The sequence below is a fragment of the Kitasatospora sp. NPDC051164 genome, assembly GCF_044455625.1.
GTDB lineage: Bacteria > Actinomycetota > Actinomycetes > Streptomycetales > Streptomycetaceae > Kitasatospora.
Map to the genome: position 1 here is coordinate 1 of NZ_JBITFB010000045.1, position 55,391 is coordinate 55,391.

At 72.2% G+C, this 55,391-nt stretch carries 57 protein-coding genes (1 of these 57 running past the window's edge); 19 read left to right on the top strand and 38 right to left on the bottom strand.

The window, feature by feature from the left end; translation table 11 throughout:
* Positions 1-204: 204 nt before the first annotated feature.
* The gene (locus ACIBEC_RS41705) at positions 205-1,206 is read right to left on the bottom strand and encodes a hypothetical protein (RefSeq protein WP_360506770.1); all 1,002 of its coding nucleotides are present in this window, start codon (positions 1,204-1,206) and stop codon (positions 205-207) included.
* Between the two features lie 172 nt (positions 1,207-1,378).
* The gene (locus ACIBEC_RS41710; protein ID WP_360506772.1) at positions 1,379-3,169 is read right to left on the bottom strand and encodes a diguanylate cyclase domain-containing protein; all 1,791 of its coding nucleotides are present in this window, start codon (positions 3,167-3,169) and stop codon (positions 1,379-1,381) included.
* Positions 3,170-3,540: 371 nt separating this feature from the next.
* Here ACIBEC_RS41710 and ACIBEC_RS41715 point away from each other — a divergent pair, with 371 nt between their 5' ends.
* Positions 3,541-4,068, top strand: a complete 528-nt coding sequence (locus ACIBEC_RS41715; RefSeq protein WP_360506774.1) for a flavin reductase family protein — start codon at positions 3,541-3,543, stop codon at positions 4,066-4,068.
* 53 nt (positions 4,069-4,121) lie between these two features.
* On the opposite strand, the gene arfB is transcribed toward ACIBEC_RS41715, so the two are convergent.
* The gene (gene arfB / locus ACIBEC_RS41720) at positions 4,122-4,556 is read right to left on the bottom strand and encodes an alternative ribosome rescue aminoacyl-tRNA hydrolase ArfB (protein WP_360506777.1); all 435 of its coding nucleotides are present in this window, start codon (positions 4,554-4,556) and stop codon (positions 4,122-4,124) included.
* Positions 4,557-4,694: 138 nt separating this feature from the next.
* Between arfB and ACIBEC_RS41725 the strand changes: the two genes are divergently transcribed.
* Positions 4,695-5,192, top strand: a complete 498-nt coding sequence (locus ACIBEC_RS41725; protein WP_396290297.1) for a hypothetical protein — start codon at positions 4,695-4,697, stop codon at positions 5,190-5,192.
* Positions 5,193-5,337: 145 nt separating this feature from the next.
* Positions 5,338-5,913 carry a TerD family protein gene (locus ACIBEC_RS41730; protein WP_360506782.1) on the top strand — a complete coding sequence of 192 codons (576 nt, stop codon included), beginning with the start codon at positions 5,338-5,340 and terminating at the stop codon, positions 5,911-5,913.
* 116 nt (positions 5,914-6,029) lie between these two features.
* Here the strand turns inward: ACIBEC_RS41730 and ACIBEC_RS41735 are convergent, their stop codons facing one another.
* The 7 genes from ACIBEC_RS41735 to ACIBEC_RS41765 form a co-directional block, all read right to left on the bottom strand.
* A complete protein-coding gene (locus ACIBEC_RS41735) occupies positions 6,030-7,211 on the bottom strand; it encodes a hypothetical protein (RefSeq protein ID WP_360506785.1) in 1,182 nt (393 codons plus the stop codon).
* A 122-nt stretch (positions 7,212-7,333) separates the two neighbouring features.
* Positions 7,334-7,822, bottom strand: coding sequence for a DUF3180 domain-containing protein (locus tag ACIBEC_RS41740; protein WP_360506788.1), 489 nt, complete (start codon positions 7,820-7,822; stop codon positions 7,334-7,336).
* Between the two features lie 341 nt (positions 7,823-8,163).
* Positions 8,164-8,763, bottom strand: a complete 600-nt coding sequence (gene folK / locus ACIBEC_RS41745; RefSeq protein WP_360506791.1) for a 2-amino-4-hydroxy-6-hydroxymethyldihydropteridine diphosphokinase — start codon at positions 8,761-8,763, stop codon at positions 8,164-8,166.
* A 40-nt stretch (positions 8,764-8,803) separates the two neighbouring features.
* A complete protein-coding gene (gene folB, locus ACIBEC_RS41750; RefSeq protein WP_030059580.1) occupies positions 8,804-9,163 on the bottom strand; it encodes a dihydroneopterin aldolase in 360 nt (119 codons plus the stop codon).
* A gap of 247 nt (positions 9,164-9,410) precedes the next feature.
* Complete coding sequence (locus tag ACIBEC_RS41755; protein WP_360506794.1) at positions 9,411-9,890, bottom strand: nuclear transport factor 2 family protein; 480 nt, start codon at positions 9,888-9,890, stop codon at positions 9,411-9,413.
* 28 nt (positions 9,891-9,918) lie between these two features.
* Positions 9,919-10,800 (bottom strand): dihydropteroate synthase, encoded by an 882-nt coding sequence (gene folP / locus ACIBEC_RS41760; protein WP_360506797.1) that lies wholly within the window; start codon positions 10,798-10,800, stop codon positions 9,919-9,921.
* A 99-nt stretch (positions 10,801-10,899) separates the two neighbouring features.
* Positions 10,900-12,741, bottom strand: coding sequence for a phosphatidylglycerol lysyltransferase domain-containing protein (locus ACIBEC_RS41765; protein ID WP_360506800.1), 1,842 nt, complete (start codon positions 12,739-12,741; stop codon positions 10,900-10,902).
* A 378-nt stretch (positions 12,742-13,119) separates the two neighbouring features.
* On the opposite strand from ACIBEC_RS41765, the gene ACIBEC_RS41770 reads away from it, so the two are divergent.
* Positions 13,120-14,274 carry an alpha/beta hydrolase-fold protein gene (locus ACIBEC_RS41770; RefSeq protein WP_360506803.1) on the top strand — a complete coding sequence of 385 codons (1,155 nt, stop codon included), beginning with the start codon at positions 13,120-13,122 and terminating at the stop codon, positions 14,272-14,274.
* Between the two features lie 118 nt (positions 14,275-14,392).
* Positions 14,393-15,181, top strand: a complete 789-nt coding sequence (locus tag ACIBEC_RS41775) for a ferritin-like domain-containing protein (RefSeq protein ID WP_360506806.1) — start codon at positions 14,393-14,395, stop codon at positions 15,179-15,181.
* Positions 15,182-15,238: 57 nt separating this feature from the next.
* Here ACIBEC_RS41775 and folE read toward each other — a convergent pair whose 3' ends face one another.
* From folE to dacB, 6 genes are all read right to left on the bottom strand, one after another.
* Positions 15,239-15,844, bottom strand: a complete 606-nt coding sequence (folE, locus tag ACIBEC_RS41780; protein ID WP_360506809.1) for a GTP cyclohydrolase I FolE — start codon at positions 15,842-15,844, stop codon at positions 15,239-15,241.
* A gap of 111 nt (positions 15,845-15,955) precedes the next feature.
* A complete protein-coding gene (gene ftsH, locus ACIBEC_RS41785) occupies positions 15,956-18,016 on the bottom strand; it encodes an ATP-dependent zinc metalloprotease FtsH (protein WP_360506812.1) in 2,061 nt (686 codons plus the stop codon).
* A 228-nt stretch (positions 18,017-18,244) separates the two neighbouring features.
* Positions 18,245-18,799: a hypoxanthine phosphoribosyltransferase gene (gene hpt, locus ACIBEC_RS41790; RefSeq protein ID WP_030059589.1), complete on the bottom strand. Its 555-nt coding sequence runs from the start codon at positions 18,797-18,799 to the stop codon at positions 18,245-18,247.
* Positions 18,800-18,870: 71 nt separating this feature from the next.
* A complete protein-coding gene (gene tilS, locus ACIBEC_RS41795) occupies positions 18,871-19,998 on the bottom strand; it encodes a tRNA lysidine(34) synthetase TilS (RefSeq protein ID WP_360506815.1) in 1,128 nt (375 codons plus the stop codon).
* Between the two features lie 283 nt (positions 19,999-20,281).
* Complete coding sequence (locus ACIBEC_RS41800; RefSeq protein WP_360506817.1) at positions 20,282-21,454, bottom strand: zinc-dependent metalloprotease; 1,173 nt, start codon at positions 21,452-21,454, stop codon at positions 20,282-20,284.
* Positions 21,455-21,698: 244 nt separating this feature from the next.
* Entirely contained in the window at positions 21,699-23,315 is a 1,617-nt protein-coding gene (gene dacB / locus ACIBEC_RS41805; protein WP_360506820.1) for a D-alanyl-D-alanine carboxypeptidase/D-alanyl-D-alanine-endopeptidase, read from the bottom strand.
* Between the two features lie 76 nt (positions 23,316-23,391).
* On the opposite strand from dacB, the gene ACIBEC_RS41810 reads away from it, so the two are divergent.
* Entirely contained in the window at positions 23,392-23,883 is a 492-nt protein-coding gene (locus ACIBEC_RS41810; RefSeq protein WP_188300447.1) for an inorganic diphosphatase, read from the top strand.
* Between the two features lie 142 nt (positions 23,884-24,025).
* Here the strand turns inward: ACIBEC_RS41810 and ACIBEC_RS41815 are convergent, their stop codons facing one another.
* The 3 genes from ACIBEC_RS41815 to ACIBEC_RS41825 form a co-directional block, all read right to left on the bottom strand.
* Positions 24,026-24,235, bottom strand: a complete 210-nt coding sequence (locus tag ACIBEC_RS41815; protein ID WP_360506821.1) for a dodecin — start codon at positions 24,233-24,235, stop codon at positions 24,026-24,028.
* Positions 24,236-24,334: 99 nt separating this feature from the next.
* Positions 24,335-25,294: an asparaginase gene (locus ACIBEC_RS41820; RefSeq protein ID WP_360506824.1), complete on the bottom strand. Its 960-nt coding sequence runs from the start codon at positions 25,292-25,294 to the stop codon at positions 24,335-24,337.
* A gap of 76 nt (positions 25,295-25,370) precedes the next feature.
* Positions 25,371-25,991, bottom strand: coding sequence for an ABC transporter substrate-binding protein (locus ACIBEC_RS41825; protein WP_396290305.1), 621 nt, complete (start codon positions 25,989-25,991; stop codon positions 25,371-25,373).
* Positions 25,992-26,629: 638 nt separating this feature from the next.
* On the opposite strand from ACIBEC_RS41825, the gene dtd reads away from it, so the two are divergent.
* Positions 26,630-27,070 (top strand): D-aminoacyl-tRNA deacylase, encoded by a 441-nt coding sequence (dtd, locus tag ACIBEC_RS41830; protein ID WP_360506830.1) that lies wholly within the window; start codon positions 26,630-26,632, stop codon positions 27,068-27,070.
* A gap of 55 nt (positions 27,071-27,125) precedes the next feature.
* On the opposite strand, the gene ACIBEC_RS41835 is transcribed toward dtd, so the two are convergent.
* The 3 genes from ACIBEC_RS41835 to ACIBEC_RS41845 all read right to left on the bottom strand — a co-directional run bounded on the left by ACIBEC_RS41835 (position 27,126) and on the right by ACIBEC_RS41845 (position 29,308).
* The gene (locus ACIBEC_RS41835; protein ID WP_360506929.1) at positions 27,126-28,088 is read right to left on the bottom strand and encodes a folate-binding protein; all 963 of its coding nucleotides are present in this window, start codon (positions 28,086-28,088) and stop codon (positions 27,126-27,128) included.
* 19 nt (positions 28,089-28,107) lie between these two features.
* On the bottom strand, positions 28,108-28,590 hold the full coding sequence (locus ACIBEC_RS41840; RefSeq protein WP_360506932.1) for a Fur family transcriptional regulator: 483 nt from the start codon (positions 28,588-28,590) through the stop codon (positions 28,108-28,110).
* A gap of 133 nt (positions 28,591-28,723) precedes the next feature.
* Positions 28,724-29,308, bottom strand: a complete 585-nt coding sequence (locus ACIBEC_RS41845; protein ID WP_360506832.1) for an FABP family protein — start codon at positions 29,306-29,308, stop codon at positions 28,724-28,726.
* A 349-nt stretch (positions 29,309-29,657) separates the two neighbouring features.
* Between ACIBEC_RS41845 and ACIBEC_RS41850 the strand changes: the two genes are divergently transcribed.
* On the top strand, positions 29,658-30,020 hold the full coding sequence (locus tag ACIBEC_RS41850) for a DsrE family protein (RefSeq protein ID WP_360506835.1): 363 nt from the start codon (positions 29,658-29,660) through the stop codon (positions 30,018-30,020).
* A gap of 4 nt (positions 30,021-30,024) precedes the next feature.
* Here the strand turns inward: ACIBEC_RS41850 and ACIBEC_RS41855 are convergent, their stop codons facing one another.
* The 7 genes from ACIBEC_RS41855 to ACIBEC_RS41885 all read right to left on the bottom strand — a co-directional run bounded on the left by ACIBEC_RS41855 (position 30,025) and on the right by ACIBEC_RS41885 (position 34,763).
* Positions 30,025-30,297 carry a DUF3099 domain-containing protein gene (locus ACIBEC_RS41855; RefSeq protein WP_360506838.1) on the bottom strand — a complete coding sequence of 91 codons (273 nt, stop codon included), beginning with the start codon at positions 30,295-30,297 and terminating at the stop codon, positions 30,025-30,027.
* A 126-nt stretch (positions 30,298-30,423) separates the two neighbouring features.
* Positions 30,424-30,714 (bottom strand): DUF1416 domain-containing protein, encoded by a 291-nt coding sequence (locus ACIBEC_RS41860; RefSeq protein WP_360506841.1) that lies wholly within the window; start codon positions 30,712-30,714, stop codon positions 30,424-30,426.
* Between the two features lie 40 nt (positions 30,715-30,754).
* Positions 30,755-31,591, bottom strand: coding sequence for a sulfurtransferase (locus tag ACIBEC_RS41865; RefSeq protein WP_360506844.1), 837 nt, complete (start codon positions 31,589-31,591; stop codon positions 30,755-30,757).
* Between the two features lie 242 nt (positions 31,592-31,833).
* Positions 31,834-31,914 carry an Ms5788A family Cys-rich leader peptide gene (locus ACIBEC_RS41870; protein WP_350517234.1) on the bottom strand — a complete coding sequence of 27 codons (81 nt, stop codon included), beginning with the start codon at positions 31,912-31,914 and terminating at the stop codon, positions 31,834-31,836.
* Positions 31,915-32,167: 253 nt separating this feature from the next.
* Positions 32,168-32,902 carry a DUF2993 domain-containing protein gene (locus ACIBEC_RS41875; protein WP_360506847.1) on the bottom strand — a complete coding sequence of 245 codons (735 nt, stop codon included), beginning with the start codon at positions 32,900-32,902 and terminating at the stop codon, positions 32,168-32,170.
* Between the two features lie 209 nt (positions 32,903-33,111).
* A complete protein-coding gene (locus ACIBEC_RS41880; protein ID WP_360506850.1) occupies positions 33,112-34,464 on the bottom strand; it encodes a hypothetical protein in 1,353 nt (450 codons plus the stop codon).
* Positions 34,465-34,469: 5 nt separating this feature from the next.
* A complete protein-coding gene (locus tag ACIBEC_RS41885; protein WP_360506853.1) occupies positions 34,470-34,763 on the bottom strand; it encodes a MoaD/ThiS family protein in 294 nt (97 codons plus the stop codon).
* A 683-nt stretch (positions 34,764-35,446) separates the two neighbouring features.
* Between ACIBEC_RS41885 and ACIBEC_RS41890 the strand changes: the two genes are divergently transcribed.
* From ACIBEC_RS41890 to ACIBEC_RS41910, 5 genes are all read left to right on the top strand, one after another.
* Positions 35,447-36,178 carry a response regulator transcription factor gene (locus ACIBEC_RS41890; RefSeq protein WP_360506856.1) on the top strand — a complete coding sequence of 244 codons (732 nt, stop codon included), beginning with the start codon at positions 35,447-35,449 and terminating at the stop codon, positions 36,176-36,178.
* 125 nt (positions 36,179-36,303) lie between these two features.
* Entirely contained in the window at positions 36,304-37,362 is a 1,059-nt protein-coding gene (locus ACIBEC_RS41895; RefSeq protein ID WP_360506859.1) for a LacI family DNA-binding transcriptional regulator, read from the top strand.
* Between the two features lie 162 nt (positions 37,363-37,524).
* On the top strand, positions 37,525-38,673 hold the full coding sequence (locus ACIBEC_RS41900; RefSeq protein WP_360506862.1) for a trypsin-like peptidase domain-containing protein: 1,149 nt from the start codon (positions 37,525-37,527) through the stop codon (positions 38,671-38,673).
* Positions 38,674-38,741: 68 nt separating this feature from the next.
* Entirely contained in the window at positions 38,742-39,512 is a 771-nt protein-coding gene (locus ACIBEC_RS41905; RefSeq protein WP_360506865.1) for a response regulator transcription factor, read from the top strand.
* Complete coding sequence (locus ACIBEC_RS41910; protein ID WP_360506868.1) at positions 39,509-40,996, top strand: HAMP domain-containing sensor histidine kinase; 1,488 nt, start codon at positions 39,509-39,511, stop codon at positions 40,994-40,996. The genes ACIBEC_RS41905 and ACIBEC_RS41910 overlap by 4 nt, the downstream gene beginning before the upstream one ends.
* Positions 40,997-41,103: 107 nt before the next feature.
* Here ACIBEC_RS41910 and ACIBEC_RS41915 read toward each other — a convergent pair whose 3' ends face one another.
* From ACIBEC_RS41915 to ACIBEC_RS41940, 6 genes are all read right to left on the bottom strand, one after another.
* Positions 41,104-42,903 carry a bifunctional metallophosphatase/5'-nucleotidase gene (locus tag ACIBEC_RS41915; protein WP_360506871.1) on the bottom strand — a complete coding sequence of 600 codons (1,800 nt, stop codon included), beginning with the start codon at positions 42,901-42,903 and terminating at the stop codon, positions 41,104-41,106.
* A gap of 184 nt (positions 42,904-43,087) precedes the next feature.
* A complete protein-coding gene (locus ACIBEC_RS41920; protein ID WP_360506873.1) occupies positions 43,088-44,437 on the bottom strand; it encodes an ATP-binding protein in 1,350 nt (449 codons plus the stop codon).
* Positions 44,438-44,541: 104 nt separating this feature from the next.
* Positions 44,542-46,116: an SCO6880 family protein gene (locus ACIBEC_RS41925; protein ID WP_360506876.1), complete on the bottom strand. Its 1,575-nt coding sequence runs from the start codon at positions 46,114-46,116 to the stop codon at positions 44,542-44,544.
* A gap of 7 nt (positions 46,117-46,123) precedes the next feature.
* The gene (locus ACIBEC_RS41930) at positions 46,124-47,410 is read right to left on the bottom strand and encodes a hypothetical protein (RefSeq protein WP_360506879.1); all 1,287 of its coding nucleotides are present in this window, start codon (positions 47,408-47,410) and stop codon (positions 46,124-46,126) included.
* Entirely contained in the window at positions 47,400-48,215 is an 816-nt protein-coding gene (locus ACIBEC_RS41935; RefSeq protein ID WP_360506881.1) for a hypothetical protein, read from the bottom strand. Before ACIBEC_RS41935 ends, ACIBEC_RS41930 begins: the two co-directional genes overlap by 11 nt.
* 168 nt (positions 48,216-48,383) lie before the next feature.
* On the bottom strand, positions 48,384-48,734 hold the full coding sequence (locus ACIBEC_RS41940; protein WP_360506884.1) for a hypothetical protein: 351 nt from the start codon (positions 48,732-48,734) through the stop codon (positions 48,384-48,386).
* A gap of 248 nt (positions 48,735-48,982) precedes the next feature.
* On the opposite strand from ACIBEC_RS41940, the gene ACIBEC_RS41945 reads away from it, so the two are divergent.
* Together ACIBEC_RS41945 and ACIBEC_RS41950 are read left to right on the top strand one after the other, a co-directional pair.
* Positions 48,983-50,071 (top strand): bifunctional lytic transglycosylase/C40 family peptidase, encoded by a 1,089-nt coding sequence (locus ACIBEC_RS41945; RefSeq protein WP_360506887.1) that lies wholly within the window; start codon positions 48,983-48,985, stop codon positions 50,069-50,071.
* A gap of 186 nt (positions 50,072-50,257) precedes the next feature.
* Positions 50,258-50,980, top strand: a complete 723-nt coding sequence (locus ACIBEC_RS41950; RefSeq protein WP_360506889.1) for a phosphatase PAP2 family protein — start codon at positions 50,258-50,260, stop codon at positions 50,978-50,980.
* A 79-nt stretch (positions 50,981-51,059) separates the two neighbouring features.
* Here ACIBEC_RS41950 and ACIBEC_RS41955 read toward each other — a convergent pair whose 3' ends face one another.
* Positions 51,060-51,248, bottom strand: a complete 189-nt coding sequence (locus ACIBEC_RS41955) for a hypothetical protein (RefSeq protein WP_360506892.1) — start codon at positions 51,246-51,248, stop codon at positions 51,060-51,062.
* Between the two features lie 160 nt (positions 51,249-51,408).
* On the opposite strand from ACIBEC_RS41955, the gene ACIBEC_RS41960 reads away from it, so the two are divergent.
* Positions 51,409-52,308 (top strand): hypothetical protein, encoded by a 900-nt coding sequence (locus ACIBEC_RS41960; RefSeq protein WP_360506895.1) that lies wholly within the window; start codon positions 51,409-51,411, stop codon positions 52,306-52,308.
* Between the two features lie 209 nt (positions 52,309-52,517).
* Positions 52,518-52,718 (top strand): hypothetical protein, encoded by a 201-nt coding sequence (locus tag ACIBEC_RS41965; RefSeq protein ID WP_360506897.1) that lies wholly within the window; start codon positions 52,518-52,520, stop codon positions 52,716-52,718.
* 34 nt (positions 52,719-52,752) lie between these two features.
* Here ACIBEC_RS41965 and ACIBEC_RS41970 read toward each other — a convergent pair whose 3' ends face one another.
* A complete protein-coding gene (locus ACIBEC_RS41970; protein WP_360506899.1) occupies positions 52,753-53,142 on the bottom strand; it encodes a metal-sensitive transcriptional regulator in 390 nt (129 codons plus the stop codon).
* A gap of 361 nt (positions 53,143-53,503) precedes the next feature.
* Between ACIBEC_RS41970 and ACIBEC_RS41975 the strand changes: the two genes are divergently transcribed.
* Both ACIBEC_RS41975 and ACIBEC_RS41980 read left to right on the top strand, forming a co-directional pair.
* Positions 53,504-54,124 carry a DUF47 family protein gene (locus tag ACIBEC_RS41975; RefSeq protein WP_360506902.1) on the top strand — a complete coding sequence of 207 codons (621 nt, stop codon included), beginning with the start codon at positions 53,504-53,506 and terminating at the stop codon, positions 54,122-54,124.
* 5 nt (positions 54,125-54,129) lie between these two features.
* The gene (locus tag ACIBEC_RS41980; protein WP_360506904.1) at positions 54,130-55,125 is read left to right on the top strand and encodes an inorganic phosphate transporter; all 996 of its coding nucleotides are present in this window, start codon (positions 54,130-54,132) and stop codon (positions 55,123-55,125) included.
* A gap of 160 nt (positions 55,126-55,285) precedes the next feature.
* Here the strand turns inward: ACIBEC_RS41980 and pstB are convergent, their stop codons facing one another.
* On the bottom strand, positions 55,286-55,391 hold the end of the coding sequence (pstB, locus tag ACIBEC_RS41985) for a phosphate ABC transporter ATP-binding protein PstB (RefSeq protein WP_360506907.1). Its footprint extends 671 nt past the window's final position; the window shows 106 of its 777 coding nt (coding positions 672-777); the start codon falls outside the window, past its right edge; the stop codon is at positions 55,286-55,288.

Consider the following 55,391-nt stretch of genomic DNA (forward strand, 5'->3'; position numbering starts at 1 on the left):
CCATCGGCACCCTCGAAGCAGGCAAGCTCGCCGACCTCGTCGTGGTCGACTCCGAGAGCCTCGACCTGGTCGCCGTGATGCGCCGCGGCCGCTGGATCCTCGGCGGCGAGAGGTTCTCCACCGTCAAGCCCGCCTGAGCGACGCCGACGGCCGCCCTCCCCCGACGGGGACGGGCGGCCGTGGTGTGTCCTGCGGAAGGCCGGATCAGCCGTTGGGCTCGATGGTGATCTGGTCGATCAGGATGGGCCCGGAGGGCGCCGTGAAGGTGACCGAGTTCGCCCCGGCCTGGAACTGCGGGAGTATCCAGGTGGTGAACCAGTTCGACGACGGGTCCTTGCTGCCGGGCGCCCAGTTCTTGTACCCCAGCCCGCTCGGCCAGTCCTTGCCGTTCACCGAGGCCGCGCCCTGCACGAGCGCACCGGTGTTGTTGTAGCGCACGGTCAGCTTGTACGTCCCGGCCGTGGCGACCTCGCCGTTCCAGGTCACCGAGCCGCCCTGCTGGAGCGTCAGGTAGTTGCCGTCCGCCGACTTGGCACCCTTGACGCTGTTGCCGGACGGCGCGTTCTGCCCCTGCAGCTGGCTCGCGTCCACGGTCGACGGGCCGGAGACGACGGTGGCGCTCGCCGAGGGGGAGCCGCTCGCGGTCGAGGCGGTCGGCCCCGGGGTGGTGGGGCCCGGCGGGGCGGTGGTGGCGGTGCCGCCCTTGGCGGTCTTGTCGCCGTCCGGGTCGCCCGTGGAGAGCGCTATCCCGGCGCCGATCGCGATGGCCGCGACCACCGCGACCGCGCCGATCACCGCGCCCTTGCTCCGGCCGCTGCTCGGCCGCTCGTCCCCCGGCTGCGGCCGGGAGTGCTCGGCGTAGCGGGTCTGCTGGGTGGGCGCGGCGCCGTACTCGGGCTGCTGCGGCACGCCGGGCTGACCGTACGGGGCCTGCGGCTGACCGCCCGGGTACCCCTGCTGCGGCATACCCGGCTGGCCGTACGGCTGCTGCTGTTGCTGCTGCGCTCGGGGCGGGTAGCCGTAGCCGTACTGTGCGCGCCCGACCTCCATCGGGCGGTTGTACGACGTCCGGGGAACCCCCTGCTGCGGCTCGGCCGGCTGCCCGGTGGAGCCGTCGGCCGGGCGGTAGAGGTAGCCGAACGGGTCGTCGTCCTGCGGGGCACCGCCCCCCTGGCCCTCGGGCACTCCGTTGCTGCCGGTCGTCACGGTGGTCTGTTCCCCCATCCGGGTGCGCGCCGCCGGGCTGCGGCGCAGATCATGGACGCTGTCGTACCGGGCACCCTACCTGCCGTACCTGACAGCGGGAAAAGAACCCTTGACAACTCGCGGGTAACCCGGCACCCGGGCCGCGCGCGACCGGCGCCAACCGCGTGCGGTCTCAGCCCGCACGCCGGTGCGAACGCTCGCCGCGCGCCCCGCGCACCGCCCCGCCGCGGGCGCGCTTCTCGTCGTACATCCGCTCGTCGGCGGTGTGCAGCACCTCCTCGATGCTCATCCCGCAGCCGGCCCAGCCGATCCCGAGACTCACCCCCACCCGCATCGCCCGCCCGTCGATCCGCATCGGCGGGATGATCGCGTTGCGCAGCCGGTGGGCGAGGTCCTTGCCCTCCTCCCGGCCGATGCCGTCGGCCAGCACCACGAACTCGTCGCCGCCGAGCCGGGCCACCGTGTCGCCGTCCCGGACGGCCTGGCTCAGCCGCCGGGCGACCTCGACCAGAACCGCGTCGCCCGCGTTGTGGCCGAACCGGTCGTTGATCGACTTGAAGCCGTCCAGGTCGCAGAAGAGCACCGCGAGGCCCTTGTCGGACGCGGCTGCGCCGCCGGAGCGGAACGGGGCGGACCAGACGTCGCCGCCCGGCCCGTGGTCGGCCGGGACCACCGCGTGCACGTGCTCCCCGTAGCCCGGGCCGAGGCCGGGCGGCAGGCCGCCCTCGGGCAGCCCGTAGCCGTGCACCGCCGCGGCGTACGGGTCCGCGCCCTCCAGCCCGTCGTGGGCCGCGTGCGCGCTGTAGGAGTCGGCCGGGTAGCCGTACGGCGGCGGGTAGGCCGCCTCGGCCGGGCCGGCGGCGGCGCCGACCGGCTGCGGCTGGGAGCAGAGCCGGCGGGCCAGCCGGGCCTTGAGCTCGGCGCCGTTGGGCAGGCCGGTGAGCGCGTCGTGGCTGGCCCGGTGGGCGAGCTGGAACTCGTGCCGCTTGCGGTCCTCGATGTCCTCGACGTGGGTGAGCAGGAAGCTGGGCCCCTCGGCCGCGTCCGCCACGATCGAGTTGCGCAGGCAGACCCACTGGTAGCCGCCGTCGCGCCGGGACAGCCGCAGTTCCGCCCGGCCGCTCTCGGCGCTGGTGCGCTCCAGCAGGGCACGGTCGTCGGGGTGGACGAGGTCGGCGAAGCTCTGCTGGCGCAGCACCGCGCGGGGGCGGCCGAGTAGCCGGCAGAGCGCGTCGTTGACCCGGGTCAGCTGGCCGCGCCCGGCGCCGTGCAGTTCGGTGATGGCCATCCCGCTGGGCGCGTACTCGAAGGCCTGGCGGAAGCTCTCCTCGCTGGCCCGCAGCGCCTGCTGCTCCTTCTCCAGGCGGGCCAGGGCGCGCTGCATCTCGGCCCGCAGCCGGGCGTTGCCGATCGCGATCGAGGCCTGCAGCGAGAACATCTCCAGGGCCTCGCGGGTCCAGGCCCCGGGCCGCTTGCCGCTGCGCGGGCGGTCCACCGAGAGGACGCCGAGCAGGTCGCCGCCGGCGCTGTACATCGGGGCGAGCAGCCCGTCGGCGGGGTGCCAGTCGTTGGCGTACACGGGCAGCGGACTGTCCCCGATCCAGCGCGGGATGTCGCTGGCGACGGCCCAGCCGCGGTCGTACGGCAGGAAGCGCAGGGTGCCCCAGTGGTCGCTGACGCCGAGCAGCCGGTCCCAGGACTCCCGGGAGCCGACCTGGCCGAGCAGCACGGAGGGGCCGCCCATCGGGCTCTCCTCCAGCTCCCAGACGGCCGCCACCACGAGGTCGCCGTCCGGGCGGACCAGGCTGACCGCGGCGGCGTCGAAGCCGAGCCCGTGCACCGCGCCCTCGACGACGGCCTGCAGCGTGCCCGCGAGGCTGCGGGCAGCGTTGAGGTCCGCCACGACCCGGTGCAAGGTGCGGAGGGTCGCGAGACGGACGTACGGCTCCGACTCGGCTTCCATGCGGGGGCTCCCCGGCTGCTTCGGATAGTTCTTGATTGGTTATCGTCCGATTGCCAGAAGAACTGAATCACAGGGAGCACAGCGTTCGGCACGCTCGGTCAGCAATAGGCCGCCACTTGTGACTTAAATCACACGACACTAATGCGCCCTTAATCAGTTCATCCGCCCCATAGCTGGACATCAAGCGCTATCGGAACATTTCCTCTGGTCGACCGCATCGGCCGCCGACTGAAGCCGACTGCATCCGGCGGTCCGCCCGCTTCACTCCTGAGGGTGAGTCCGGATCGCGGCCGCAACTCCGCCGGTGCGTCGCCGGTCCTACGACCAAGGCCCGATGCCGTTTCCCGCGGGTGACGACTACCGTGCGGTACGTGCACCCGTCCCCGCAGCCCGAAGCTGCCCCCCACGCCACGCCCGACGAGTTCCGGGCAGCACTTTCCCAGCTCGCCGCCGGCGTGAGCCTGGTGACCGTCCACGACCCGGAGGACGGCGAGGACATCGGCATGACCGCCACGTCCTTCCTCTCCGTGTCGCTGGAGCCGCCGCTGGTGCTGATCTCGGTCCGCGAGGACTCCCGAATGGACGAGGTGCTCTCCCGGATCGACACCTGGGCGGTTTCGGTACTGACCGAGGGACAGAGGACGATCGGCTCGCGCTTCGCCATGAAGGGCCGGCTCAGCGACCGGCTGCTGTTCGCGGACACCGCGCACCACCGCGGCCCGCGCACCGGCGCCCCGCTGGTCGAGGGCGCGTTGGCCACCGTCGAGTGCCGCACCGAACAGCGGATACCCGCGGGCGACCACACCCTGCTGCTCGGCCGCGTCCTGGAGGCCGTGGTGCCCGACCCCGGCGGCCGTCCGCTGCTCTACTTCCACGGCGGCTACCGCACCCTGGGCTGAGCTGCCGGCTCCTCGCCACCCCGGGCGGAGCCACTCGCCACCCTGGAGCGGCGCTACTCGCCGCCCCGCGGCGCCCGGCGGCCCTGCTTCACCTCGGAGCGCTGACGCTTGTTGGACAGCCGACGCTCGACCATCCCCCGGCTCGGCTTCGTCGCCCGCCGGGACTTCGGCGGCGGCGCACACGCCTCGGTCAGCAGCGCCGACAGCCGGGCCGCGGCCGCCTCCCGGTTGCGCCACTGCGAGCGGAACTCCGAGGCCTGGACCACCAGCACCCGCCCGTCCACCAGCCGCCCGGCCAGCCGCTCCAGGGCACGCTCGCGCCACACCTCGGGCAGCGCCCGGGTGGAGGCCAGGTCGAAGCGCAGCTCGACCTTGGAGTCGGAGGTGTTGACGTGCTGGCCACCGGGGCCGGAGGAACGCGAGAAGCGCCAGACGAGTTCGGTGTCGGGGACGACCACCGACCCCCGTACGCGGATGGGCTCGGGCATGCGCCCATCATCCCGCGCCCGGCCCGCCCGGTCACGCAGTTATTCGCCCCCTCGCCTCCGGGACGGGGCGGCCGACGTGGGCGGGGGCCGCTCGGGGCGGGGTGGGCCGGTTACCGCCACGTGCCCGGACCCCCGACAATGGCGTACGTGATCGAGCTCGGCTACTCCCTCTCCAACCGCTTCCCCGACCCCCCGCAGACGGACTACCGCACCGCGTCCGTGCACGCCCTGCGGTACGACCTGTTCTGCGGCGACGTCTACCTGGACGCCGAGGGCGCCGAGCTGTCCACCGCCTGGGGCTGGGTACCGGTGCTCGACTTCGCCTGGGCGCTGTGCGACATCGCCGAGGAGCTGGACCGCGACCCGGACGGCAGCCGGGCCGCCCGGGTGCAGACCGCCGACCTCGACTTCACCCAGAACACCGAGCTGCTGCGCTTCGCCCGCCGCTTCAACTGGGTCGAGGTCACCGCGACCTGGCTGCCGGACGAGCCGCCGGCCGTGATCCGCCACAGCGACCTGCGGCGCGAGGCCCGGGACTTCCTCCAGGACACCCTCGCGGACCTGTTCGACATGCACCCCGACCTGGCCGACAACCCGAACGTCTGGTCGCTGCAGGGCCGGTTCCGCCGGATCTGATGCCTCTCTTTGCCCGGTCTTTGCCCCGGCATTCGCGCCCACGAAGAATTCACTGACCCTACGGAACCAAGCCGCCCCGGTATTGCGTTGTCCCGGGGAAATGCGCAAAGCGAAAGCGCAAGCGAACGAAGGGACAGCAATCGCCATGCCAGTGAGCCTCTCCAAGGGTGGCAACGTCTCGCTGACCAAGGAGGCCCCCGGCCTGTCCGCGGTCACCGTCGGCCTGGGCTGGGACGTCCGCACCACGACCGGCGCCGAATTCGACCTGGACGCCAGCGCGATCGTCCTGGACGCGGACGGCAAGGTGCTGTCCAACGCCCACTTCGTCTTCTTCAACAACACCAGCACGCCGGACAACACCGTCGTGCACACCGGTGACAACCGCACCGGCGAGGGCGCCGGCGACGACGAGTCGATCAACGTCAACCTGGCCGGCCTGCCCGCCGAGGCCGTCAAGATCACCTTCCCGGTCACCATCTACGACGGCACCGCCCGCGGCCAGAGCTTCGGCCAGGTCCGCAACGCCTACATCCGCGTGGTGAACGCCGCCGGCGGCGCCGAGATCGCCCGCTACGACCTCTCCGAGGACGCCGCCACCGAGACCGCGATGATCTTCGGCGAGCTCTACCGCAACGGCGCCGAGTGGAAGTTCCGCGCCGTCGGCCAGGGCTACGCCTCCGGCCTGGCGGGCATCGCCCAGGACTTCGGCGTCCAGATCTGACGCACCCCGCACAGATCTGACGCACCCCCCTGACAGATCTGCCGCACCCTGACAACGCCGCGGCGCGGGAAGTCGGTCCGTCCGACTTCCCGCGCCGCGGCTTTCGTCCACCCGTCTCAGCGCGAGGCGCGCAGCTCCGGCAGCTGGATCAGCTCGGTCTCGTCCTCCGGCGTCAGGTCCACCACGGTCGGCGCGCCCTGCTGCGACACGTTCTGCTGCGGCCGCTCGGCCTGCTGCGGCGCCCGCGCGTCGTCCCGCGCCACGGCCGGCTCCGCCGCCAGGGCCTCGGCCCGGGCCTTCGCGGCCACCGCCTCGTCACCCACCACGTCCGCCAGGTCGGTCCGCTCCCCCAGCTCGGCGACGCTGCCCACCGCCGGCGCCGGGGCCGTCGGGGCCGCCGGGCGGGCCGACGCACCCGCGCCGCGCCCGAAGAAGCTGAACACCTGCCCGCGCGCCTGCCCGGACTGCGCCGGCCGCGGCCGTTGCCGCTCCGCCGGTGCGGGCGCAGCGGCCCGGACGGCCGGCGTCCCGCCGAGCTGACCGACCGTCGCCGTCAGCGCCGGGCGCACCGGGGCGGGCCGCACCGGCGGCTGGGCCTCCGCGGACCGGGCCTCCGGCGCCGGGGCCGGCGCGGGCACCGCGGGCGCCACCGGGGCGGGCACGGCCACCGGCACGGGCGCCGGCGCGGCCTGGGCGGCCGGGGCGGTACGCGCCCGCAGCGCGACCGCCGCGCCCGCCGTACGCGCCCGCCGTGCCTCCTGCTCCGCCGCACGGCGCTCCAGCAGCCGCAGCACGGCCGCCGCCCGCACGTACGCGGCCGGACTGGCCGGATACTTGGGACGGCTCGCGGCGAGGGCCCGCTGGGCCGCCTCGGCCTCCTTGAGCGCCTGCTCGGCCACCGTGACGGCCCGCTCCCGCAGCAGCCGGGCGATCTCGGTCTCGGCCTTCGCCAGCCGCGACTTCTCCGCTGTCAGCCGCCGCCCGAACCGGGTGGCCCGCTCCTCGGCGACCTCCGCCGCGTACTCGGCCTCTGCCAGCTGCTCCTCGAACCGCTCCTCGGCCCGCATCCGCTGCGCCGCGGACATCTCGGCGGCCGCCCGGGCCGCCTTGTCCCGCTGGCGCAGCAGCAGCGCGAAGCCGAGCGTCGCGATCAGCGCCGCGATGCCCACCGAGCGCACCAGGATGGTGTCCTGACTGAAGAGCAGAGCAGCCAGAGCGGCTACCAGCAGTACGCCGGCGGCGGTGGGGGGAAAGACCCGGCCGAGGACCGAGGAATGACGGTGGCGTCCGCGAGACATGCCAAGAAACTAGCGTGCGAATTGGGGCCCTGTCAGCCCAGGGTCCCCTTCTGCCCTTGACAGGGGGCGGTTTTTACCGCACGTGCCCGGATTCTCACTCAAGATCACGAGGAAGGCCCTACTCAACGGTGGGACGCCGCCGGGCCGCTCGGACCGTCGTGGTTCTCCGGCAACTTGCAGACGTGCTGGACCCAGAGCGCCGCGGCGATCACCGCGGCCCCCGCCAGCACCGCGAACCCGGCCGTGACGGCCTGATCCTTGCGGGCCGACACGTCCAGTTCCCCCAGCAGGTAGATCCCGGCGCCCGCGTAGATGCCGGTGACCACCGCGGAGACCAGGGCACTGGCCTGCCCCAGCACGAGCGCCCGGGCCGCGAGCAGCGGGTCGACGCCCTTTGCGCCGTGCTGCCGCTCGCGCACCGCCTTCAGCCGGGACCGCAGCGACAGCGCGGTCGCCAGCAGGATCACCGCCACCGCCGCCAGCACCACCGGCGCCGCACCCGGCACCGCCGGCAGCGTGCCCAGGGAGGCCCACAGCTTGGAGCCGGCCCAGGACAGTGCCGTCGTGGCGGCGGTGATGCCGATCAGCAGGCGGAGGCGAAGCAGCTTCACTCGGAGGAGGTCCTTCCCGGGGTACCAGAGCCGGCCGCCCGCCCGGTGACCCGACGCGGCGGCGCCAGGCCACCGTACCGGGCCCAGCCGGGCGGACACCCGCGCGAACAGCGGACACCTACTGGTACGGCCGGGCCCCCGATCGAGTTCCGCTGTTGCTCGCCGACTCGCCCGCTCGCCTCCGAGACGCTCCGACCCGGCGCCGACGGTCGTCGCTCCAAGGCCCTCGTCCCTCGGGCCCCCTCGCTTCTCCCTTTCGACACCGGCGCGCCCCTTCGGCTCGGGGCGGGGAACTCGCCCGCTCGCCTCCGAGACGCTCCGGGCTCGGGTGGCCCCGAGGCCTACTCCGGCAGCGTCAGCCGGATGTCCTCGCGGCGCTTGACGCCCTGCGCGTCCGGGCCGCCGAGGCCCGCCAGCAGCGCGTCGACCCGCCCGTGCCCGGGCAGCTCGGCCTCCGGCTGCGCGTCCAGCCAGGGGGCGAGCACGAAGGCCCGCTCGTGCGAGCGCGGGTGCGGCAGCAGCAGCTGGGGGTCGTCGCTGAGCTCGCCCTCGTAGGCCAGGATGTCGACGTCCAGGGTGCGGGGGCCCCAGTGGACGGTCCGCACCCGCCCGAAGGCGTCCTCGATCGCGTTGCCGCGCTCCAGCAGGTCCCGCGGGGGAAGCGAGGTGCGTAGCACGACGACCGCGTTGTAGTAGTTGGGCTGCTCCTCGGGGCCCCCGACGGCCTCGGTCTCGTAGACCGCCGAGACGGCCTTGATCCGCAGCCCCGGGGTGTCGGCGAGCGCGTCGACGGCGCCCTGCAGGGTGTCCAGCCGGTTGCCCAGGTTGCTGCCGAGCGCGATCACCGCGCAGCGCTGGCTGTGCAGGGTGGTGTCGGCGGAGTCCACCCGGCTCTCCAGGTCGAACGCGTTCGGCGTGGCGGTCGGGTCGCTGGTGCTCATCGATAGTCCTCTACATCGAGTGCCGGGCGCGCAGCGGCAGTCATGCGCGGCCCCGGTGGATGGTCACGGTCACGTCGTCGAACGGCACGGTGATCGGGGCGTCCGGCTTGTGCACGGTGACCTCGACCTCCTCGACCGCTTCGTGCTTGAGGCACTGGTCGGCGATGCGCTGGGCCAGGGTCTCGATCAGGTCGACCGGTTCCCCGGCGATGATCGCGGTGACCTCCTCGGCCACGATGCCGTAGTGCGCCGTGCGGGTGAGGTCGTCTCCGGACGCGGCGGGGCGGGTGTCCAGGTACAGCACGAGGTCGACCACGAAGGTCTGGCCCTCGACGCGCTCGCGCTCGAAGACGCCGTGGTGGCCCCGGGCACGCAGCCCCCGCAGGGTGACGCGGTCCAGCAAACGAATCACTGCTCCCAGTCGGACGGGCCCCGCCCGGAGAAAGGCATGGACAGGCAGGGCGAAGGCAGGCAGCACGCCCGCCACTCCGTTTCGAATCTACCCGCGAGCACGGACAACGCCTGACCGTCCTACCCGGCGCGAAACGACGCCACGCGCACCGGAATGGCGATTGACGTGAACGTTCGGTGACCGCTCGGGAATTCCCGGGCGGTGTCCCGCCACGACATTTCCGCAGCCGCCGGAATCAGTCCTCGTCGTCCTCGTCACCGCTGGTCAGAACGGGTGAACCGTGGTGCGACCAGAGCTTCCACCCGGCCGGGGTACGGCGGAACAGATTCGTCGACACGACCTTTCCGCCGACCAGCGGTCCGAGCTCGCCCTCCTCCTCCGCCTCGCCGCCGGACAGAATGTTCTCGGTGCACGTGACAAGGGCCACATCACCGTGGACCTCGGCCTCGACATCGGTCAGGAAGAACTGGATGTACTCCGTGTTCATCATGATCAACATGTACGAACGGGTCACCTGCGCCCGGCCGCGCAGCACCGGCCAGCCGGGGTGCACACAGACCACCCCGCCCTTGTCGTCGGCATCCGCGGCGCCCAGCCAGGCCTCCTCGACCGCCTCCAGGTCCCCCCGTTCCAGCGCCTCGTAGAGCCTTCGGTTCGCCGCCAGCACGGCCTCCAGGTCCGCCTCGCGGGCCCGCCCGGCCGTTCCGCCGCTCAACCTGCCGTCACCTGTCACAGACCCTCCCTCACCCCAGCCGCGCCGCGCGCTGCCAGGCCGCGACCACCCGGACGGCGTCCGCCGTGCCGGACACGTCGTGCACCCGCACCGCCCAGGCTCCGGCCTGGGCCGACAGCACCGACACCGCGGCCGTCGCGTCGTCGCGCTCCCGGGCCGGGCGCAGTTCCCCGGTTGCCGGGTCGGCGAGCAGCGTACCCAGGAACCGCTTGCGCGAAGCGGCCACGAGGACGGGACGGCCGAGCGCGGTGAGCGCGTCGAGCCGGCCGAGCAGCGCCCAGTTGTGCTCGGCGGTCTTGGCGAAGCCGAGCCCCGGGTCGAGGATCAGCTGGTCCTCCTTGACCCCGGCCGCCAGCAGCGCGTCCACCCGGCCGGCCAGCTCGGCGACCACGTCCCGCACCACGTCGCCGTAGACGGCCAGCCGGTTCATGTCGGCGGACTGCCCGCGCCAGTGCATCACCACGAAGGGCGCGCCGGTCTCGGCGACCACCCGGGCCATCGCCGGGTCGGCCAGCCCGCCGGAGACGTCGTTGACGATCGCGGCACCGGCCTCGACGGCCCGCTCGGCGACCGAGGCGCGCATGGTGTCGACGGAGACCATCACCCCGGCGTCGGCGAGCTCGCGCACCACCGGGATCACCCGGCGCAGCTCCTCCTCCTCGGGCACCCGCTGCGAGCCCGGCCGGGTGGACTCTCCGCCGACGTCCACCAGGTCCGCGCCGCGGGCCCGCAGGGCGAGCCCGTGGGCGATCGCCTTGGCGGGGTCGTGCCAGAGCCCGCCGTCCGAGAAGGAGTCGGGCGTGACGTTGATCACGCCCATCACGGCGCAGCGCTCGAGTCGCGGCAGACCGGCCGGAAGCGAGAAGGACGGCGAATTGCTCATGCCCCCCATTATCGAACAGGGCCGTTGTCGCACGAGGCCCCCGCCGGGGATTCCCGGCGGGGGCCTCGTGCGGCGGTCTCGGCGCCCTCAGGCGGCCTGCGTGGTGCCTCAGGCGGCCTCGGTGACCCCGCGGGTCGACGGGACCGGCATCAGGCCCTCGCGCTGGCGCTTGCGGCCGAAGCGCGGCATGCCGAGGGTGATGAAGGCCTCCGCCTGCATCGCTGCGAAGCCGATCCGCGGCAGGTCCCGGGTGTTCGGGAAGACCAGGAAGCGCGGCTCCCACTCGGGCTGGAACTTGGCGTTGAACTTGTACAGCGACTCGATCTGGAACCAGCGCGACAGGAACACCAGCAGTCCGCGCCAGGCGCGCAGCACCGGGCCGGCGCCGATCCGCTCGCCGCGGGCCAGCGCCGAGCGGAACATCGCGAAGTTGAGCGACACGCGGCGGACGCCCATCGCGGGCACCGCCTGCAGCGCGGCGACGATCAGCAGCTCGTTCAGGCCCGGGTCGGCGGCGCGGTCGCGGCGCATCAGCTCCAGCGAGATGCCGTCCGGCCCCCAGGGCACGAAGTGCAGCACGGCCTTCAGGTCGTCGCCGCTCTCGCCCTCCTCGGGGTCCTTGTGGGCGGTGACCACCACGCAGTCGTCGTCCAGCGGGTCGCCGAAGCGGCCCAGCGCCATCGAGAAGCCGCGCTCGGTGTCCGTGCCGCGCCAGCGGGCGGCGGCGTCGGCGATCCGGTACTTCTCCTCCGCGGTGAGGTCGGAGACCCGGCGCACCTTGCAGGAGTAGCCGTTGCGCTCGATGCGCTTGACCATCTGGCGGACGTTGCGCATGGCCCGGCCGGCGAGCGAGAAGGTGGCGGTGTCGACGATCGCCTCGTCGCCCAGCTCCAGCGCGTCCAGGCCCGCCTCGCGGGTCCAGACCTCGCCGCCGACCTCGCTGCAGCCCATCACGGCGGGCACCCAGGCGTGCTCGCGGGCCTCGGCCATGAACACCTTGATCGCGCCCGGCCAGGCCTCGACGTCGCCGACCGGGTCGCCGGAGGCGAGCATCACGCCGGAGACCACCCGGTAGGAGATCGCGGCCTTGCCGGTGGGGGAGAACAGCACGCTCTTGTCGCGGCGCAGCGCGAAGTAGCCGAGCGAGTCGCGCTCGCCGTGCCGCGCCAGCAGCTCGCGGACCTTCTCCTCGTCCTCCGCGGTGAGCTCGGGCTTCGGCTTGCCCGGGCGCAGCGCCAGGTAGGCCGTGGTGAAGGCGGTCAGCAGCCCGAGCCCGCCGAGCAGGTAGGCGACCAGGTCGGACATCCGGATGTTGGTGTAGCGGATCGGGCCCTCGAAGCCGAACAGCCCGTACCCGACGTGCTGAAGGCGCTCGATCAGGCCCGGGTGGCCGATCTCGTACTTGGTCCGGGTGCTCACGATCAGCAGGCCGAGCAGCACGCTGAGGACGCCCATGACGACCAGGTTGACCACCGCCCGCCAGCGGGTGCGCGGGTCGGCCTTGGCGTAGAACTCGCGCTGGTGGACCAGCATCACGGCGAGGACGACCAGCGAGACGACCGCCGGGCCGACCTGGTGCCAGCGCACGATGTGCAGCGCGGCGCTGAGCGGCAGCAGCACGCAGACCACCCGCCAGGCCCGCCGCTTGCGCCGGCGCAGCGCGTGGGCGAGCGGCACCAGCAGGATGCCGACCATCAGCGTGCCGACCGCGGCCAGGCTGGTGGTGCCGCCCGGCAGCTGCCCGGCGAAGGAGTGCATCTTGGTGTGCCTGAGCTTGGGGAACACCGCGCTGGCGATGTTGACCAGCCCGATCAGCAGACAGGCGTAGCCGACCGCCCCCGGGAGCCAGGCCCTCGGAACAGCGGCCGCCTGGGAACGCAGCGTCTGCAGGCCACGGCGACGGCGCGGCGGCTGCTCGGGGCTCGGCTCAACGGACACGGGAACGCTCATGGAAGCTCAGCGTAGAGGCTGCGGGGCGGTGTCCGGTCCCTCCGGGGGAGGACGCGTGATGGACCTTCATGCCTATTCCTTCATCAGGCAATGCGCATACCAAGGACCCGGAAACGGTCGGTAAACCGGGGCCGTGGACGCGCTGCGGGTTGAGCCGGCGGTGGGAGCCGGGGGGCCGCCGCAGCGTGGCACGGCAGGACCCTCCGGGACGCGATACGTACGGTGGACGCCGCATTCTAGGGCGCCGGTTGCCTGCGACTCCCCCCGCCCTTCCGGCTCCGGCCCGGGCGTCCGGACAGCCTAGCTGCGGTGGCCCGACCTGACGGACCGCCAGACGATGAAGCCTGCCCGACAGTGTCCCACCGGAAGGCCGACCACATGGAACTGACCAGCGACGCGCTGGTGAACTCGCTGCTCGCACTCGGCGCAGCGGCCCTGGTCACCACCCTGTGGATCTGGCCCCGGCTGGCACGGCAGCGCCCGCTTCCGGTGCTCGGCCGGCTCGGCCTGCTGACAGTCGTTCAAGCCTCGATCGTGGCCGTGCTCGCGCTGTCGGTGAACAACTCCTTCGGGTTCTACACGTCCTGGAACGACCTGCTCGGCCACAGCGGCGCCAAGCTCGCGCTGACCAGTAACGAGAACCACCAGGGCGGCACCCCGGTCGCCGACGCGCTGATCCAGCCCACCAACGAGGGCGGCCTGGAGACCGTCACCAACCTGCCGAAGGGCACGCCCGAGGAGGTCGGCAAGATCGAGTCGGTCCAGGTCAGCGGCAAGGAGACGGGTTTCTCCGACCAGATGTTCGTCTACCTGCCGCCCGAGTACTTCGACCCGAAGTTCGCCCTGGTCCGCTTCCCCGTCCTGCTGGCCATCGCCGGCTACCCGGGCACGGCGCTGAACCTGGTCAAGGACCTGTCCCTCCCCCAGACCGCGTACGAGCTGCAGCGCTCCGGCAAGATGCCGCCGACCGTCCTGGTGATGGTCCGCCCGGGGGTGGTCCCGTCCCGGGACACCGAGTGCGTGGACGTCCCCGGCGGGCCGCGCACCGAGTCCTGGTTCGCCAAGGACGTGCCCGAGGCCGTCCTCGGCACCTACCGGGTCGGCCGCACGGCCGGCTCCTGGGCCACCTTCGGCTACTCCACCGGGGGCAGCTGCGCGCTGCGCCTGGCGATGCGCTTCCCGAACGTCTTCGGCAGCGCGACCAGCCTGCACGGCGACTTCACCGTGCGCCAGGACGGCTACACCGGCGGCGACCTCTTCAACGGCGACAAGGCGCTGACCCAGCAGCACGACCTCGGCTGGCGGCTGCAGAACCTGCCGGTGCCGACGCTCAACCTGCTGGTCGTCTCCACCCGCAAGGAGTCGGACTATCCGCAGACCGTCCAGTTCGTCGACCAGGCCACCCAGGTCGCGGCGGCCAACCCGCAGTTCAAGGTCGAGTCGCTCTACCTGGACGACGGCGGGCACAACGTCGACAGCTGGATCAAGGAGCTGCCGGCCTCGCTCGAATGGCTGGGCACGCACCTCGGCTAACGCGTGGGAGTGATTACCCGCCGGTCGGCCCGGTCGGCCCGCGGCTCGGGGGAACGTATCGCGGCCGTCCGCCCGCCGCTCCCGGCGGGCGCCGCCCCGGATCCGCACAGGAGGCGCCGTGCTGAGCACCCGCTCGCTCTTCAACGAGATCTACCGGAACGACCAGGCGTACCAGCTGTTCTGCAGTATCGCGGCCGGCGGCGAGGACCAGGGCGGCTGGGAGAACGAGCGGATCACCGCGCTCACCCGGGATCCGGTCCTCGCCCCGAAGGTCGCCCGGCACGGCGCCGACGAGCGCAAGCACGGCCGGATCTTCACCCGGCTGCTGACCAAGCGCGGCCTGCCCAAGGTGGCGGTCCCAGAGGAGGCCGACTACTGCATGCTGCTGGAGCGCCAGGGCATCGGCCTCTCCCACGAACGGCTGAACAGCGACGTCCCGCTGACCGACCGCGAGATCATCACCTACCTCGCGCACAGCCGGGTCACCGAGCAGCGCGCCGCCGAGCAGATGCGCCAGCTGGTCAAGGTGTACGGGGACAACCCCGAGCTCGGCCGGGCGATGCGGATGATCTCCGCCGACGAGGACAACCACCTCGCGTACTGCCACGAGGAGCTGCTGCGGCTGCGGGCCGAGGGCCACGGCCCGTACATCCGGCACACCCTGGAGACCAGCGCCCGGGGCGAGATCCGCACCCACCGGGACGTCGGCCTCGCGGTCACCGCCCGGATGGCCCGGATCCTGCGCTGGCCGCGCTGGCAGCTGGCCCTGGTCACCCTCGGGGTGCACGCGCTCTACCTGTACGACCGCGCCTACGGCTGGCGCCGGATGGTCACGCTACGGATGCCCGAGCGCCGCAACGCACTGGGCACCCCGGCTCCGCAGCACGCGGAGCACGAGGTGCCCTGAGTCGTTTCGCTACCGACCGATGCCCCTGCCGGCCGATGGCCCTATCGACAGATGCCCCTATCGACCGATGATGAGGCTCATCGCCTCGGCCCGGGTGGCCGGGTCGCGCAGCTGGCCGCGCACGCACGAGGTGATGGTCTTGGCGCCGGGCTTGCGGATGCCGCGCATCGACATGCACATGTGCTCGCACTCGATCACCACGATCGCCCCGCGCGGCTCCAGGATCCGCATCAGCGCGTCGGCCACCTGGCTGGTCAACCGTTCCTGCACCTGCGGCCGGCGGGCGTAGACGTCGACCAGCCGAGCGAGCTTGGACAGCCCGGTGATCTTGCCGCTCGGGGACGGGATGTACCCGACGTGCGCCACACCGCGGAACGGCACCAGGTGGTGCTCGCAGACCGAGGTCAGCTCGATGTCCTTGACCAGCACCATCTCGTCGTGGCCGAGGTCGAAGGTGGTGGTAAGGACGTCCTCGGGCTCCTGCCAGAGGCCCGCGAATATCTCCTTGTAGGCACGCGCCACCCGGGCCGGGGTCTCCAGCAGGCCTTCGCGGTCCGGGTCCTCCCCCACGGCCAGCAGCAGCTCGCGGATGGCGTTCTCGGCCCGCTTCTGGTCGAAGGTCCCGACGGCGGGCGGACCGTCGAGCGTCACCGGGTCGATCATGCGGGCCTCGCTTACATATGGGAAGACTCTGGCTGAACAGCACGGATGCCGCGCCTCCAGGGTACAAACCCTGGTGACGCGGCATCCATTCCCTTCCCTACGGGACCGGGATCAGCTCTCGGCCGACGGCTCGGCGGCCGGCAGCGGCGGAAGCTTCACGACGTCCACCGGAGCGGTGTCCCCCACGGCGGCGGCGGCACCGTTGGTGAGCGCCAGCTCCTTCGGGGACTGCACCGGCGGCCGGGTGGACGGCGTGCGGCGGGTGGAACCCGTCCAGGCCGGCCGGGCCGGGCGCTTGACGATCGGCGCGAAGATCTCGGCGATCTGCTCCTTGTTCAGGGTCTCCTTCTCGAGGAGCTCCAGCACCAGGTTGTCGAGCACGTCGCGGTTCTCGACCAGGATCTCCCAGGCCTCGTTGTGCGCGCTCTCGATGAGCTTCTTGACCTCTTCGTCGACCAGCGCGGCGACCTCTTCCGAGTAGTCGCGCTGGTGGCCCATCTCACGGCCCAGGAACGGCTCCGCGTTGTCGGAGCCGAACTTGATCGCGCCCAGACGCTCGGTCATGCCGTACTGGGTGACCATGGCCCGCGCCGTGGCGGTGGCCTTCTCGATGTCGTTCGAGGCGCCGGTGGTCGGGTCGTGGAAGACCAGCTCCTCCGCCGCGCGCCCGCCCAGCATGTAGGCCAGCTGGTCGAGCATCTCGTTGCGGGTGGTGGAGTACTTGTCCTCCTCCGGCAGCACCATGGTGTAGCCGAGGGCCCGGCCGCGGGACAGGATGGTGATCTTGTGCACCGGGTCGCTGTACTGGCAGGCCGCCGCGACCAGGGCGTGACCGCCCTCGTGGTACGCGGTGATCTTCTTCTCCTTGTCGGACATGATCCGCGTGCGCTTCTGCGGACCCGCCACGACGCGGTCGATCGCCTCGTCCAGGATGTTGTTGTCGATCAGCTTCTTGTCCGAGCGGGCGGTCAGCAGCGCCGCCTCGTTGAGGACGTTCGACAGGTCGGCGCCGGTGAAGCCGGGGGTGCGCTTGGCGACGGCCGACAGGTCGACGTCGGGCGCGATCGGCTTGCCCTTCTGGTGCACCTTGAGGATGTCCAGCCGGCCCTGGAGGTCGGGACGCTCCACCGCGATCTGGCGGTCGAAGCGGCCCGGGCGCAGCAGCGCCGGGTCCAGGATGTCGGGGCGGTTGGTCGCAGCGATCAGGATCACGCCGCCCTTGACGTCGAAGCCGTCCATCTCGACCAGCAGCTGGTTGAGGGTCTGCTCGCGCTCGTCGTGGCCGCCGCCGAGGCCCGCACCGCGGTGCCGGCCGACGGCGTCGATCTCGTCGACGAAGACGATCGCCGGGGCGTTCGCCTTGGCCTGCTCGAAGAGGTCGCGGACGCGGCTGGCGCCGACACCCACGAACATCTCGACGAAGTCCGAGCCGGAGATGGAGTAGAACGGCACCCCGGCCTCGCCCGCGACGGCACGCGCCAGCAGGGTCTTGCCGGTACCGGGCGGGCCGTAGAGCAGCACACCCTTGGGGATCTTGGCGCCGACGGCCTGGAACTTGGCCGGCTCCTGCAGGAACTCCTTGATCTCGTGGAGCTCCTCGACCGCCTCGTCGGCGCCCGCGACGTCGGAGAAGGTGGTCTTCGGGGTGTCCTTGGTGAGCAGCTTGGCCTTGGACTTGCCGAACTGCATGACGCGGGAGCCGCCGCCCTGCATCTGGTTCATCAGGAACAGGAAGACCAGGACGATGATCACGATCGGCAGCATCGACAGCAGCAGGCTGACGAAGGTGCTCTGCTTCTCCGGGCTGACGGTGTAGCCCTCGGCGAGCGTGCTCGAGTCCTTGTCGTTGATCTGGGCCTGCAGCTTGTCGGCGATCGCGACACCCTGGTCGCCGATGTACGAGGCCTGGAACTTGGTACCGGACGGGGTCTTGCCCGTACCGGCGTTGGGCAGCGTTGCGCCGTCCTTCAGCTGGATCTTGATCGTGTTCGAGTCACCGGTGGTGATCTGCGCCGACTTGACGTTGTGCGCGTCGATCGCTGCGACGACCTGACCGGTGTCCACCGTCTTGTAGCCGTTCGAGTCCGAAACGACCTGCATCAACACGATGACGGCGAGGACGGCCAGCACGATCCACATGATCGGCGCACGGAAGTATCGCTTGACGTCCATCCATGCGGGGCGTTGCCGCCCCGTCCCTCCTGCCACTCAACGGCGCCGCGTGGCTGTGGGCCGCCGGCGCATCCGAATTGGTGCTCATGTGAAGAGCGGTTTAATGGACCGTACCGCAGTCGGACCCACCCATGGCGGGAGCACGGCGACACGGCTGTTGTTCTTTGTCCCCCCGGTCCAACGGGCGGGAACGGCCTACTGTTCCCGCCCATAGCCCGAACGGCGCTCTCAGCCGCCGTAGACGTGCGGAGCGAGGGTGCCGATGAAGGGGAGGTTACGCAGCTTCTCCGCGTAGTCCAGGCCGTAGCCGACCACGAACTCGTTGGGAATGTCGAAGCCGACGTACTTCACGTCGATCTCGACCTTGGCCGCGTCCGGCTTGCGCAGCAGGGTGCAGACCTCGAGCGAGGCCGGGCCGCGCGAACCCAGGTTGCCCAGCAGCCAGGACAGCGTCAGGCCGGAGTCGATGATGTCCTCGACGATCAGGACGTCACGGCCGGCGATGTCGGTGTCCAGGTCCTTCAGGATCCGCACCACGCCGGAGGACTTGGTGCCCATCCCGTAGGACGAGACGGCCATCCAGTCCATGGTGACCTGCGAGTGCAGGGCCCGGGCCAGGTCGGCCATGACCATCACGGCACCCTTGAGGACGCCGACGATCAGCAGATCCTTGCCTGCGTAGTCCCGGTCGATACGCTCTGCCAGCTCGAGGAGCTTGGCATCGATCTCGTCCTTGCTGATGAGCACCTTCGCGAGGTCAGCGCCCATGTCGTTCTGGTCCACCGGGGATACGTCCTCAAACGTTCGGGGTCTGTGTGGCCGGCGGCCGGCTGCCCCGAGGCATGCCCAGCCCGTCAGTCGCCCTGCCGCCGAAAGACCAGCGTGCCACACCTGCGGGTGGCCTCGACGCCCCCGGGTAGGTGCAGCGGCCCCTGGCCGCGCCATCCGGTGACCAGCAGGTCGATCGTCTCAAGGTGCCGGGCGAACAGGTCCCCGGCCGGACAGCCCGCGCGCAGCGCGGCCCGGCGCAGCACCCGACGGCGCACGGCCGACGGCAGTTCGGCCAGTTTCACGGCGTCCAGGGCGCCCTCGCCCGTACGGAGGTCGCGTTCCGCCAAAGAGGCCCACTGGTCGAGGGCGTCGGCGTCGTCGCGGAACAGCCGGGCGGTACGGGCCAGCGCCTCGACCACGCCGCCGCCCAGGTGCTTCTCCAGCACCGGCAGCACCTCGTGGCGGACCCGGGAGCGGGTGTAGGCGGGATCACAGTTGTGCGGGTCGTCCCAGACCGGGATCGACTGGGCGGAACAGGCCTGTCGGGTGGCAGCCCGGTCCAGTTCCAGCAGCGGACGGCGGTAGCGGCCCTTCTGGGCCGGCATCCCGGCCAGCGAACGGGCGCCCGAACCGCGGGCCAGGCCCAGCAGCACGGTCTCGGCCTGGTCGTCCCGGGTGTGGCCGAGCAACACGGCGATGGCGCCGTGGCGCTCGGCGGCCTCGTCCAGGGCCGCGTAGCGGGCGTCCCGGGCGGCCGCCTCCGGGCCGCCGGCGCGGCCGACGCGCACCGGGACCGCCTCGACCGGGTCTAGGCCGAGCGAGCGCAGCCGGTCGGCCACCTGGTCGGCGCGCTCGGCGGAGCCGGGCTGCAGGCCGTGGTCGACGGTGACCGCGCCGACCCGCAGGCCGATCTTGGGGGCCTCGAAGGCGGCGGCGATGGCCAGCGCCATCGAGTCCGCGCCGCCGCTGACGGCGACCAGGACCAGCGGCGAACCGGGCGCGGCCGGGGTGCGGGGCAGTCCGGACGGGTGGCGCGCGGCATTGCCGATCAGGGTGGTGCCGACGGCGGCACCCACCAGCGGCGCACCGGCGGGGCGCTCGCGGGGCTGGCGCACCGGCGCGGTGAAGGTGGAACCGGCCTCGGCGGCGAGGTCGGAGAGCGTGCGGCGAACGGCCAGGCGTATCGCGGCGACGGCGGGGTGAGGGCCCACGGCGGACGACTCCTCGACAGGGGGGACAGGACTGCGGCGGGCGGCGGGAACCGCACACCATCTGTGATCGCCCTGTTACCGGGCGCTCACAGATGGTGGCAGAAAGGAGCGACCCGCTACGCCACCCGCGCCACCGGTACGACCACCGTCCCACGTTCGGGTGAATGAAGAAACGCTTCTTCACTCGCCATTTGCCCGATTGGACCACTCGTACGAGCGGGTTTGACCGCCGCGCGCCGCTTGCCGCCCGGCTCGCGGCGCGTCCGCGTCACGCTGCGGCCGCTCAGCGGGCCACCCGCGCCACCCACGCGGCCAGGTCGTGGATCTCCTCCTTGGTCGGCAGGGTGTTCGGGGAGGTCCACACCCGGTTGAACCCCTCCATGCCGACCTGCTCCACCACCCCGCGCACGAACACCGCGCCGTCCTGGTACTGGCGCAGCTTGGCGTCCATGCCCAGCAGCCGGCGCAGCAGCAGGTCCAGGCGGTTCGCACCGCGGTCCCGGCGCTGCTGGAACTTCTCCCGGATCTCCGCGACCGTCGGCACCACGGCCGGGCCCACGCCGTCCATCACCACGTCCGCGTGGCCCTCCAGCAGCGACATCACGGCCGTCAACCGGCCGAGGATCTCGCGCTGCGCGGGCGACTGGACGATCTCCAGCAGATTCGACGAGGACGAACCCTCCCGGCCGCCGACACCCGGCAGCCCGCCGAGCGAACCCGCCGCCTCCCGCAACCGGTCCAGCAGCGCCCCCGGGTCGACGTCCGTCTCCGCGAGGAAGGCCTGCACCTCGGACTGGATGTGGTCACGCAGCCACGGCACCGCCGTGAACTGCGTCCGGTGCGTCTCCTCGTGCAGACAGACCCAGAGCCGGAAGTCGGACGGATCGACGTCCAGCTCCCGCTCGACGTGCACGATGTTCGGCGCCACCAGTAGCAGCCGGCCCGGCCCGGGACCCTCCGGCCCCAGCCGCGGCTTGTCGAACAACGCCGCCGGACTGTCCGGCGCCTCCAGCGAAGGCTCCGCCGGGGCGAAGGTCTCGTACTGGCCCAGCACCTTGGTCGCCAGGAACGCCAGCAGCGCCCCGACCTCGATGCCGGTCGCCTTCTCCCCCACCGTGCCGAGCATCCCGGCCGCCGCGCTGTTCGCCCGGCGCGCCTGCAACTTCTCCACCAGCGGCTGGACCACCGTACGGAAGCCCGCCACATTGGCCCGCACCCATCCGGGGCGGTCCACCACCAGCACCGGCGTCGCCGCGGCCTGGGCCAGGCTCGACGACCGCATGCCGGTGAACGCCCGTACGTGCTCCTCCGCCGCCAAGGCGTGCCGGCGCAGCTCGGCGACCACCGCCGCCGCCTCCGCCCGGCTCACCTCCGGCCCCGGCCGGACCAGCCTGGTCGCAGTTGCGACCGCGAGGTTCCAGTCGACCATGTCAGCACCGCCACTCGCGCTCGTCATGCCCTCACCGTACGTGCTCCCCCCCACCAACGGCAGCCACCCGCACGGAACACCTCTCCCCCGGCATCCCGCGAAACGACCTCCCCGCACCGGCCCCGACCCCACCGGCACCCCGCGACACGGCTTCCCCACATCGGCGCCGTCCACACCGGCACCCCAACTCCGCTGCGGCCGGGGACCCGTGGCGCTCCAGCGGCAGCCGCGGATGCCGGGCCGGCCCACGGCGGCGGCGGGGACGGCCGGGTCAGTGGCAGCCGCAGCCGGCGAGGCGGGCGGCGATGCGGTCCATGGCGGCGCGGGCGGTGTCGGCGGGGGCGGGGGTGCGGGTCATGACGGCGAAGACGAGGAGGCGGCCGTCGGCGTCGACGACGGTGCCGGCGAGGGTGTTGACGCCGCTGAGGGTGCCGGTCTTGGCACGGATCAGGCCGGCCGCGTCGGCGGCGCCGGAGCCGGCGCCGTAGCGCTTGCCGAGGGTGCCGGTGAAGCCGGCGACCGGGAGGCCGGTGAGGACCGGGCGCAGGGCGGGGTGCTGCTCGGAGGCGGCCAGGCAGAGGAGGCGGACCAGGACGGCGGGCGGGATCGCATTGCCCGGGTGCAGGCCGCTGCCGTCGTTGAGGACCACGTCACCCGTCGGCACGCCGAGCCGGGTGAGCTCCTGGGCGACGGCGGCGGCCGCCCCCTCGAAGCTGGCCGGCTGGTGGGCGGCGAGGGCGGCCTGGCGGGCGACCGCCTCGGCGAGCTGGTTGTCGGAGGTGGTCAGCAGGCGCTCGACCAGCCGGTCGATCGTGGGCGAGTCGACCCGGCCGAGGACGGGCGCGTCGGCGGCGGCCGGGGCGGCGGCGGGCGTGGCCTTGCCCTCCACGGTGACGCCCTGGGCCTTGAGCAGGGCGGCGAAGGCCTCGGCGGCCGCGCCGGCCGGGTCGGCGACGCGGTTCGGCGCGTCGTCCCGGCTCTTCGGGTCCACCTTGGCCTCGTCCAGCATCAGCGGGACGACCAGGGCGATGTTCTGCCCGTCGTGGTTCCTGTGCCGCGGGTCGCCCGCGTACATCGACAGGTCGTAGTCCAGCTTGACCGTGGTGGTACCGGCGGCCGCGAGGGCGGCGGCGGTCTGCCGGGCCAGGGCGTCCAGGGAGGCGGGGGCGGTGTCGGCGTCGGCGGGCTGTCCGCCGATCTGCACCTGGTCGGCGGGCAGCGCGGTGAGCGTCGGGTCGCCGCCGCCGACCAGGGTGATCGTGCCCGGGTCGGCGCCGCGGACCACTCTGGTGCTCAGCCGGGTGTCGCCGGGGATCAGGGACAGGGCCGCGATCGAGGTGGCCAGTTTGGTGGTGGAGGCGGGGGTGGCCGGGGTGTTCTCCCCGGAGCCGTACAGGAGTCGGCCGACGGCGGCGTCCGCGACGGCGAAGGTGACATCGCCGAGGTTGCGGTCGGCGAGAGCGGCGACGAGGGCCTGCTGGAGGCCCTGGGTGGTGGGAACGGCGGCTTCCGGGCCGTCCTCGGCGGCGGCCAGGACGGCGCCCGGCGCGGGGACCGGGCGTGCGGCGGGCGAGTCGCTGCCGCCGGTGGCGGTCGGGGCGGCGGCGGACGGCCCGGACCGGCGGGTGGGCGTGGCGTTCGGGCTGTCACCCGGCTTGGGCGTGGCGCCGCCCTTCCCGTGGTCGTCCTTCTTGGCGTCGTGGCCGTCCCGGCCGCCGTCGCGGTCGTCGCCCTCGCCGTGCCCGGTGCTGTGCCCGCCCGGGGTCGGGGTTGGCTGCGCATACGCACCATCCGGGGTCAGCACCGTTCCGGCGACCAGCAGCGCCACGCCGAGCAGCCCCGCGGCCGTTCCCCTGCGGCGGCGAGCCGCCCCTCCCCCAGCTCCCACCGACCGGCCCCTTTCCGAAGCACTCACTCCCGTAGGAGACACTTGGATTCTGTCAGTCCCTACCTTGGAGGAACCGTTGGAGTTCGACGTCCTTATCGAAATCCCTAAGGGCTCTCGTAACAAGTACGAGGTCGACCACGAGACCGGTCGTCTGCGGCTCGACCGGATGCTCTTCACCTCGACCCGCTACCCGGCCGACTACGGCTACGTCGAGGGCACGCTCGGCGAGGACGGCGACCCGCTGGACGCCCTGGTCATCCTGGACGAGCCGACCTTCCCGGGCTGCCTCATCAAGTGCCGCGCCATCGGCATGTTCCACATGACCGACGAGGCCGGCGGCGACGACAAGCTGCTCTGCGTCCCCGCGACCGACCCGCGCTGGGAGCACCTGCGCGACATCCACCACGTGTCGGAGTTCGACCGCCTGGAGATCCAGCACTTCTTCGAGGTCTACAAGGACCTGGAGCCCGGCAAGTCCGTCGAGGGCGCCGACTGGGTCGGCCGCGCCGAGGCCGAGGCCGAGGTCACCGCTTCGATCAAGCGCCTGGCGGAGCAGGGCGGCCACTGAGCCGTCGTTCCGATCTCGTTCGATCAGGGTGGTTCGAGGTAGGTCGGGACAGCCTGGGGCCGGGGTTCGCGGATTCGTCCGCGGGCCCCGGCCTCTGTCGTGCGGCGGTCCCTTCGTGCAGCGACCTCTGTCGTGCAGCCGGTCAGTCCTCCAGCCGGAAGCCGAGCTTGATGCAGACCTGGTAGTGCTTGATCCGGCCGTCCTCCAGATGCCCCCGGACCTGCGACACCTCGAACCAGTCGAGGTTGCGCAGCGTCCGGGCCGCCCGCTCCACCCCGTTGCGGATCGCGGCGTCGACGCTCTCGGTCGAGGACCCGACGATCTCGGTCACCCGGTACACATGGTCGGTCATGGCGGACTCCCTCAGCTGTGCGACGGCCCCCGGTCCACCGTGCACCGCCCCCGCGCCGACCGCACCCCGAGCAACGGCCGGCGGCCGCCCGACGAGGGCCTAGAACACCGCCCGCACCTGCCCGACCGGTGCGCCGCCGCCGAGCAGGGGGACCGTGCCGATCCGCTCGACGGTCTCGTCCGCTCCGGTCACCCCGAGCCGGCGCAGGGCGGCCGCCAGGACCGGGCCGCGGGCGCGCTCGCCGCCGTCGTCGATCTTGAAGGCCAGCGCCCGCCCGTCCGGCAGCGCCACGACCTGGACGGCCTCGGCACCCATCTTGGACAGGGCGCCCGGGATCGCCCGCATCAGCCAGGTGTCGGCCCGCCGGGTGCCGGCCACGTACTCGGGGTGGGCGCGCATCGCGTCGGCCACCCGGCGCGGCGCGGTCGCCGTGGCGGCCAGCACCAGGCCGCGGTAGCCGCGGGCCAGGCCGGTCAGGGTGACGGCCAGCAGCGGGGCTCCGCAGCCGTCGACGCCGGCGTGCGCGGGGGTCTCGCCGGTGCCCTCCTCCAGGGCCTCGCGGGCCAGCCGCTGGATCGGGTGGGCCGGGTCGAGGTAGCTCGCGGTGTCCCAGCCGTTGGTCACGCAGGCGGCCAGCCAGCCGGCGTGCTTGCCGGAGCAGTCCATCAGGATCGGGGCGCGGTGGCCGCCGGAGCCGAGCAGCAGCTCGGCCTCGGTCTCGTCCAGCGGCAGGTCGGCCGGGGTGCGCAGGGCCGCCTCGTCGAGCCCGGCGGAGCCCAGGATGGCCCGCACACCGGCGAGGTGAAACGATTCTGCGGAGTGACTGGAGGCCGCCAGCGCCAGCAGCTCGCCCTCCAACGCCAGCCCGGCCCGCAGCGTGGCCACCGCCTGGAACGGCTTGGCGGTCGACCGCGGGAAGACCGGCGCGTCCGGATCGCCCAGCGCGAACTCGACCGAGCCGTCGGCGGCGAGCAGCACCAGGGAACCGTGGTGGTGGCCCTCGACGAAGCCGGATCGTATGACCTCGGCGAGCACGGGCACGGTGGCGAGCTGGGACATCGGGGTTGAGCCTTCCGGGGCGAGGGTGAGCCGGGAACGAACCCGGGCCCACACCCGCCCGCAGCGACTCACCCGGTCAGAGCGGCCCCCCTGCGAGCAGGTCGTCGACCCGTGCTTCCCCATCACGGTACCTGCGGGTGATCTCGGCATTGCAACCGTCGGCCGTGCGCAGCAGCCGCTGGCGCCGCCCGGACACCTCCCGCTCGTGCGCCCGCAGCCGCTCCAGGGCGGCCAGCAACTCCTCGGCCGGGTGCGCGGCCAGGTCGGCCAGCTGGACGTCTCCCATCAGCGCGTCCGCCTCCAGGCCGGATTCCCGGGTGCGCGGCGGGCCGAGGGTGACGTGCCGGGCCGAGCGCCGCACCGTGGAGGGCGCGTCGGTCAGGATGGCCGGGAGCCGGTCCAGCAGGTCGCCGGAGACCAGGTCGGGGCCGGACACACCGACCGCCCGGACCGGGCCCACGCCGGGGCGCCGGTCGAGCTCGGCGCGCAGGATGTCCATCCGCCCGTGCAGCAGCCGCCGCAGGTAGGACAGGTCGGCCTCCTGCTCCAGGGTCTCCCGGCGCAGCACCCGCAGCTGATCCAGGCCCAGCCGCTCCAGATCGGGCTCGCCCTCCGCGCCCGCCACCGGACCGTGCGGGCCCTCGGGGGCCCGCACCACCGGACCGGACCGGTCCCGCGCCGCGCTGCTCGCGTCCATCACCCAACCACCTGACGTCGTCCGATCCCGCCCGCTCGCGGCACCCCGTCCCTGCCGCCGGTCCGACCCGTCCCCCGACGGGCTCGGCGTTCCGTTCGTCGGCACGCCCGGGAGACCCCCGGAGGTTCCGCTCCCCGGCCGCAACCACCCGTCGGGGCGACACCGCCAGAACGCCTGACCTACCGGCTCGACCGTCCGGCCGAACCCGGGCCCGGCGCGGCGGACCTCATGGCGCCCCGGACCCTTCGTACGGTCCACCAGCGTGCCACCCCGCCCGGCGCGCGCGCACCGCCCGTGCACCCGAACGGCCCCCTGGCGAACGGGGGTGGCTGATATGACCAACCCTTTCCGCAGGAACAGTGGCGCCCGGACCCGCGCAGGCGCTCACCTCACGGCGTGCGCCACCTCCGTACGCGCCCCTCGTGTGCGCCCTGGGACGACCCCTGTGACGCATGTGAGGGATGCGTCCACGACGGGCGGCGGGCATGCGGGCGGGGGCGAGCGCCGAGCGAGGCGGCCCCGGCAGCGCGCGCGGGGGCGCTCAGCAACGAGCGGAGCGCGGGGTGCCCGGCGCAGGCCGTACCGGGCCGCGCCGGGGGCCCTCCGGCGGCCGTACGGTCCTCCGGCACAATGGCGGCATGCGAGCAGTGGTGCAGCGAGTGACCGAGGCCCGGGTGACCGTGGCCGGTGAGACCGTCGGCGCGATCGAAGGGCCCGGGCTCTGCGTCCTGGTCGGCGTCACCCACGACGACACCCCCGCCAAGGCCGCCCAACTGGCCCGCAAGCTCTGGACGTTGCGGCTGCTCCCGGCGAACGAGGAGGGCGTCGAGCAGAGCTGCTCGGACCTCGGCGCGCCACTGCTGGTGATCAGTCAGTTCACGCTCTACGGCGACGCCCGCAAGGGCCGCCGCCCCACCTGGAACGCCGCCGCCCCCGGCCCGGTCGCCGAGCCGCTGGTGGACGAGGTGGTCGCCCGACTGCGCGAGCTGGGCGCCAAGGTGGAGACGGGCCGGTTCGGCGCCGACATGCAGGTGGCGCTGGTGAACGACGGCCCGTTCACCGTCCTCGTCGAGGTCTGAGGCGTCGAGGTCCGAGGCGTCGAGGTCCGAGCCGGGGTCCGGCTCCCGGTCCGGCCTACTGAGGGACGATCACGTCCTGGGTGCCCGGCACCGTCCCGGCCAGCAGCACCGCGTCCACCGGGACGTTCCGCTTGACGATCGCCAGCGCGATCGGCCCCAGCTCGTGGTGCCGGGCCGAGGAGGTCACGAAGCCCAGCGACCGCCCGTCCGGGTCCGTGGCCAGCCGCACCTCGGTGCCGTGCGGGGGCAGCGACTCCTCGGTGCCGTCCAGATGCAGGAAGACCAGCCGGCGCGGCGGGCGGCCCAGGTTGTGCACCCGGGCGACGGTCTCCTGGCCGCGGTAGCAGCCCTTCTGCAGGTGGACGGCGGTGCGCAGCCAGTCCACCTCGTGCGGGATGGTCCGGTGGTCGGTCTCGAATCCGAGCCGGGGCCGGTGGCCCTCGATCCGCAGCGCCTCGTAAGCCCAGATCCCGGCCGCCGGGCCGTATCCGGCGGTGAGCTTCTCCAGCTCGGCGCGCGGCACGAACAGGTCGCGCCCGTAGGGGAGTTCGCGGACGGCGGCGGCATCCTCGACGGAGGCGGTGGAGCCGGCCGGCAGGTGGACCACGGCGTACTCGGCGGTCGCGTCGGCGACCTCCACCCGGTAGAAGAACTTCATGCTCTCCAGGTAGGCGACCAGCGCGCCCTGGGTGCCCGGCTCGACGTGCGCCCAGGTGGTGGTGCCGTCGTCCACCAGGTAGAGCGCGTGCTCGACGTGCCCGTTCGGGGAGAGCACCAGCGCCTCGGCGGCCTGCTGCGGCGGCAGCTCGCTGACGTGCTGGGTGAGCAGTAGGTGCAGCCAGGTGAGGCGGTCCGCGCCGGTGACGGTGACCACCCCCCGGTGCGAGAGGTCGACGAAGCCGGTGCCCTGCGAGAGGTGGCGTTGCTCTCGGAAGATGTCGCCGTAGTGGGCGGCGACGCCTTCGTCGGCCCCCTCGGCGGGGACGGCTCCGGGCAGGGCAAGCAGCGGGCTCTTCACACCGGTCATACCGGCCAGCTTACGACCGGTCCCCGGCGAGCTTGGCGGTGCAGTCGGCGCAGCGGCCGAAGATGGCGAAATGCTTGAGGTCGGTGTCGAAGCCGTGCTGCGCGCGCAGGCTGTCGATCAGCGGCTGGGCGATCTCGGTGTCGGTCTCGGTGACCTTCTCGCAGTCCCGGCAGACCAGGTGCAGGTGGTGGTGGCGGCCGGCCAGGTGGTAGGTCGGGGCGCCGTGGCCGAGGTGGGCGTGCGAGACCAGGCCCAGCTCCTCCAGCAGCTCCAGCGTCCGGTAGACGGTGGAGATGTTGATGCCGCTGGCGGTCCGCCGGACGTGGCAGAGGATGTCGTCGGGGGTGGCGTGGTCGAGCTCGTCGACGGCCTCCAGCACGAGCTGCCGCTGCGGGGTGAGGCGGTAGCCGCGTTCGCGCAGGTCGGTCTTCCAGTCGTCGGAGAGGTGCCAGTCGCCGGAGAGTTGCCAGTCGGTGGTGCCGGTGTCCGCCACGGTTGCTGTCCCTGCCAAGGTCGGGGGTCCTGATGCAAGTGTAGGGACCGGCCTCGGGCCGGTCCCTACCTCGTGCAGGACTGTGCTGTTACCTGAACCGTGCCTGCTCGAGCTGTGCCTACTCGAGCTGTGCCTACTTGAAAAAGGCGATGCCGTCGTCCGGCAGGTCGTTGATGTCCTTGATCAGCTGCGCCGGGCTGAGCACCTTCTTCAGCTGCGCGGACATGTACGGGCGCAGCGGCACGTTCGGGGCGGCCTTCTCGCCGACCCAGAGCAGCTCGCCGTTGACGAAGCCGTACAGCCGCTTGCCGCCCGAGTACTCCGGCGACCCCTCGATCCGGGCCACCGCGTCGGTGGAGACATCGATCTGGGGCTTGCCGTCGGCCAGCTCGCCGTACCAGATCTCGACCGTGCCGTCGTCACGGACGGAGGAGATCTCGATCCCGCGGGCGCCGCTGGTGCCGTCGGTGTTGCTCGTGATGCGCCAGAACGCGTGCTCGTTCTCCAGCGGGCGAACCTTCTCGCCCTCGCCGTCCAGCACCCAGGTGCGGGAGCGGAACTCCAGGAAGGGTCGGCCGTCGTGACGGATCACGATCTCCTGGCCGAAGTTGCACTTCTCCGCGCCGGGGAAGTCGTAGACGCCCGCGCCCTCCCAGGTTCCGAGGAGGAAGGCGAGCGGCACGACGTCCTTGTGGAGGTCTGAGGGGATCTCGATCATGTTCCTGGTCGCTGTCGTCGTCGGTGTGGGGCTGCCTCAACCGTACGGCAGGCTCAGCGCTGGCCCTGGTACAGCTTCATCACCGAGAAGATGGCGAACCAGGTGATCAGCACGGCCATGAGGGCCAGCAGACCGTCGAAGAACATTTCCAGACCGGACACGGGGGGCTCCCAGGCGGCGACAGTGTGGTGGATTTTGCTCCGCTCACTCTATCCGTCGGGCCACGGCCGGTCGCGGTGAGCCCCACCACGTCGCCGTTCGCGCCGCTGCTACCACGCCGCTCAAGCTTTGCCCAAGGGTTTCCGGGGATGACGGACGGCGGGGGCGGCGCGACCTCTAAGGTGGCGCCATGTCGAAGAAACTCGTCATCAAGGTCACCGCAGGGGCGGACGCGCCGGAGCGGTGCTCGCAGGCGTTCACGGTGGCGGCGGTGGCCGTCGCCAGCGGGATCGACGTCTCGCTCTGGCTGACCGGGGAGTCCTCCTGGTTCGCCCTGCCCGACCGGGCGGCGGAGTTCGAACTGCCGCACGCCGCGCCGCTGCCGGACCTGCTGGAGTCGATCCTGGCGGCCGGCTCGGTGACGCTCTGCACCCAGTGCGCGGCCCGGCGCGGGATCGAGCAGAAGGACACCGTCAAGGGCGTCCGGATCGCGGGCGCGCAGGTCTTCGTCAGCGAGATCATGGCGGACGGCGTCCAAGCCCTCGTCTACTGACGGCTCACGGGCGCTGCTCGTGGTCGGGGTGGTCCCGGTCATGGCCGGGGTCGTCCCACTTCGGGTCGTCCCAGCGCGGGTCATTCCACCAGTCGTCGTCCGGGTCCCGCTTGTTGGCGAACACCGCGGCGGCCGGCGGGATCACCATCGCGACCACGCACATGCCGATCGCCGCGCCGACCGAGAAGAACCGCACCACGCCCCAGGCCAGGACGAACAGGCCCAGGCACACGCCCATCATGGCGAAGTAGTAGCGACGCCGCCGCCTCGTCTGCACCCCTCCACGGTACGACCGAGGGCCCCTGCTCGGCAGGGGCCCTCGGGGTGTCGCACTCCGGTTCACGTGCGCCGGTTCGCGTACCGCTTCACGTGCGCCGGTTCACCTACGCCGGTTCCGACGCGGTCAGACCGCGATCGCGACCTCGACGGCGATGCCCTGCGAGGCCACCACCTGACGGTCCACGGTCTGGCCCGGCACCAGCGCGCGCAGGGTCCACTTGCCCGGGCGGGCGAAGAACCGGAACTGGCCGGTCGCCGAGGTGGGCACCTCGGCCGTGAACTCACCGCCCTCGTCCAACAGCCGCACGTAGCCGTTGACCGGCTCACCGTCGCGGGTCACCGAACCCTGGATGATCGTCTCGTTCGCCACGTCAACTCCTGCCAGGTCCGGGCCGCCGGCCTTCGCACCGCACATGTCTGTACTTCCCTTCTGACTTACGGGTGGAGCCGGAGGCTCAGTTGCTGCCGAGCTCGATCGGCACGCCGACCAGGCTGCCGTACTCGGTCCACGAGCCGTCGTAGTTCTTGACGTTCTCCTGGCCGAGCAACTCGTGCAGCACGAACCAGGTGAGCGCGGAGCGCTCGCCGATGCGGCAGTAGGCGATGGTGTCCTTCGCCAGGTCGATGCCCTCGGCCTGGTACAGCGCCGTGAGCTCGTCGTCGCTCTTGAAGGTGCCGTCGTCGTTGGCGTTCTTGGCCCACGGGATGTTGCGGGCGCTCGGCACGTGGCCGGGGCGCTGCGACTGCTCCTGCGGGAGGTGGGCCGGGGCGAGCAGCTTGCCGGAGAACTCGTCGGGCGAGCGGACGTCGACCAGGTTCAGGGTGCCGATGGCGGCGATCACGTCGTCGCGGAAGGCGCGGATCGACGAGTCGGCGGCCTGCGCCGTGTACGCGGTGGCGGGGCGGGCCGGCACCTCGGAGACGAGGTCGCGGGAGTCCAGCTCCCACTTCTTGCGGCCGCCGTCCAGCAGGCGGACATCGCCGTGGCCGTACAGCTTGAAGTACCAGTAGGCGTACGAGGCGAACCAGTTGTTGTTGCCGCCGTACAGGACGACGGTGTCGTCGTTGGCGATGCCCTTGGCGCTGAGCAGCGCCTCGAAGCCGGCCTGGTCGATGAAGTCGCGGCGGACCGGGTCCTGGAGGTCCTTCTTCCAGTCGATCCGGACGGCGTTGCGGATGTGGTTCTTGTCGTACGCGGAAGTGTCCTCGTCGACCTCGACGATGACGACCTTCGGGTCGTCCAGGTGGGCCTGGACCCAGTCGGCGTCGACCAGGACGTCACTGCGGCTCATGGTGATGTTCTCCATCCGAGGGCGGTTGGCGGAAGGTGCTGCTCAGGAGTGCTGCAGGGGCACCCGGGCGGAGCGATTCGAATCCTTGTCCGAATTCCTGTCCGAATACTGGGACAGGACGGGTGGACCGGTGCGGCCGGGCAGGAAACTGCGGAGTACGTCGGCGCCGGCCCGCGAGGACGGCCGGAAAAGTCACCGGGGAGATCGACGGCGGGCTTCAACTGCCCTGCCGGGATGCCGAGTCAGCGCATTCGACACAGACAGGCGGCCACGCGGCACAGGTCTACCGCCCGCCGCTTCGTGAGGTCCGTCTGTCGCTTCATGCCGACGATGCTAGGGACACCGACGGCCCGCTGTCACCAACGTATCGAATATTGAGACCAAAACAGCCGCATTGCGAGATTTGGCCTCCGGCCGGGCCGCCGGGCCCGGTCGGGCCGCCCCTCGGCAGCGCACAACGGGCGGGAACGCCACCGCTCCGCGGTCCGCGCTGGACAGCGCGTCTCGCGGAGCGGAACGTTTCGGCGGTACGAAGAACAGGCCCGGCACGCCGGGTGCGGGCCGACGGCGCGGGACTCAGCCGAGGAGCTTGACGCCCTTGCCGTCGAAGGTCAGCTGGAGGCCCTCCGGCAGCGGCGTCACACCGTCCTTGTCGCCGTCCTTGGCGGCGAGCTTCAGCCCGGCCGGCAGCGTGTCCAGGGTGAAGCTCATCGGCTCGATCTGCTGGTTGGTGACCCCGGCCAGCATCCCCGCCAGGGAGCTCAGCCGGAAGCCGTCCACCGTGACGGTGTTCCCGTCGTTGTGCACGGTGCCCTCACCGACCGCGATCGGCCCCAGCGAGGCCTTGACCTTGCCCGGCCCGCCGTACGACAGGCTCAGCCGGGAGTTGCTGCCCACCGGCAGCTTGGTGCCGTGCAGCAGCTGGGAGGCCGGCGGCAGCAGCTGCGCGAGGTCCGGGTACGAGATCACCCCGCTGCCGGTGCCGCTGTCCACCGTGGCGTTGTTCATGCTGTCGCTCACCTTGACGCCGGAGAGCTTGGCCTTGAACGAGTGCAGCGCCACCTGGTGGCTGCCGTCGCCGACGGTCAGGCCGTCGGCGGAGATCCGGACGTCGTCCAGCTTCATCGACAGCACCTGGGTGAGGAACGGGAAGCCCTCGATCGAGACGTCCGGCCGCTGGCTCATCCGGCCGCTCTTCACGATCCGGTCGGCCGCCTCGTCCTCGGCCACGCCGACCGCGATCCGGTCGGCGCCCACCAGGAGGCCCGAGAGCACCACCAGGCCGATCGTGGCCTTCAGCCATCCGCGCATCGTGTCCCCCGTCGTCGCCGGTCGCCGTTGTGGTCGTTCGCTGTGCTTGTTCGCTGTGGTCGTTGGCTGTCGTTCACTGTCCTGTGACGGCCGCCGGACGCGGCCGCTCCCGCACGACCGTACGACGTCCCGCCCCGGAGCATGGTTCCGGGACGGGACGTCGGTGGGAAGGGGGGCGTCGGCGAAGGGAGGCGTCGGCGCGCAGCGGATCAGACCAACAGGTCGGTGGCCATCCAGATCAGCGGCGCGGCCACCGCCAGCGGCAGCGCCACGCCCGCCGTCATGTGCACGAAGCGGGACGGGAAGTCGTACGCCGCGACCCGGCGGCCGACCAGCGCCCCCAGCCCGGCGAGCGCACCGAGCGCCACCGGCGCACCCACCAGCAGCCCCAGCGCCACGGCCGCCGCCAGACCCAGGACCGGGCCGAGCTGCTTCGGGCCGGGCAGTGGCGCCGCGGCCAGCAGGGTGGCCAGCGCGACCGCGCCCACCCCGGCGGGCACCCAGTCGGCCAGCAGCAGCGTGGTGCACAGTGCCGTCACCACGGTGGCCGAACCCAGCACGGTCAGCGCGTAGAACCGCTCCTTCGGGTCCGACGGACGGAACGTCTGCAGCACCAGGACCAGCAGGAAGAACCCGCCCAGGGTGCCCACCACGGCCGCCACACCGCCGTCGGAGTCCGCCAGCAGCAGCGCCACGTCCGCGGTGAACCCGGACAGCGCGGCGAGCAGGATGCCCTGGCGGGCCGGCCACATACCGTTCAGCCGGAACCAGCCGGCCGCCGTCAGCAGCTGCAGCAGCGCCACCACCAGGGCCAGCGCCACCTGCCCGAGCGCGGCACCGCCGGCCAGCAGCGCGGCCACGCCGGCCGTGATCAGGGCCGGCTGGAGGCCCGGGTCGATGATCGGCGAACCGGTCCGGCCGTGTGGGCCGGCAGGCGGTGCGGGCTGCGCCGGGACGGCCGCGAACGGCGGCAGGACGGGGGCGCCCACCGGGCCGGCCTGGCCCGTCGGACCCACCGGGCCTGCCTGGCCGGGGGCGTCCGGGCGCTTGAGCGTCATGGTCGGCGGGTCGAAGGCCTCCGCCGCCTGCTGCTGCGAGGCGGCGGCCTGCGGCGCCGGCGCCGGGGCCGCGTGCCGGGCCCGAGCCCGGGCGGGCGGCGGCGGCTGCAGCCCGGGCTGCGGGGGCTGGGCCGGACGCTGGTGCCGGCGTTGGTGCTGCGCCGGAGCCTGTCCGAGGTGCTGCGGCGGCGCGACCGGCATCGCACCGGAGACCACCACCGGCGGCAGCAGCGTGGTGGCCGCGGCGTCGTTCATCGGCGGCACGGGCGGCAGCAGCGTCGTCGCCGCACCGTCGTCGAAGGCCGGCACCGCCGGCATCACCGCGGTCGCCGCCGCGTCCTCCACCGGATAGCCGTACGGCGGCTGCTGCCCCGGCTGCTGCGCGTGCTGCGGGTACCCCTGCGGAGCCTGGGGCGGCTGGGGCTGTTGCGGTTGCTGGGGCTGCTGCGGCTGCTGTTGCCATGCGCCGTAGCCACCGGGGTTCGGGTTGTTCATGTCCGTCACGCCGCTCAGCCTCCCGCGAACGGCGGGAGGACCTCGACCGTCCCGCCCTCGGTCAGGGCGACGGTCGTGTGGTCCCGGCCGCCCACCTGGGCGCCGTCGACCAGGTACGAGCAGTGCCCGAGCAGCCGGACGAGCTTCGGCTTGTCGGCGTGCCGCTCCTTGGCCGCCGTCAGCGCCTCCGCCAGGGTCGCCGCCTCGTACGGCTCCTCGGCCAGACCGGCCTCGGACTTCGCCGCCGCCCAGTAGCGGATCGTCCCGCGCACCCGGGCACCGCTCGCGGGCTCGGTGGTCGCGCCCATCGGGCCACCCCTTCTCGTCGTCCTCGCCCGGCCCCGGTGCCCCGGTCCGGCTCGCCACCGGGGCGGCCGCCCGACCACCCGAACGATGGACCCGCGCGGCGCCGCCGATGTGCGTCCCATGATGGCGTGTCCGCCGCCACGACGGGCAATCGCCCTGGCCCGCGGGTGCGGAGCGGCGCTCGAAGCTGTGTCCAGGCTCACCCGGCGTACGCCCGAAATGGGGGTACCGCCGGATTCGGGCACTCCCGATGCGGGGGGAGGTCGGCTATTCTCGACCACCAAGAGGGATCCGGGCAGAGTCGCCCCCGGGTCCTTTTGTGCTTTCAGGACGCCAGTACGGACGTTCTTGCGATTCGTCGGCCCACCCCCGGCGGACCGCGGGAACCGCCCCGTCCGTCGCGGCACAACGACGTGCCGCGGCCGGCCGGGACGTCGCCACCGGGCACCGGGCCGCCGCCCGGGACCGGACCAGACCGGAGGTTCACGGTGATGAACAGGGCAGAAACGGTGCGCCAGGGGTTGCGGGACCCCCGGCGGGTCCGCCACTACGCCCTGCGCGCCGTCCGCTCCCTCGGTACGCCCCAGGCGCCCGTCCGCCCCTCCTCCCCCTCAGCACGTGCGCCATCCGGCTGTGGCGGCAGCCGTAACGCGACCGCGACGACCCGGAAAGGGGACCACCGGGTATGAGTTCTCTCCTCCTTCTCACCAACGCACTGCAACCTTCCGCCGAGGTACTGCCTGCCCTCGGCCTGCTGCTGCACAACGTCCGGGTGGCCCCCGCCGAGGGCTCGGCCCTGGTGGACACCCCCAGCGCGGACGTCATCCTGGTCGACGGCCGACGCGACCTGCCGCAGATCCGCAGCCTGTGCCAGCTGCTGCGCTCCACCGGCATCGGCTGCCCGCTGATCCTGGTGGTCACCGAGGGCGGCCTGGCCGCCGTCACCGCCGAGTGGGGCATCGACGACGTCCTGCTGGACACCGCCGGCCCGGCCGAGGTCGAGGCCCGGCTGCGGCTCGCGCTGGGCCGCCTCCAGGTCGTCACCGACGACAGCCCGATGGAGATCCGCAACGGCGACCTCTCGGTCGACGAGGCCACCTACTCCGCGAAGCTCAAGGGCCGGGCGCTCGACCTCACCTTCAAGGAGTTCGAGCTGCTCAAGTACCTCGCCCAGCACCCCGGCCGGGTCTTCACCCGGGCCCAGCTGCTGCAGGAGGTCTGGGGCTACGACTACTTCGGCGGCACCCGGACGGTGGACGTCCACGTCCGGCGACTGCGCGCCAAGCTCGGCGTGGAGAACGAGCAGCTGATCGGCACCGTGCGCAACGTCGGCTACCGCTTCGTCGTCCCGGAGAAGCCCGAGAAGGGCGAGCGGCCGGAGCTCGCCCAGCGCCCCGCCGCCCCCCTGGAGGCGTGAGACGCGGCCGGGCGGGCCGTCCCCCGCCCGGCTTGTCCGGTTCATCCCGGAGCCGCCCGCCGTCCACCCGGCAGCGGCCCCAGGTCCCACTGCCGCCCCGGAGACCACACGCGTAGACTCCCCTCGTGGCCAAAGTGACGCGCGACGATGTAGCCCGACTGGCTGGTACCTCGACCGCGGTCGTCAGCTACGTCATCAACAACGGGCCGCGCCCGGTCGCGCCCGCGACCCGGGAGAAGGTGCTCGCGGCGATCGAGCAGCTCGGCTACCGGCCGAACAGCGTCGCCCAGGCGATGGCCTCCCGCCGGACCAACCTGATCGGCATGGTCGTCCCGGACGCCCGCCAGCCCTTCTTCGCCGAGATGGCCCACGCCGTCGAACGGGCCGCCTCCGAGCGCGGCAAGCTCGTGCTGATCGGCAACTCCGACTACGTGGACGACCGCGAGGTCCACTACGTCCGCGCCTTCCTCGGCATGCGCGTCTCCGGCCTGATCCTGGTCAGCCAGGGCCCCTCGCAGCGCGCCGCGGAGGAGTTCGCCGCGATGGAGGGCGCCAAGGTCGTGCTGCTGCACCGCCGGCCCGAGGCGATCGACGACGTCGCGGTGGTCACCGACGACGTGGGCGGCGCCGAGGCAGTCGTCCGCCACCTGCTGGAGGTGCACGGACACCCGTACGTCGCCTGCTTCGGCGGCCCGGTCGAGTCCCCCGCCCCCGGCGACCCGGTCATCGACCACGTCGAGGGCTGGCAGCGCGCCATGGACGCGCACGGCATCCCCGCCGAACCGCACCTGATCGACGCGCCCTTCCACCGCTACGGCGCGTACGAGGTCGCCCTCGGCGTGCTGCGCTCACCGGACCGGCCGCGGGCGATCTTCTGCTCCACCGACGACCAGGCCATCGGCGTGCTGCGGGCCGCCCGCGAGGTCGGCCTGCGCGTCCCGGAGGACCTCGCGGTGGCCGGCTTCGACGACGTGCCGGAAGCCGCGCTCGCCGACCCGCCGCTGACCACCGTCGCCTCCGACCGCGACGCGATGGCCCGGGCCGCCGTGGACCTGGTGCTGGACGACTCGCTGATGGTGCCCGGCTCGGACACCGAGCGGGTCCGCAAGTTCCCGTCCCGCCTGGTCATCCGCCGCTCCTGCGGCTGTGACGGGGCCGCACCCGGTCGCCCCGCGGCGGAGTAGCGGACGGAACGGCGAGCCGGGCCGGGCAACCGGCCGAACCGGAATCGCCAACTCCACTCCGAAGGCCGCCTGACCTGGCTTTATGAGAACCCAACGGGCTTCTTTCCGCCCTCTGAGCCGGTTCTCATCCAGTCCTCATCCACCAGGCGGAGCTTGGTCGGCATGAGCGAACAGCAGCAGCACCCCAGCGACCCCCACAGCCCGTACGAGCCCCGGGTGATCGAGGGCACCGTGCTCGGCGGCGGCACCGCGGGCAGCACCGGCCCGGCCGGGTACGCCTACCGCGAGGACCACTCCGGCAGCGGCTTCGACGGACCGCCTCCTCCCCCGCCCATGCCGCCCGAGCCGCCCACCGTCCTCGGCCCCGACTCCCCCGAGGGCCACGGCGGCCGTGGCAGCCGGGCCCGGCGCGGCCTGCTGCGCGGCCGACTCGCCCTGGTGACCGCCGTCGCCGCAGCCGCCGCCGTCATCGGCGGGGTCACCGGCGGAGTGGTCGCCGCCGACCGGCAGTCCTCCGACACCCACGTCGGCACCATCGCCAGCCCGGTCTCCGCCCGCAGTGACGGCAGCGCCAACGTGCCGGCCATCGCCGCCGCCGTCTCGCCCAGCGTCGTCCAGATCACCGTCAAGAACGGCAACGGCACCGCCACCGGCACCGGCGTCGTCCTGGACAAGGACGGCCGGATCCTCACCAACTACCACGTGATCGACACCGCGGCCGACGGCGGCCGGATCACCGTCACCTTCAAGGACGGCTCCACCACCCAGGCCACCGTCACCGGCACCGACAAGTCCCTCGACGTCGCCGTGATCACCGCGACCGGCGCCAAGAACCTCGCCCCCGCCGTCCTCGGCGACTCCTCCACCATGGCCGTCGGCGACCCGGTCGTCGCCATCGGCAACCCCGACGGCCTCACCGGCACCGTCACCTCCGGCATCATCAGCGCCGAGAACCGCGACGTCACCGTCCAGCTCGACGAGGGCAGCACCAGCGGCAACGGCGGCTTCGGCTTCCCCAGCCTGCCCGGCCTGCCCGGCCTGCGCGGCACCCAGCCCCAGTCGAACAACGGCAGCACCACCACCTACAAGGCCTTCCAGACCGACGCCGCCCTCAACCCCGGCAACTCCGGCGGCCCGCTGATCAACGCCAACGGCCAGGTCATCGGCATCAACTCGGCGATGTACGCCCCGAACGGCACCAGCTCCACCGCCGGCGGCGGCACGGCCGGCAGCGTCGGCCTCGGCTTCGCCATCCCGATCGACAACATCAAGCAGGTCCTGCCGAAGATCGAAGCCGGCCAGAACCTGTAAGCCACAATCCCTACGACGGACAATTGGCCCCAGCAGGCCCTCCACCCGACGAGAAAGGGCACCCGCCCATGACCCCGTCCGCCGACGACCGCACCCCCGCCGAGCCCGGCCACCCCGCCGCCCGGCTCCTCGTGGTCGACGACGAACCCGCCCTCCGGGACGCCCTGGAGAGCAGCCTCGCCTTCGAGGGCTACGAGGTCGCCACCGCCACCGACGGCTACGAAGCCCTGGAATCCGTCGAACGCGACCGGCCCGACCTCGTCCTGCTGGACATCATGATGCCCCGAATGGACGGCCTCACCGCCGTCCGCCGGATGCGCTCACGCGGCGACACCGTCCCGGTGCTCATGCTCACCGCCCGCGACGCCGTCGGCGACCGCGTCACCGGCCTCGACGTCGGGGCCGACGACTACCTTGCCAAGCCCTTCGAACTCGATGAACTGCTCGCCCGCGTCCGCGCCCTGCTGCGCCGCAACGCCCTCGCCGCCGAGGCCGCCGCCCGCGCCGCCGCCGAGGACGACAGCGAGGTGCTCACCTTCGCCGACCTGCGCATGAACACCGCCACCCGCGAGGTCACCCGGGCCGGCAAGCCGATCGAACTCACCCGCACCGAGTTCATGCTGCTGGAGATGTTCCTCTCGCACCCCCGACAGGTCCTCACCCGCGAACAGATCCTCAAGGCGGTCTGGGGCTTCGACTTCGAGCCCTCCTCCAACTCCCTGGACGTCTACGTGATGTACCTGCGCCGCAAGACCGAGCAGGGCGGCATGCCCCGCCTGATCCAGACCGTACGCGGCGTCGGCTACGCCCTGCGCCCGGCAACCGGCGCCGGCGCGTGACAACCGTTCCTCCCCCGCCCCTGGCGCCGCCCCGCACCCCCGGCCGCCGGCGCCGCCTCGTCCACTGGCTCCGCTCCCGCTCCCTCCGCAGCCGCCTCACCTTCCTGAGCGCGGCGGCGGTGGCGGTGGCCATCGCGCTGTCGGCCCTGGCGTGCTGGTTCATCGTGGAGAAGCAGCTGTACAACCAGGTCCGGACGGACCTGGTGAACGCGCCCCTGCCCTCACCGCCGCGAGTGGCCGCCCTGGAGTGCTACGACACCCCGGAGCATGCGCTGGAACGCCAGCGCGGAGGAAATCTGCCGGAGATCAGCGGCGCTGCGCCACGGGACACCCAGTTCCTCGCGGCCGGGAAGGGCGTCTGCCTGCCCCCGGGCGCAACCAGGGCGATCGTGACCAAGTCGGAGGACTCCGCCGCGTTCCGGCTGAAGCCCGGCCAGTCGACCATCCGGGAGGGCCAGTACACCAATGGGGACCCCGCACTGGTCCGGCTGACCATGGACCCCCGGTACACCGTGCCGGTCGTCGTCATGGTCGCCACCCCCACCCAGTCCGTCGAGGACTCCCTCCAGGGCCTCGGCATCCTCCTCGGCTCCGTCTCCGTCGGCGGCATCCTCCTCGCCGCCCTCGCCGGCCGTCTGGTCGCCCGTTCCGCCCTCAAGCCGGTCGACCAACTCACCGACGCCGTCGAGCACATCGCCCGGACCGAGGAGGTCGGCACCACCATCCCGGTGCACGGGGACGACGAGATCGCCCGCCTCTCCACCTCGTTCAACTCCATGAGCACCGCCCTCGCCAACTCCCGCGAGCGGCAGACCCGGCTGATCGCCGACGCCGGCCACGAGCTCCGTACGCCGCTCACGTCCCTGCGCACCAATGTCGACCTGCTGATCCGCAGCAACGACACCGGCCGGCCGCTGCCCCCCGCCACCAAGACCAAGCTGCTCGGCAACATGAAGGCGCAGATGCAGGAGCTGACCGTCCTGATCGGCGATCTGCTGCAGCTCTCCCGCCCCGACTCCCCGAAGGCGGGCCCGAACCTCACCGTCGTCGCCGTGCACGAGATCGCCGGGCGGGCAATCGAGCGGGCGAAGCTGCGCGGCCCGGGGCTGGTCTTCGAGACGAGTGCCGAGCCCTGGTACGTGCACGCCGACGCCGCCGGGCTGGAGCGGGCGGTGATCAACCTGCTGGACAACGCGGTCAAGTACAGCCCGCCGGGCGGGACCATCGACGTCCGGCTCCAGCGAGGCGTGCTGACCGTCCGCGACCACGGCCCGGGCATCCCGGCCGATGAGCTCCAGTACGTCTTCGACCGGTTCTGGCGCTCGCCGTCCTCGCGTCAGCTGCCGGGCTCGGGCCTCGGGTTGTCGATCGTCGCGCAGAGCGTCCGGGAGGCGGGCGGCGAGGTCACGCTCGGTCCGGCCACGGACGGCGGTCCGGGCGCGCTGGCCACGGTCCGTCTGCCGGGCGGGCCCGTCCCGGAATAGCGCCCCGGAACAGCGCCCCGGAGTGACGGGGCGGAAAGCAGGACGGGCGGGGCGCCCCGACAGCGCCCCGCCCGTCCCCGGGGCACAGGGCCCCAGCCGGCTCACGGTCAGTCGATGTCGCTGCCCGGGCCGATGACCTTGATCCGGTCCTGCGCCGGGGCCTGCAGCGGCGCGCTCGCCGAGCTGTGGGCGCCCAGGTAGGCGGTGAAGACGTCCAGGTCGGAGGCGCCGACGAGCTTGTCGGTGCCGGCCGCGAAGGCCGGGAAGCCGTCGCCGCCGCCGGCCAGGAACTCGTTGGCCGCGACGCGGTACCTGGCGGCCGGGTCGACCGGCGCGCCGTTCAGCCGGATCGAGTCCACGAGCACCCGGTCCGCGCCGGTCTTGCGCATGTCCAGGGTGTAGTTGAGGTTCTTCGACCCCTGGAGGATCTTGGGCGCGGCGACGTTGAGGCCGCTGACCTGCTGCTGGAGCAGCTGGATCAGCTGGGCGCCGGTCAGGGTCTTGACCTGCATCATGTTGGTGAACGGCTGGACGGTGAACGCCTCGCCGTAGGTCACCACGCCGTCGCCCTCGCCGCCCGAGGCCTTGTAGACCAGGTCGGAGCGGATACCGCCCGGGTTCATGAAGGCGACCTGCGCGCCGCCCTTGTCGGCCGGGGCCAGTCCGGCCAGCTGCGCATCGGCGATCACGTCACCGAGCGGCTTCTCCAGGTCGCTGCTGCCGCGGCCGTTGACGTCCGCGGAGATGTAGCCGACCGGGCGATTGGCGATCGGGGCGGCCAGCTTCTGATAGTGGTCGACCAGCGCCGTCATGTCGGGCGCCTTCTCGACCGTGCGGCGCACCACGTGGTTCTCGGCCTTGACCGAGGGGCGCACGATCTCGCCGGTGGTCTTGTCCAGCTTCATGTCGATCTCGGTGAAGAGCCGGCCGAAGGAGGCGGCACTGGTCACCGAGCGCGGAACGCCGTTGGGGTCGGGGATGCTGCAGGCGTACGCGTTGTGGGTGTGGCCGGTGACGATGGCGCCGACCGCGGGGTCGATCTTCTTCGCGATGTCGACGATCGGGCCGGAGATGCCCTGCCCGGCCGCGCCGCAGTCGTAGTTGTAGACGCTGCTGGCCGGGTAGCCGCCCTCGTGGATCAGCGCGACGATCGAGTTGACGCCCTTGGCCTTGAGCTCGGCGGCGTACTTGTTGATCGTGGTGACCTCGTTGGCGAACTTCAGGCCCTTGACGCCCTCGGCGGTCACGATGTTCGGCGTGCCCTCCAGGGTGACGCCGATGAAGCCGACCTTCACGCCCTGGGACTTGGTGATCCAGTACGGGGCCAGCAGCGGCTTGCCGGTCTTCTCGTCGGTGACGTTCGCCGACAGGTAGTTGAAGTTGGCGCCCTTGAAGGTGCGACCGGGCTCGTAGCAGCCGTCGGTCGGGTGGCAGCCGCCCTCCTGCATCCGCAGCAGTTCCTGCGCGCCCTCGTCGAACTCGTGGTTGCCCACGGAGGTGACGTCCAGGCCGAGCTTGTCCATCGCCTCGATGGTCGGCTCGTCGTGGAAGAGCGCCGAGGTGAGCGGGCTGGCGCCGACGATGTCGCCGGCCGCGACCGTGATCGAGTCGTCGGCCGGGATCCGGGCCTTGCGCAGCTCGGTGGCCAGGTACTCGATGCCGCCGGCCGGGGTGGCGACCTCCTTGCCGGTGGCCGGGTCGATCTCCTTGATCGTGCCGGACGAGCCGGCCGGGGGCTCCAGGTTGCCGTGGAAGTCGTTGATCGCCAGCAGCTGGAGGTTGACGGTCTTGTGACGCTTGGCGTTGGCGTCGGCGGCCTGGGCGGCCGTCGGCACGACCACTGTGCCGAGCAGACCTGCGGCGGCGACGACGGCGAGCGCCGTCCGTCGGGATCTGACGGTGAGCATGAGGGGTTCCCCTGCACCTCGGAGGAGCACCGGCTGTGGACAGCATCGGCGTACGGGCATGTGTTGCGCCTGTGAAGCCTAGGGTCAACGCGCGTAGCTGTCAGGACATCGAACGTAACGAGAGGATTACCTCCTGACGAACCATCGCCGTCCGCCGCGCGCGGAGGCTGCGGAGATGCCGCCGTCAGACCCCCGGTTCGGAGGCCAACTGGCGCTCTGCGCGGACCCGTTCGGCCACCGCGTCCTCGGTCATCGCGCGGTCGGTGTACACCAGCGGCCGCTCGGCCTCGGTGATGATGTGTTTGACGACCTGGACGTTGCCGTTGACGTCCCAGACCGCGATGCCCGGCGAAAGTGTGGGAATGATCTCCACCGCCCACCGCGGCAGGCCCAGCACCCGGCCGGTGGCCCGCGCCTCCTCGGCCTTCTGCATGTAGATCGTCCGGGTCGAGGCCATCTTCAGGATCGCCGACGCCTCCTTGGCCGCCGCGCCGTCCACCACGTCCGACAGGTGGTGCACCACCGCGACGAAGGACAGCCCGAGCCGACGGCCGAACTTCAGCAGCCGCTGGAACAGCTGGGCCACGAACGGGCTGTTGATGATGTGCCAGGCCTCCTCGACCAGGAAGATGCGCTTCTTCCGGTCCGGCCGGATCCAGGTGTGCTCCAGCCACACCCCGACGATCGCCATCAGGATCGGCATCGCGATCGAGTTGCGGTCGATGTGCGAGAGGTCGAAGACGATCAGCGGCGCGTCCAGGTCGATGCCCTCGGTGGTCGACCCGTCGAACATGCCGCGCAGGTCGCCGTCGACCAGCCGGTCCAGCACCAGCGCCACGTCCAGGCCCCAGGACTGCACCTCGTCCACCCCCACGCCCAGCGACTCCACCGAGGACAGGTCGGGGTTGCGGAGGGTGTCGATGATGTCGTCCAGCACCGGCTGTCGGCCCGTCACCGACGCCACCACGTGGGCGTGCGCGGCCTTCAGCGCGAAGCCCGCCCGCTCCTCCAGCCCGCGCCCCATCGCCACCTCGACGATGGTGCGCAACAGCGACAGCTGACCGGTCTGGGTGATCGCCGGGTCCAGCGGGTTGAGCTTCACCCCGCCGTCCCGGGCGGCCATCGGGTCCAGCCGGACCGGCTTTATGCCCAGGGCGTTCGCGATCAGGTTCCACTCGCCGACGCCGTCCTCGCCCTGCGCGTCCAGCACCACGACCTGGCGGTCACGGAACCTCAACTGCCGCAGCACGTACGTCTTCTCCAGCGCCGACTTGCCGTTGCCGGACTCGCCGAGCACCAGCCAGTGCGGGGCCGGCAGCTGCTGCCCGTACAGCTGGAAGGGGTCGTACACGTACCCCTTGCCGCTGTACACCTCGCGGCCGATGATCACGCCCGAGTCGCCCAGCCCGGGCGCGGCGGTGGGCAGGTAGACCGCCTGCGCCTGGCCGGTGGAGGTGCGCACCGGCAGGCGGGTGGTCTCCACCTTGCCGAACATCAGGCTGGTGAAGGCGTCGGTGAGGTTGCCGAGCGCCATGGGCGGCCTCCTGATGGGTCAGCGGCGGACGGGTTCGGACGTACGGGCGAGCGGCTGTGCGACGTACGGGTGTGCGGCGTGCGGGTGTGCGGCGTGCGGCGTGCTCAGCGGCGGATGCCGGTGGCGAACGGAAGGGTGTTGACGAAGGCCCGGTGGTGCTCGCGGTCGCACCACTCCAGCTTGAGGTAGCTCTTGCCGGCCGAGGCCCGGATGGTCCGCTTGTCACGGGCCAGCGCGTCGGGGTTGCGCGAGGAGACCGTGATGTAGCCGACCAGGTTCACCCCGGCCGCGCCGGAGGCCAGGTCGTCACCGCGCTGGTCCACCCGGCCGGTGTGGGCCAGGTCGCGCGGGTCAACCGTCCGGTTCATCTTGGCGGCGCGGCTGGCCTCCGCCTCGTCGTTGGTCTTCTCGGTCAGCATCCGCTCGATCGCGACGTCCGTGGGCTCCAGGTCCATCGTCACCGCAACCGTCCGGATCACGTCCGGGGTGTGCACCAGCAACGGCGCCAGAAAGTTGACGCCCACCGGGGTGAGCGGCCACTCCTTGATCCACGCGGTGGCGTGGCACCACGGCTCCCGGGTCGCCGACTCGCGGGTCTTCGCCTGCAGGTACTGCGGGTGGGTCGCGTCCAGCTCGGCCGGCCAGGCGTTGCGCCGGGACATCGCCTGGATGTGGTCGATCGGGTGGTCCGGGTCGTACATCGAGTGCAGCAGCGAGGAGAGCCGGGCCTGGCCCAACGGCTGGCGCACCCGGATGTCCGCCTCGGCCAGCCGGGCGCAGATGTCGGTCAGCTCGCGCGCCATCACGGCCGCCAGCCCCTCGTCGTCCCGGGCCCGCCGACCGGTCGCCGTACGGCCCATCGCGTGCGCCTCGGCGGCCAGGTCACGGGTGTAGTGCATGCAGGCCACCAGGTACGCCCGGTGCTGCTCGGACGACGTCGACACCATCGACTGCAGCTGGTCGTACGACTCCTGCAGCCAGCGCGGCGCGTCGTGGTCGCCGCGCCGCTCGACGTCCTTGGCGTGCGCGTCCGGGTCGGCCGGCAGGGTCCGGGCCAGGATCTGCAGCCGGGTCACGAAGCCGTCCCCGTTGGCGACGTGCTTCAGCAGCGTCCCGAACCGGTCGACCAGGGCCTCCTGGTCCTCCGAGTCGCGCAGCCCGACACCCGGGCCCTCGATCTCGATCGCGGCCGTCACCGTCCGCCGCTCCAGGTGCATCAGCACCCCGACCTCGTCCGGCCCGAACGGCGCGGTCAGCCAGCGCAACCGCCCCACTCCGGGCGGCGGGCCGACCTCCACCTCCCGGCCGTCCAGCCGGGTGCCCGCGTCCATCACGTCCGAGCGCCACACCGCCCGCCCGCTGCGGACCGTCCGGCGGTAGGTGCGGTTGATCTCCACCCACTTGTAGAACGTCCGCCTGCGGTACGGCACGTACACCGCCGCGATGGCGAGCAGCGGCAGACCGATCAGACCGCCGATCCGCAACGGCAGGATCGGCATCAGCAGGCCCCAGAGCATCCCGAGGAAGGCCCCGAAGATGATCAGTATGATCTCGCCGGACTCCCGGTTCCGGCCGATCGGCGCGTTCGGGCGGGCCTTGCCGATCAGGTAGGTGCGGCGCTGGTGCACGTACGGCTGGGCGTACTGGGCGCCGTACTGGCCGAGCGGTTCGCTGCTCACTTACCCGTCACCCTCCCTTCGCTGGATTGCTGTCGCGGATCGGAACCGGGGTGGCCTGCGGCGGCCCGGCCTGCGGCGGCGGGGCCGGCGTCCGGCCGGCGTGGGCGGCGATGCCCGGCGCGACCGAGCCGCCGCCCGCCCCACCACCGCCACCGCTCGCGCCGCCCGCCTGCCCACCGCGGTCGCCGTGAGTGCTGATGCCCTGCTTCATCAGGTTCGCCGTACCGTTGATCATCGCCGAACCCGCCTGCACCGCGTTGGCCCTGGCCTGACGCATGTTCAGGATCTCGTCACCGAAGCCCGGCACGAAACGGTAGATCGCGGCGCTGGCGAAGATCGACAGGAACAGGATCGCCAGCCCCGACAACACCCGGGCGAAGTCGTCACTGGCCCCGGCTCCGGTCGCCACCGCGCCCGCCAGCCCCAGGATGATCACGATGATCGGCTTCGCCAGGTCCACCGCCAACATCACCCCGGCCCACCGGCGCACGTGCTTCCACAGCTGCTTGTCCACCAGACCCGCGTACACCGCCGTCCCCAGCAGCGCACCCACGTACAGCATCGCCGCCCGGATCAGCAGCTCGATCCAGAGCATCGCCGCCGCCAGCACCGCGACCAGCGACACGAGGACCAGGATCAGCGGACCACCGCCGACATTCCCCTTCTCCAAGGTGTCCGCGAACCCGCCCAGGTACGACCCGGTATCCGTCTTCGTCCCGACCGCGACCGCCTTGGTCAGCCCGTCCGTCACGCTCACCACGGTGTACAGGATCAACGGCGTGAACGCGGACGCCACCACGGTCAGCCACAGGAAGCCGATCGCCTCCGAGAACGCCGTCGTCAGCGGCGCCCCCCGCACCGCCCGCTTCGTCACCGCCAGCAACCACAGCACCAACGTGATCACCGTCGACACCGCGAACACCACGGCGTACTGCTGCAGGAACGACGCATTGGTGAAGTCCACCTGCGTCGTCCCGTCAATCGCCCCCGACAGGTTCCGCACCACCCACGCCGCCGCCTGCGCACAACTCTTCGCCAACGATCCCAGCGGATCGGTCACGGTATCGACGGTGCCGCTCCCCGGAATGACGACCGCACCGCCGGGAGCACACCCCGCCCCGCTGCCCGGGATCGGAAGATCCACCTTCTGGCACGTGGGAGTCGCGGTCGGCGACGGGTCGGCGAACACTCTCTGGGCGGCCAGCAGCGCCATCAGCTGCAGGGTGGCCAGCGCACCGGCCAGCGTGCCTGCGCGGCGTGCGGTGGATCGGTGCGAGGTGTGGTCAACGGGCATAGCGGAACCCCCCGAACTGCTGGACGGCGCCGGTGATCTCCTCGGCGGTTGCGGCCTGCTGGTCTCCGGGCATCGGCGCGGGGCCCTGCCGGCTGGTGAAGTCGGTGAGCTTCCAGTCGCCGCCCGTCCAGTGCAGCGAGAGTGTGAGGGTGAACCAGTTCGTGGTCACCGGCTGGACGGAGCGCTCGCCGGCGAGGCCGGTGAGGCCGGTCGACCACACCTCGACCTTGGCGTCGCTGTCGGTGTAGCCCGTCGACTTGGTGCCGACCGGGACGGTGCGGCTGACGAAGGTGAGGCCCTTGGGGGCGCGGCCTTGGGAGTCGAGGCCGTAGCGTGCGACGGTGTCGCCACCGAACCCCTGGTCCAGCCGGCTCTGCAGTGTCGCCGCCGCGGCCGGGTCGGCGATGGTGGTGATGATGGTGTGGCGACTGTCGGTGCGGAACATGTCCGCGGAGCCGATCGCCACCGCGTAGTTGGCGGCAGCCGACTGGGCGCCTTGGTCACTGTGCGGGAAGCCGGAGGCGATGCCGTTGACGGTGGTGCCGACGGGCTGGTCGCCGCTGGGGGCGGGGCCGGCGCCGGCGGGGGCGCTGGGGGCGGCGTGGTCGGCGGAGCCGCCGCTGCCGCCGGGGGTGGGTTTGCCGCGGTTGGCGATGGCGATGGCGACGACGAGCAGGGTGACCACGACGAGGACGGTCAGCAGGGTGCGTAGCGGCCGTGACTGACGCAGGCTCGGCTGCGGGGAGGGCTGTTCGCCGACCGGTAGCCGCGTACGGGTGTGCGGCTGGTCGTCGGACAACGGCACGGCGGCCCTCCTGGTGCTGGGAGCCGGGGGCGGCTCCGGGGGCCCTCCACCCGGGGGCGGGCGCGGACGGAGGGTGGGAACGGGGGTGAACTCCTGGCAGGCCGGCCGCTGGAGGGGGTCCGGACGGGGACCCGACCTCGGACGGGCCGGACTACTGCTGTCCGATCGTCAGATCGCCATGCCGTAGACAATGGTGAACAGAGTTCCGAGTGATCCGATGATGAACACGCCGGTCAGTCCGGCGACGATCAGTCCCTTGCCCTGTTCGGCTCCGAAGCTGTCCCGCATCGCGGTCGCGCCGATCCGCTGTTTGGCGGCGCCCCAGACGGCGAGGCCGAGGCAGAGGAGGATGGCGACGGCCATGATGACCTCGACCATCACCCGGGCCTCCGACCCGAGGGTCGCGAACGGGCCCCAGTCCGGGGCGATCCCGCCGATGATGGTGTCGATATTCGGCTTCTTGGGAGGGTCATCGGCCAGGTGGCCGACCGCATAGGTGTGCACGCTGCTCAGGTTCATTTCCATCTCACCGCCCGATCAGGCAAATTCAAGGGCCCGGACCCCGCCCGCGCGAAGGGTCGGTGCCTATTCTTGGCCAGATCTGATGTCGACTTGGCTACTTCTCGCGGATTGGTCGTGAGGCATCGGACACGTACGCGAGGATGTCCACCGTACGAAGGATAGCGCTCACTCCCTGTATCTCTGATGATTGCGGTGAGCAATGCCTTCCGGGACACTTCGACTGACGAATCGTCGGGATGGTGCTGATGGTACTCCGGAAGGCCGGGACGGCCGCCGTCACTGCGGGAGTTGTTGCGTTCGGGTTCATCGGGCTGGTGACGATGGGGACTTATGCGGCGAGTGGGACGCCGCAGCAGTCGGTGAATCGCTCCGCCCTCTCGCCCGGAACGGTCCCCGCGGCCTACCAGGAGGCGATCCAGAAGTGGGGCGCGCTGTGCGCGGAGATCTCTCCGCCGATGCTCGCGGCGCAGCTGTACCAGGAAAGCGGATTCGACCCCAGGGCCCGTTCCGGTGTCGGGGCGCAGGGAATGGCGCAGTTCATGCCGGGCACCTGGGCGACGTACGGAACGGACGCGAACGGTGACGGCCGGAAGGACGTCTGGGATCCGTACGACGCGATCGCGTCGGCGGCGGTCTACGACTGCGCGCTCGCCAAGGACGTCTCGGGCGTCCCGGGCGACGCGCAGGCCAACATGCTGGCCGCCTACAACGCCGGTCCGTACGCGGTGACGAGCAACAGGGGCATCCCGCCGTACAAGGAGACCCAGGGCTACGTGCGGAGCATCCAGGCGATGGCCCGCAGCTTCACCGCGCCGACCGCGCCGTTGGAGGTGTCCGCGCAGTCGGCGGCGGCGATCTACTTCGCGCAGACCAAGCTCGGCACCCCGTACCTGTGGGGCGGTGAGGGCCTGCCCTCGCAGAACGGGCGCTTCGACTGCTCGGGCCTGACCCAGGCCGCGTACGCCAGTGTGGGCATCACCCTGCCCCGGGTGGCCAACGACCAGTGGTACGCCGGCCCGCACCCGTCGCGGGATCAGTTGCGGCCGGGAGACCTGGTGTTCTTCGCGACGGACCTGGGCGATCCGCGGAGCATCCACCACGTGGGGATCTACGTCGGCGGCGGGTACATGATCAACGCGCCGCACACCGGTGCGGTGATCCGCTACGACAAGATCGACACCAAGGAGTACATCGGCGCGACCCGGGTGACCTCGGACGGCGCCCAGGCGCTGCCGAGCCGGAACAACGACGGCTCGGTCAACGCCCCGAGCCGTCCCGCGGCGGCGGCCCCGCCCGCGCCGGCCGGGCCGACCCCAGCGGGGGCGGGCCGGTAGCGGGCCGGGGCACCCGGGCCGTGTGTGCGCTATGTGGACGCTGAGTCAAGTTTCCATAACTGCGCGTTTCCGTGGAACGCTGTGGCCCCGAAATGACGTTTGTTCCGGTGGCCCCTCGTCAGCATTCCGCGCCGGGCGGGCTCCGGCGGGAACGTACAGGTGTAGCGGACCAGAAGGAGGTACGGCGTGTCGACGCCGCTTGCCGACACGACCAACCCCGACCTCGGCCTGCTCTACGCCGTCAACGGCCTGGCCAAACGCTCCCCGCAGTGGCTGGACCACCTGGTCTCGTGGATCGGCGAGTACGGCATCCTGATCGGCCTGGGCATGCTCGGTCTGGTGGCCTGGTTGCAGGCCAGGCGCCGCCCGGACGCGCCGGTGGCGATCGCCGGGCTGCTCTGGGTGCCGCTGTCGGTCGCGATCGCCGAGCTGGCCAACCTGCCGATCGCCGCGATCGTGAACCGTCCGCGCCCGTTCGTCGACCATCCCGGGCTGCTGGTGCTGGTGGACGGCAAGGCCGGCACGCACTCCTTCGTCAGCGACCACTCGACCATGACGATGGGCGTCGCGGTGGCGCTGTTCCTGGTGAACCGGAGGCTCGGCTGGATCGCCGGCGGGCTGGCCCTGTTGCAGGGCTTCTGCCGGATGTTCATGGGCGTCCACTACCCGACCGACGTGATCGGCGGCTTCGCGCTCGCCGTCGCCGTGGTGCTGCTGCTGGCGCCGATCGCGATGGCGGTGCTGGTCCCGTTCTGCCACGCGCTGAGCCGGACGGCCGTCGCCCCGCTGATCCGGGCGCCGGAGCGTGCCGGAGCGGCCCGTGGCGGGGCCGGTCCGCGCGGCCGTCGGCGCGGGCGCGGGGCGGTGCGGGCCGAGGAGCAGCCCCCGGAGTCCGACCTCGCGGCCTGAGCGGCCTGACGGGTCGGAGCGGCCCGAGCGGCCTGACGGTCGCAGACGCCCGAGTCGCCACAGGAGCGGCCCGGCGCGGTCAGTCCGGTGCGACGCCGCTCTCGGCGAGGTGGTCGGCCCCCTCGCGGCGGGCCAGGTCGCGGGAGCGGCGGGCCGAGGAGTACCAGCCGCAGCTGCAGGTCGCGAAGGCGAAGGAGCCGCGCTCGCTGATCGCGAGGCGGTGCTCGGGCATCCGGGTGCCGGGCGCGGCCGGCAGCTCACTGTGCACGTGGTTCACCGTAACGCGCCGGACGCCCGATGCGCGACGCCCTCCGACGGCGGGCACCCGTAACGCTTCGGCTTCCAACTCGTTTGCCCGGAAAGAGCTCTGCCCACCCGGTGGTACCGGCGGGGCAGTCGGGCCCGAGGGGGTTGTCGCGAGGATGAAGATGACCGACCAGCAGCGCACCGGGCGGCCAGCGCGCCGTCCGGGTCCGCACCTGCGCTCGGCGGCCGGGGCCGCCCTGCTCGCCGCCGCACTGGCGGCGGGCGCCGCCGGCTGCTCGGGCGGCTCCGGCGGAGGCTCCTCCGACCAGCAGTCGAACGCCCCCGACCAGCTCGCCGCGGACCCGCTGACGGCAGTGCGCAACGCCGCCGACATCACCGGCCGCACCGGCTCCGCGCACACCGCCACCGAGCTGGTCACCGAGTCCGCCGAGAAGAAGGCCTCGTTCAGCGGCACGGGCGGCTACGACTACGTGAAGCGGATCGGTCGGCTGGAGGTCCAGGTGCCGCCGGGCGCCGCGACCACCGGGAAGATCGTCGAGGTGGTCCTGCCCGGGACCGTGTACCTGCAGAACAGCGGCGCCAAGGTGCCCGAGGGCAAGTGGGTCAAGCTGGACGTGCGTCAGCTGCCGGACGGCAACCTGGTCAGCAGCGGCGCGACCGACCCGGCCTCGGCCGCGGGGGCGCTGCGCGGGGCGCAGAAGGCGGAGGCGGTCGGCACCGAAACCGTCGGCGGGGTCGCGCTGCACCACTACCGCGGCGCCCTGGACCTGTCCAAGGCTGCCGACGCGACCGGTGGCCGGGGCGGGGACGGCCTGCGGATGGGCGCGCAGACCTTCACCGTCAAGGAGGTCCCGTTCGACGCCTGGCTGGACGACCAGGGCCGGCTGCACAAGGTGGTCGAGGTGTTCACCTTCGCCGGGGTGGCGGGCTCGAAGGAGCCCAAGGACCAGGTGAAGGTGACCTCGACGACCGCGCTGTCGGACTTCGGCAAGGCGGTCGAGGCGGCCGAGCCGTCGGCCTCGGACATCTACCAGATGAAGCCCACGGAGAGCCCCAAGTAGGCCGCGGCGGCGCTCCGGCGCCGGGGCGAGACGGGGTGCCGCCGAAACGGGGTGCCGCCGGGGCGGGTGGCCGTCCGGGGAGCGGCGGCCACCCGTTTCGGCGGCGCCGAGATGGCCCGTCCGTGCCATGTGGACGGGCCGCGGAGTGCCTAGGCTGGACGTCGGGTGGCTGCCGCCCGGGCTGGCGAGGCACTGAAGGGGTGGTGCAGGTGGTGTCGTCCACGGGCGGCCGCAGTGGCGGCCACGACGACGCGGCCCTCGACGAGATCGACCTGGCCGGCGAGCTGATGATCGCCGCGACGGCCAGCTCCGGCGACCGGTTGCCGACCGAGCGGATCGACGAGGTGCTGCTCGACCGGACCGATCCGGGGCCGGCCGACCGCGAGGCCGACCGGGAGACCGACGGCTAGCGGGACGGTCCGCGCCGTCCGGGGCGCCGGGGGCTCAGCTGCGCAGCAGACGGCTGATCGCGGCGGTGGCCTCCGCCACCTTGGCGTCCAGCTCGGCGCCGCCCTCCTCGGCGGCCGCGGCAACGCAGTGCCGCAGGTGTTCCTCCAGCAGGGAGAGTGCGAAGGACTGCAGCGCCTTGGTGCTGGCGGAGACCTGGGTGAGCACGTCGATGCAGTAGACGTCCTCGCCGACCATGCGCTGGAGGCCGCGGACCTGGCCCTCGATCCGGCGGAGCCGCTTGAGGTGGGCGTCCTTCTGGGCGCTGTAGCCGTGCGGTCCGTGGCCGCCCTGGTGTCCTGCGGCGGCCGCGGGTGCGGCGTGGCCGGCGTCCGGGTCGGTCCCGTCCGCGTGATCCGGCTCGGTACGCGCTTGCGTCGTGGTCATCGGCCCCGCCTTCGTCTGAGTGCCTGGTGGCTGCGTCGGCCACCAGTGTCCAACACCGGGGCCTGTCGTGGTGTTCCGGCGGCCGAGGCGGCATGTGCCGGAGCGTCCGGGCGGGGCCGTCCGGTGCTTCACCCGTCTGAGCGGCGCCCCGGATCCTCGGCATGCACGACGGGGACAATCCGGGCGAGGTTCCGTCAGACTGGGGGCCCGCATCCGCAGGTGGTGGTGCGGTCCGGGTCAGCCGGTGCGGCAGCCGAACGGAAGGGGAGGATCCGGCTCCATCCTCGACACCCCGTTTGCGTGATTGCGCTTGGTTGCACCTAGCATCGTTCAGTCCCTACCCCGCACATCGGAGATTTCCGTGCGTTTTAGCCTGACCCCGAAGGAGACGAGCTTCTACGACATGTTCACCGTCGCGGCGGAGAACCTCGTCGTCGGATCGAAGCTCCTGCTGGAGCTGCTGGGATCAGACGTGTCGGCCCGTGCGGAGATCGTCGAGCGCATGCGCGCCGCCGAGCACGCCGGGGACGACACCACCCATGCCGTCTTCCACCAGCTGAACTCGTCCTTCATCACGCCCTTCGACCGCGAGGACATCTACAGCCTCGCCTCGTCGCTGGACGACATCATGGACTTCATGGAGGAGGCCGTCGACCTGGTCGTCCTCTACGACATCCAGACCCTGCCGAAGGGGATCGAGCAGCAGATCGAGGTGCTGGCACGGGCCGCCGAGCTCACCGCGGAGGCGATGCCGAACCTGCGGAGCATGTCGAACCTCACCGAGTACTGGATCGAGGTCAACCGGCTCGAGAACCAGGCCGACCAGATCCACCGCAAGCTGCTCGCCCACCTGTTCTCCGGTCAGTACGACGCCATCGAGGTGCTCAAGCTCAAGCAGGTCGTGGACGTCCTTGAGGAGGCGGCGGACGCGTTCGAGCACGTCGCCAACACGGTGGAGACCATCGCCGTCAAGGAGTCCTGACCCTCGTGGACATGGCTGCACTCATCGCCGTCATCGGTGTCGCGTTCTTCTTCACCTACACCAACGGCTTCCACGACTCGGCGAACGCGATCGCCACCTCGGTCTCCACCCGGGCGCTCACCCCCCGGGCCGCGCTCGCGATGGCCGCCGTGATGAACCTGGCGGGCGCGTTCCTCGGCAGCGGCGTGGCGCACACGGTCTCCAAGGGGATCATCGAGACCCCCAGCGGCAACCAGGGGATGGCGATCCTGTTCGCCGCCCTGGTCGGCGCGATCGCCTGGAACCTGGTCACCTGGTACTTCGGCCTGCCGTCCTCCTCCTCGCACGCACTGTTCGGCGGCATGGTGGGCGCGGCGCTGGCCGGCGGGATCGGCGTGATCTGGAGCGGGGTGATCGACAAGATCGTCATCCCGATGGTCGTCTCGCCGGTGGTCGGCCTGGTCGGCGGGTTCCTGGTGATGCTGGCGATCCTGTGGATCTTCCGCCGGGCGAACCCGCACAAGGCCAAGCGCAACTTCCGGATCGCCCAGACCGCCTCGGCCGCCGCGATGGCCCTGGCGCACGGTCTGCAGGACGCCCAGAAGACCATGGGCATCGTGGTGATGGCCCTGGTCATCTCCGGTCGGCAGGACACCTATGCCATCCCGGTCTGGGTGAAGATCTCCTGCGCCGCCATGCTCTCGCTGGGCACCTACGCGGGCGGCTGGCGGATCATGCGGACGCTCGGCCGCAAGATCATCGAGCTGGACCCGCCACAGGGCTTCGCGGCCGAGACCACCGCCTCGATCGTCATGTACATCAGCTCGTTCGTCTATAAGGCGCCGATCTCCACCACCCACGTGATCACCTCGGCGATCATGGGTGTGGGGGCCACCAAGCGGATCCGCGCGGTGCGCTGGGGCGTCGCGAAGAACATCGTGCTCGGCTGGTTCATCACGATGCCGGCGGCCGCCATCGTCGCAGCGCTGGTGTACTGGTTCATCCACCTGTTCTGGGGCTGACCCACGGGAACGGCCCGGACGGCACCGGGACATGACAGGGCCCGCCCCCACATCTCGGGGGCGGGCCCTTCTTCATGTCCCGCGGCGGCACCGCCATGCAGCACCACGGGACAGCTCGTGTTCCGTCACTCGTCGCGGTGCCGCGGTGACGGGGTCCGGTTTAGCCGAAGCGGCCGGAGATGTAGTCCTCGGTCGCCTGGACCGACGGGTTGGAGAAGATCCGCTGGGTGTCGTCCAGCTCGATCAGCTTGCCCGGCTGGCCGACG

Excerpts from the sequence above, each read along its gene's own strand:
- ACIBEC_RS41730 (WP_360506782.1), top strand. The coding sequence starts at position 5,338 with ATGCCAGTGAGCCTCTCCAAGGGTGGCAACGTCTCGCTGACCAAGGAG.
- dtd (WP_360506830.1), top strand. The coding sequence starts at position 26,630 with ATGCGAGCAGTGGTGCAGCGAGTGACCGAGGCCCGGGTGACCGTGGCC.
- ACIBEC_RS41735 (WP_360506785.1), bottom strand. The coding sequence starts at position 7,211 with ATGTCTCGCGGACGCCACCGTCATTCCTCGGTCCTCGGCCGGGTCTTT.
- ACIBEC_RS41765 (WP_360506800.1), bottom strand. The coding sequence starts at position 12,741 with ATGAGCGTTCCCGTGTCCGTTGAGCCGAGCCCCGAGCAGCCGCCGCGC.
- ACIBEC_RS41920 (WP_360506873.1), bottom strand. The coding sequence starts at position 44,437 with ATGGCGCTCGGCAACCTCACCGACGCCTTCACCAGCCTGATGTTCGGC.
- ftsH (WP_360506812.1), bottom strand. The coding sequence starts at position 18,016 with ATGGACGTCAAGCGATACTTCCGTGCGCCGATCATGTGGATCGTGCTG.
- ACIBEC_RS41860 (WP_360506841.1), bottom strand. The coding sequence starts at position 30,714 with ATGTGCGGTGCGAAGGCCGGCGGCCCGGACCTGGCAGGAGTTGACGTG.
- ACIBEC_RS41875 (WP_360506847.1), bottom strand. The coding sequence starts at position 32,902 with ATGCGCGGATGGCTGAAGGCCACGATCGGCCTGGTGGTGCTCTCGGGC.
- folK (WP_360506791.1), bottom strand. The coding sequence starts at position 8,763 with ATGAGCACCAGCGACCCGACCGCCACGCCGAACGCGTTCGACCTGGAG.
- ACIBEC_RS41890 (WP_360506856.1), top strand. The coding sequence starts at position 35,447 with ATGAGTTCTCTCCTCCTTCTCACCAACGCACTGCAACCTTCCGCCGAG.
- ACIBEC_RS41710 (WP_360506772.1), bottom strand. The coding sequence starts at position 3,169 with ATGGAAGCCGAGTCGGAGCCGTACGTCCGTCTCGCGACCCTCCGCACC.
- ACIBEC_RS41930 (WP_360506879.1), bottom strand. The coding sequence starts at position 47,410 with ATGCCCGTTGACCACACCTCGCACCGATCCACCGCACGCCGCGCAGGC.
- ACIBEC_RS41940 (WP_360506884.1), bottom strand. The coding sequence starts at position 48,734 with ATGAACCTGAGCAGCGTGCACACCTATGCGGTCGGCCACCTGGCCGAT.
- ACIBEC_RS41850 (WP_360506835.1), top strand. The coding sequence starts at position 29,658 with ATGTCGAAGAAACTCGTCATCAAGGTCACCGCAGGGGCGGACGCGCCG.
- ACIBEC_RS41770 (WP_360506803.1), top strand. The coding sequence starts at position 13,120 with ATGGAACTGACCAGCGACGCGCTGGTGAACTCGCTGCTCGCACTCGGC.
- ACIBEC_RS41905 (WP_360506865.1), top strand. The coding sequence starts at position 38,742 with ATGACCCCGTCCGCCGACGACCGCACCCCCGCCGAGCCCGGCCACCCC.
- ACIBEC_RS41960 (WP_360506895.1), top strand. The coding sequence starts at position 51,409 with ATGACCGACCAGCAGCGCACCGGGCGGCCAGCGCGCCGTCCGGGTCCG.
- ACIBEC_RS41885 (WP_360506853.1), bottom strand. The coding sequence starts at position 34,763 with ATGGGCGCGACCACCGAGCCCGCGAGCGGTGCCCGGGTGCGCGGGACG.
- ACIBEC_RS41915 (WP_360506871.1), bottom strand. The coding sequence starts at position 42,903 with ATGCTCACCGTCAGATCCCGACGGACGGCGCTCGCCGTCGTCGCCGCC.
- ACIBEC_RS41870 (WP_350517234.1), bottom strand. The coding sequence starts at position 31,914 with ATGAAGCGACAGACGGACCTCACGAAGCGGCGGGCGGTAGACCTGTGC.
- folE (WP_360506809.1), bottom strand. The coding sequence starts at position 15,844 with ATGATCGACCCGGTGACGCTCGACGGTCCGCCCGCCGTCGGGACCTTC.
- folP (WP_360506797.1), bottom strand. The coding sequence starts at position 10,800 with ATGGGGGGCATGAGCAATTCGCCGTCCTTCTCGCTTCCGGCCGGTCTG.
- ACIBEC_RS41845 (WP_360506832.1), bottom strand. The coding sequence starts at position 29,308 with ATGATCGAGATCCCCTCAGACCTCCACAAGGACGTCGTGCCGCTCGCC.
- ACIBEC_RS41825 (WP_396290305.1), bottom strand. The coding sequence starts at position 25,991 with ATGGACGCGAGCAGCGCGGCGCGGGACCGGTCCGGTCCGGTGGTGCGG.
- ACIBEC_RS41725 (WP_396290297.1), top strand. The coding sequence starts at position 4,695 with ATGGCGTACGTGATCGAGCTCGGCTACTCCCTCTCCAACCGCTTCCCC.
- ACIBEC_RS41800 (WP_360506817.1), bottom strand. The coding sequence starts at position 21,454 with ATGACGAGCGCGAGTGGCGGTGCTGACATGGTCGACTGGAACCTCGCG.
- arfB (WP_360506777.1), bottom strand. The coding sequence starts at position 4,556 with ATGCCCGAGCCCATCCGCGTACGGGGGTCGGTGGTCGTCCCCGACACC.
- ACIBEC_RS41865 (WP_360506844.1), bottom strand. The coding sequence starts at position 31,591 with ATGAGCCGCAGTGACGTCCTGGTCGACGCCGACTGGGTCCAGGCCCAC.
- ACIBEC_RS41945 (WP_360506887.1), top strand. The coding sequence starts at position 48,983 with ATGGTACTCCGGAAGGCCGGGACGGCCGCCGTCACTGCGGGAGTTGTT.
- ACIBEC_RS41820 (WP_360506824.1), bottom strand. The coding sequence starts at position 25,294 with ATGTCCCAGCTCGCCACCGTGCCCGTGCTCGCCGAGGTCATACGATCC.
- ACIBEC_RS41900 (WP_360506862.1), top strand. The coding sequence starts at position 37,525 with ATGAGCGAACAGCAGCAGCACCCCAGCGACCCCCACAGCCCGTACGAG.
- ACIBEC_RS41815 (WP_360506821.1), bottom strand. The coding sequence starts at position 24,235 with ATGACCGACCATGTGTACCGGGTGACCGAGATCGTCGGGTCCTCGACC.
- ACIBEC_RS41970 (WP_360506899.1), bottom strand. The coding sequence starts at position 53,142 with ATGACCACGACGCAAGCGCGTACCGAGCCGGATCACGCGGACGGGACC.